The organism is Falsiroseomonas sp. HW251, assembly GCF_050563545.1.
Classification (GTDB): Bacteria; Pseudomonadota; Alphaproteobacteria; order Acetobacterales; family Acetobacteraceae; genus Falsiroseomonas.
Window position 1 is genome coordinate 1 of sequence record NZ_JBNXUM010000030.1, and the last position, 54,011, is coordinate 54,011.

The 54,011-nt window shown below is 71.5% G+C and carries 57 protein-coding genes (1 of these 57 running past the window's edge); 24 read left to right on the plus strand and 33 right to left on the minus strand.

The annotated features are described in order from the left end of the window. Window positions 1-247: 247 nt before the first annotated feature. The 4 genes from pgeF to rfaD are packed head-to-tail and all read right to left on the minus strand — an operon-like array spanning window position 248 to window position 3,805. Window positions 248-1,006 (minus strand): peptidoglycan editing factor PgeF, encoded by a 759-nt coding sequence (gene pgeF, locus ACLF3M_RS27405; protein ID WP_430660183.1) that lies wholly within the window; start codon window positions 1,004-1,006, stop codon window positions 248-250. Continuing rightward, window positions 1,003-1,983 carry a class I SAM-dependent methyltransferase gene (locus tag ACLF3M_RS27410; protein ID WP_430660184.1) on the minus strand — a complete coding sequence of 327 codons (981 nt, stop codon included), beginning with the start codon at window positions 1,981-1,983 and terminating at the stop codon, window positions 1,003-1,005. The genes pgeF and ACLF3M_RS27410 overlap by 4 nt, the downstream gene beginning before the upstream one ends. Before the next feature lie 23 nt (window positions 1,984-2,006). Then, window positions 2,007-2,810: a prolipoprotein diacylglyceryl transferase gene (gene lgt / locus ACLF3M_RS27415; protein WP_430660185.1), complete on the minus strand. Its 804-nt coding sequence runs from the start codon at window positions 2,808-2,810 to the stop codon at window positions 2,007-2,009. Continuing rightward, window positions 2,810-3,805, minus strand: a complete 996-nt coding sequence (rfaD, locus tag ACLF3M_RS27420; RefSeq protein ID WP_430660186.1) for an ADP-glyceromanno-heptose 6-epimerase — start codon at window positions 3,803-3,805, stop codon at window positions 2,810-2,812. The genes lgt and rfaD overlap by 1 nt, the downstream gene beginning before the upstream one ends. 108 nt (window positions 3,806-3,913) lie before the next feature. On the opposite strand from rfaD, the gene ACLF3M_RS27425 reads away from it, so the two are divergent. Then, window positions 3,914-4,228 carry an accessory factor UbiK family protein gene (locus ACLF3M_RS27425; protein ID WP_430660187.1) on the plus strand — a complete coding sequence of 105 codons (315 nt, stop codon included), beginning with the start codon at window positions 3,914-3,916 and terminating at the stop codon, window positions 4,226-4,228. Between the two features lie 209 nt (window positions 4,229-4,437). Beyond that, the gene (locus ACLF3M_RS27430; protein ID WP_430660188.1) at window positions 4,438-4,944 is read left to right on the plus strand and encodes a YbjN domain-containing protein; all 507 of its coding nucleotides are present in this window, start codon (window positions 4,438-4,440) and stop codon (window positions 4,942-4,944) included. 7 nt (window positions 4,945-4,951) lie between these two features. Here the strand turns inward: ACLF3M_RS27430 and ACLF3M_RS27435 are convergent, their stop codons facing one another. Further along, window positions 4,952-6,508: a cation:proton antiporter gene (locus tag ACLF3M_RS27435; protein ID WP_430660189.1), complete on the minus strand. Its 1,557-nt coding sequence runs from the start codon at window positions 6,506-6,508 to the stop codon at window positions 4,952-4,954. Window positions 6,509-6,607: 99 nt separating this feature from the next. On the opposite strand from ACLF3M_RS27435, the gene proC reads away from it, so the two are divergent. The 3 genes from proC (at window position 6,608) to ACLF3M_RS27450 (ending at window position 8,566) form a co-directional block, all read left to right on the plus strand. Beyond that, entirely contained in the window at window positions 6,608-7,408 is an 801-nt protein-coding gene (gene proC, locus ACLF3M_RS27440; protein WP_430660190.1) for a pyrroline-5-carboxylate reductase, read from the plus strand. A 24-nt stretch (window positions 7,409-7,432) separates the two neighbouring features. Beyond that, window positions 7,433-8,059, plus strand: a complete 627-nt coding sequence (locus tag ACLF3M_RS27445; protein ID WP_430660191.1) for a TetR family transcriptional regulator — start codon at window positions 7,433-7,435, stop codon at window positions 8,057-8,059. A gap of 72 nt (window positions 8,060-8,131) precedes the next feature. Continuing rightward, on the plus strand, window positions 8,132-8,566 hold the full coding sequence (locus tag ACLF3M_RS27450) for a phasin family protein (RefSeq protein ID WP_430660192.1): 435 nt from the start codon (window positions 8,132-8,134) through the stop codon (window positions 8,564-8,566). A 103-nt stretch (window positions 8,567-8,669) separates the two neighbouring features. On the opposite strand, the gene ACLF3M_RS27455 is transcribed toward ACLF3M_RS27450, so the two are convergent. Both ACLF3M_RS27455 and ACLF3M_RS27460 read right to left on the minus strand, forming a co-directional pair. Continuing rightward, complete coding sequence (locus tag ACLF3M_RS27455) at window positions 8,670-10,085, minus strand: ATP-binding protein (protein WP_430660193.1); 1,416 nt, start codon at window positions 10,083-10,085, stop codon at window positions 8,670-8,672. Continuing rightward, window positions 10,085-10,816 (minus strand): response regulator, encoded by a 732-nt coding sequence (locus ACLF3M_RS27460; RefSeq protein WP_430660194.1) that lies wholly within the window; start codon window positions 10,814-10,816, stop codon window positions 10,085-10,087. The genes ACLF3M_RS27455 and ACLF3M_RS27460 overlap by 1 nt, the downstream gene beginning before the upstream one ends. A 243-nt stretch (window positions 10,817-11,059) precedes the next feature. On the opposite strand from ACLF3M_RS27460, the gene ACLF3M_RS27465 reads away from it, so the two are divergent. From ACLF3M_RS27465 to ACLF3M_RS27490, 6 genes are all read left to right on the plus strand, one after another. After that, window positions 11,060-11,734 carry a DNA-3-methyladenine glycosylase family protein gene (locus ACLF3M_RS27465; protein WP_430660195.1) on the plus strand — a complete coding sequence of 225 codons (675 nt, stop codon included), beginning with the start codon at window positions 11,060-11,062 and terminating at the stop codon, window positions 11,732-11,734. Beyond that, window positions 11,731-12,897: an aminotransferase gene (locus tag ACLF3M_RS27470; protein ID WP_430660196.1), complete on the plus strand. Its 1,167-nt coding sequence runs from the start codon at window positions 11,731-11,733 to the stop codon at window positions 12,895-12,897. The genes ACLF3M_RS27465 and ACLF3M_RS27470 overlap by 4 nt, the downstream gene beginning before the upstream one ends. An 11-nt stretch (window positions 12,898-12,908) precedes the next feature. Then, complete coding sequence (locus ACLF3M_RS27475) at window positions 12,909-13,580, plus strand: DsbA family oxidoreductase (RefSeq protein ID WP_430660197.1); 672 nt, start codon at window positions 12,909-12,911, stop codon at window positions 13,578-13,580. Window positions 13,581-13,669: 89 nt separating this feature from the next. Next, window positions 13,670-14,230, plus strand: coding sequence for a LemA family protein (locus ACLF3M_RS27480; RefSeq protein WP_430660198.1), 561 nt, complete (start codon window positions 13,670-13,672; stop codon window positions 14,228-14,230). Window positions 14,231-14,316: 86 nt separating this feature from the next. Further along, window positions 14,317-15,744, plus strand: a complete 1,428-nt coding sequence (locus ACLF3M_RS27485) for a M48 family metallopeptidase (RefSeq protein ID WP_430660199.1) — start codon at window positions 14,317-14,319, stop codon at window positions 15,742-15,744. A gap of 28 nt (window positions 15,745-15,772) precedes the next feature. Next, a complete protein-coding gene (locus ACLF3M_RS27490; RefSeq protein ID WP_430660200.1) occupies window positions 15,773-16,216 on the plus strand; it encodes a hypothetical protein in 444 nt (147 codons plus the stop codon). Here the strand turns inward: ACLF3M_RS27490 and ACLF3M_RS27495 are convergent, their stop codons facing one another. The 17 genes from ACLF3M_RS27495 to ACLF3M_RS27575 all read right to left on the minus strand — a co-directional run bounded on the left by ACLF3M_RS27495 (window position 16,217) and on the right by ACLF3M_RS27575 (window position 32,039). Next, window positions 16,217-16,852 carry an aspartate/glutamate racemase family protein gene (locus ACLF3M_RS27495; RefSeq protein WP_430660201.1) on the minus strand — a complete coding sequence of 212 codons (636 nt, stop codon included), beginning with the start codon at window positions 16,850-16,852 and terminating at the stop codon, window positions 16,217-16,219. A gap of 47 nt (window positions 16,853-16,899) precedes the next feature. Beyond that, entirely contained in the window at window positions 16,900-17,346 is a 447-nt protein-coding gene (locus ACLF3M_RS27500; protein WP_430660202.1) for a hypothetical protein, read from the minus strand. A 171-nt stretch (window positions 17,347-17,517) separates the two neighbouring features. Continuing rightward, window positions 17,518-18,726 (minus strand): MFS transporter, encoded by a 1,209-nt coding sequence (locus ACLF3M_RS27505; RefSeq protein WP_430660203.1) that lies wholly within the window; start codon window positions 18,724-18,726, stop codon window positions 17,518-17,520. An 86-nt stretch (window positions 18,727-18,812) separates the two neighbouring features. Beyond that, window positions 18,813-19,781, minus strand: coding sequence for an FkbM family methyltransferase (locus tag ACLF3M_RS27510; protein WP_430660204.1), 969 nt, complete (start codon window positions 19,779-19,781; stop codon window positions 18,813-18,815). 22 nt (window positions 19,782-19,803) lie between these two features. Beyond that, window positions 19,804-20,913: a hypothetical protein gene (locus ACLF3M_RS27515; protein WP_430660205.1), complete on the minus strand. Its 1,110-nt coding sequence runs from the start codon at window positions 20,911-20,913 to the stop codon at window positions 19,804-19,806. A 52-nt stretch (window positions 20,914-20,965) separates the two neighbouring features. After that, the gene (locus tag ACLF3M_RS27520; RefSeq protein ID WP_430660206.1) at window positions 20,966-21,817 is read right to left on the minus strand and encodes a class I SAM-dependent methyltransferase; all 852 of its coding nucleotides are present in this window, start codon (window positions 21,815-21,817) and stop codon (window positions 20,966-20,968) included. After that, window positions 21,790-22,905: a phosphopentomutase gene (locus ACLF3M_RS27525; protein WP_430660207.1), complete on the minus strand. Its 1,116-nt coding sequence runs from the start codon at window positions 22,903-22,905 to the stop codon at window positions 21,790-21,792. The genes ACLF3M_RS27520 and ACLF3M_RS27525 overlap by 28 nt, the downstream gene beginning before the upstream one ends. Beyond that, window positions 22,890-23,888 carry a GNAT family N-acetyltransferase gene (locus tag ACLF3M_RS27530; protein WP_430660208.1) on the minus strand — a complete coding sequence of 333 codons (999 nt, stop codon included), beginning with the start codon at window positions 23,886-23,888 and terminating at the stop codon, window positions 22,890-22,892. The genes ACLF3M_RS27525 and ACLF3M_RS27530 overlap by 16 nt, the downstream gene beginning before the upstream one ends. Then, the gene (locus ACLF3M_RS27535) at window positions 23,872-24,915 is read right to left on the minus strand and encodes a glycosyltransferase (RefSeq protein ID WP_430660209.1); all 1,044 of its coding nucleotides are present in this window, start codon (window positions 24,913-24,915) and stop codon (window positions 23,872-23,874) included. Before ACLF3M_RS27535 ends, ACLF3M_RS27530 begins: the two co-directional genes overlap by 17 nt. After that, a complete protein-coding gene (locus ACLF3M_RS27540) occupies window positions 24,912-25,709 on the minus strand; it encodes a PIG-L deacetylase family protein (RefSeq protein ID WP_430660210.1) in 798 nt (265 codons plus the stop codon). Before ACLF3M_RS27540 ends, ACLF3M_RS27535 begins: the two co-directional genes overlap by 4 nt. Next, window positions 25,706-26,482: a nucleotidyltransferase family protein gene (locus ACLF3M_RS27545; protein ID WP_430660211.1), complete on the minus strand. Its 777-nt coding sequence runs from the start codon at window positions 26,480-26,482 to the stop codon at window positions 25,706-25,708. Before ACLF3M_RS27545 ends, ACLF3M_RS27540 begins: the two co-directional genes overlap by 4 nt. Before the next feature lie 3 nt (window positions 26,483-26,485). After that, on the minus strand, window positions 26,486-27,565 hold the full coding sequence (locus ACLF3M_RS27550) for a CgeB family protein (RefSeq protein ID WP_430660212.1): 1,080 nt from the start codon (window positions 27,563-27,565) through the stop codon (window positions 26,486-26,488). 36 nt (window positions 27,566-27,601) lie between these two features. Beyond that, window positions 27,602-28,708: a DNA topoisomerase IB gene (locus tag ACLF3M_RS27555; protein WP_430660213.1), complete on the minus strand. Its 1,107-nt coding sequence runs from the start codon at window positions 28,706-28,708 to the stop codon at window positions 27,602-27,604. Between the two features lie 40 nt (window positions 28,709-28,748). Further along, window positions 28,749-29,633, minus strand: coding sequence for a beta-xylosidase (locus ACLF3M_RS27560; protein WP_430660214.1), 885 nt, complete (start codon window positions 29,631-29,633; stop codon window positions 28,749-28,751). After that, complete coding sequence (locus ACLF3M_RS27565) at window positions 29,630-30,385, minus strand: TIGR04290 family methyltransferase (RefSeq protein WP_430660215.1); 756 nt, start codon at window positions 30,383-30,385, stop codon at window positions 29,630-29,632. The genes ACLF3M_RS27560 and ACLF3M_RS27565 overlap by 4 nt, the downstream gene beginning before the upstream one ends. Beyond that, entirely contained in the window at window positions 30,382-30,969 is a 588-nt protein-coding gene (locus ACLF3M_RS27570; protein ID WP_430660216.1) for a histidine phosphatase family protein, read from the minus strand. The genes ACLF3M_RS27565 and ACLF3M_RS27570 overlap by 4 nt, the downstream gene beginning before the upstream one ends. Further along, a complete protein-coding gene (locus ACLF3M_RS27575) occupies window positions 30,966-32,039 on the minus strand; it encodes an inositol-3-phosphate synthase (RefSeq protein WP_430660217.1) in 1,074 nt (357 codons plus the stop codon). The genes ACLF3M_RS27570 and ACLF3M_RS27575 overlap by 4 nt, the downstream gene beginning before the upstream one ends. 192 nt (window positions 32,040-32,231) lie before the next feature. Here ACLF3M_RS27575 and ACLF3M_RS27580 point away from each other — a divergent pair, with 192 nt between their 5' ends. The 7 genes from ACLF3M_RS27580 to ACLF3M_RS27610 are packed head-to-tail and all read left to right on the plus strand — an operon-like array spanning window position 32,232 to window position 40,055. After that, window positions 32,232-33,344, plus strand: coding sequence for an NAD-dependent epimerase/dehydratase family protein (locus tag ACLF3M_RS27580; RefSeq protein WP_430660218.1), 1,113 nt, complete (start codon window positions 32,232-32,234; stop codon window positions 33,342-33,344). Beyond that, window positions 33,341-34,393 carry an NAD-dependent epimerase/dehydratase family protein gene (locus ACLF3M_RS27585; protein WP_430660219.1) on the plus strand — a complete coding sequence of 351 codons (1,053 nt, stop codon included), beginning with the start codon at window positions 33,341-33,343 and terminating at the stop codon, window positions 34,391-34,393. Before ACLF3M_RS27580 ends, ACLF3M_RS27585 begins: the two co-directional genes overlap by 4 nt. Continuing rightward, entirely contained in the window at window positions 34,390-35,676 is a 1,287-nt protein-coding gene (locus ACLF3M_RS27590; RefSeq protein ID WP_430660220.1) for a TIGR04295 family B12-binding domain-containing radical SAM protein, read from the plus strand. Before ACLF3M_RS27585 ends, ACLF3M_RS27590 begins: the two co-directional genes overlap by 4 nt. Next, the gene (locus tag ACLF3M_RS27595; RefSeq protein WP_430660221.1) at window positions 35,673-36,770 is read left to right on the plus strand and encodes a glycosyltransferase family 4 protein; all 1,098 of its coding nucleotides are present in this window, start codon (window positions 35,673-35,675) and stop codon (window positions 36,768-36,770) included. Before ACLF3M_RS27590 ends, ACLF3M_RS27595 begins: the two co-directional genes overlap by 4 nt. Beyond that, window positions 36,767-37,873 carry a CgeB family protein gene (locus ACLF3M_RS27600; protein WP_430660222.1) on the plus strand — a complete coding sequence of 369 codons (1,107 nt, stop codon included), beginning with the start codon at window positions 36,767-36,769 and terminating at the stop codon, window positions 37,871-37,873. The genes ACLF3M_RS27595 and ACLF3M_RS27600 overlap by 4 nt, the downstream gene beginning before the upstream one ends. After that, window positions 37,870-38,961: a CgeB family protein gene (locus tag ACLF3M_RS27605; RefSeq protein ID WP_430660223.1), complete on the plus strand. Its 1,092-nt coding sequence runs from the start codon at window positions 37,870-37,872 to the stop codon at window positions 38,959-38,961. The genes ACLF3M_RS27600 and ACLF3M_RS27605 overlap by 4 nt, the downstream gene beginning before the upstream one ends. Continuing rightward, entirely contained in the window at window positions 38,958-40,055 is a 1,098-nt protein-coding gene (locus ACLF3M_RS27610; protein ID WP_430660224.1) for a CgeB family protein, read from the plus strand. Before ACLF3M_RS27605 ends, ACLF3M_RS27610 begins: the two co-directional genes overlap by 4 nt. A 112-nt stretch (window positions 40,056-40,167) precedes the next feature. Here ACLF3M_RS27610 and ACLF3M_RS27615 read toward each other — a convergent pair whose 3' ends face one another. The 3 genes from ACLF3M_RS27615 to ACLF3M_RS27625 all read right to left on the minus strand — a co-directional run bounded on the left by ACLF3M_RS27615 (window position 40,168) and on the right by ACLF3M_RS27625 (window position 42,803). After that, window positions 40,168-41,055 (minus strand): hypothetical protein, encoded by an 888-nt coding sequence (locus tag ACLF3M_RS27615; RefSeq protein ID WP_430660225.1) that lies wholly within the window; start codon window positions 41,053-41,055, stop codon window positions 40,168-40,170. A gap of 33 nt (window positions 41,056-41,088) precedes the next feature. Continuing rightward, window positions 41,089-41,715, minus strand: a complete 627-nt coding sequence (locus ACLF3M_RS27620) for a carboxymuconolactone decarboxylase family protein (protein WP_430660226.1) — start codon at window positions 41,713-41,715, stop codon at window positions 41,089-41,091. Between the two features lie 92 nt (window positions 41,716-41,807). Then, window positions 41,808-42,803, minus strand: coding sequence for an isopenicillin N synthase family dioxygenase (locus tag ACLF3M_RS27625; RefSeq protein WP_430660227.1), 996 nt, complete (start codon window positions 42,801-42,803; stop codon window positions 41,808-41,810). 88 nt (window positions 42,804-42,891) lie between these two features. Here ACLF3M_RS27625 and ACLF3M_RS27630 point away from each other — a divergent pair, with 88 nt between their 5' ends. Beyond that, window positions 42,892-43,686: a creatininase family protein gene (locus tag ACLF3M_RS27630; RefSeq protein ID WP_430660228.1), complete on the plus strand. Its 795-nt coding sequence runs from the start codon at window positions 42,892-42,894 to the stop codon at window positions 43,684-43,686. On the opposite strand, the gene ACLF3M_RS27635 is transcribed toward ACLF3M_RS27630, so the two are convergent. Together ACLF3M_RS27635 and ACLF3M_RS27640 are read right to left on the minus strand one after the other, a co-directional pair. Then, window positions 43,671-44,060 (minus strand): Rid family hydrolase, encoded by a 390-nt coding sequence (locus ACLF3M_RS27635; RefSeq protein WP_430660229.1) that lies wholly within the window; start codon window positions 44,058-44,060, stop codon window positions 43,671-43,673. The two genes, ACLF3M_RS27630 and ACLF3M_RS27635, sit on opposite strands and share 16 nt — an antisense overlap. A gap of 2 nt (window positions 44,061-44,062) precedes the next feature. Beyond that, complete coding sequence (locus ACLF3M_RS27640) at window positions 44,063-44,860, minus strand: transporter substrate-binding domain-containing protein (protein WP_430660230.1); 798 nt, start codon at window positions 44,858-44,860, stop codon at window positions 44,063-44,065. 90 nt (window positions 44,861-44,950) lie between these two features. On the opposite strand from ACLF3M_RS27640, the gene ACLF3M_RS27645 reads away from it, so the two are divergent. From ACLF3M_RS27645 to ACLF3M_RS27660, 4 genes are all read left to right on the plus strand, one after another. After that, window positions 44,951-45,712, plus strand: a complete 762-nt coding sequence (locus tag ACLF3M_RS27645) for an amino acid ABC transporter permease (protein ID WP_430660231.1) — start codon at window positions 44,951-44,953, stop codon at window positions 45,710-45,712. Between the two features lie 104 nt (window positions 45,713-45,816). Continuing rightward, window positions 45,817-46,863: a D-xylose ABC transporter substrate-binding protein gene (gene xylF, locus ACLF3M_RS27650; protein ID WP_430660232.1), complete on the plus strand. Its 1,047-nt coding sequence runs from the start codon at window positions 45,817-45,819 to the stop codon at window positions 46,861-46,863. After that, the gene (locus ACLF3M_RS27655) at window positions 46,860-48,197 is read left to right on the plus strand and encodes a sugar ABC transporter permease (protein WP_430660233.1); all 1,338 of its coding nucleotides are present in this window, start codon (window positions 46,860-46,862) and stop codon (window positions 48,195-48,197) included. The genes xylF and ACLF3M_RS27655 overlap by 4 nt, the downstream gene beginning before the upstream one ends. Next, entirely contained in the window at window positions 48,194-48,964 is a 771-nt protein-coding gene (locus ACLF3M_RS27660; RefSeq protein ID WP_430660234.1) for an ATP-binding cassette domain-containing protein, read from the plus strand. The genes ACLF3M_RS27655 and ACLF3M_RS27660 overlap by 4 nt, the downstream gene beginning before the upstream one ends. Before the next feature lie 79 nt (window positions 48,965-49,043). Here ACLF3M_RS27660 and ACLF3M_RS27665 read toward each other — a convergent pair whose 3' ends face one another. Both ACLF3M_RS27665 and ACLF3M_RS27670 read right to left on the minus strand, forming a co-directional pair. Then, window positions 49,044-50,468 (minus strand): M20 family metallopeptidase, encoded by a 1,425-nt coding sequence (locus ACLF3M_RS27665; RefSeq protein ID WP_430660235.1) that lies wholly within the window; start codon window positions 50,466-50,468, stop codon window positions 49,044-49,046. 14 nt (window positions 50,469-50,482) lie between these two features. Then, entirely contained in the window at window positions 50,483-51,595 is a 1,113-nt protein-coding gene (locus ACLF3M_RS27670) for an S-(hydroxymethyl)glutathione dehydrogenase/class III alcohol dehydrogenase (protein ID WP_430660236.1), read from the minus strand. A 120-nt stretch (window positions 51,596-51,715) separates the two neighbouring features. Between ACLF3M_RS27670 and ACLF3M_RS27675 the strand changes: the two genes are divergently transcribed. After that, entirely contained in the window at window positions 51,716-52,435 is a 720-nt protein-coding gene (locus ACLF3M_RS27675) for an aspartate/glutamate racemase family protein (RefSeq protein ID WP_430660237.1), read from the plus strand. Window positions 52,436-52,630: 195 nt separating this feature from the next. On the opposite strand, the gene ACLF3M_RS27680 is transcribed toward ACLF3M_RS27675, so the two are convergent. Both ACLF3M_RS27680 and ACLF3M_RS27685 read right to left on the minus strand, forming a co-directional pair. Further along, entirely contained in the window at window positions 52,631-53,989 is a 1,359-nt protein-coding gene (locus ACLF3M_RS27680) for an ATP-binding protein (RefSeq protein WP_430660238.1), read from the minus strand. Window positions 53,990-54,001: 12 nt separating this feature from the next. Further along, window positions 54,002-54,011 carry the 3' portion of a response regulator gene (locus tag ACLF3M_RS27685; protein ID WP_430660239.1) on the minus strand. The gene runs 716 nt beyond the window's last position, so 10 of the gene's 726 nt are visible here — the last part of the coding sequence; its start codon lies off the right edge, out of view; the stop codon is at window positions 54,002-54,004.

The following is a 54,011-nucleotide window of genomic DNA, read 5'->3' on the forward strand; positions in this document are numbered from 1 at the left end:
CGCGGTGCGTCGCGTGGCCCGGGGGGCAAGCCCGCTCCCCCCCAAGGGGGGAGAGGGGTGGGTGAGGGGGGCGTGCAGCGTCGGGAACGCGTTCGTCACCGGGCGCGTCCCCCTCACCCAACCCTCACCCCCGGGACCGGGGGAGAGGGCTTTCGCGCCGGCGCATGAGGAAGATCTAGAGAAACGCACAGGAGACCAGCATCGTCAGCAGCACCATCGCGAAGAACATGATGAGGTAGGGCATGGCTCAGGCCGGCAGCGCAATGGCGGAAAGCTGGTGGCCGATCGGCCCGCCGCCCGCGAGCGTCGATCGCCGATGGCTGAAGAACGCGTCCTCCTCGGCCAGCGTGTCGCGGCCGATCCAGGATGCCGTGACGCCGGCGGCCGACAGCCGTGCCAGGCAATAGCCCGGCAGGTCGAATTGCCAGCGATCCTCGCGCCGGCCGGGGGCGAAGAAGCGCGCATGGGCGGCGTCATGCGCCAGCACGGCGTCGCGCAGATCGGGGCCGACCTCGTAGCTCGCCTGGCCAATGCAGGGGCCGACCGCGGCGGCGATGCGCGCGCGGGCGGCGCCGAGGCGCTCCATCGCGGCGATCGTCTCCTCCAGCACGCCGGCCACCGCGCCGCGCCAGCCCGCATGGGCGGCGCCGACCACGCCGGCGCGCTCGTCGGCGAAAATCACCGGCGCGCAATCCCCCGTGACGATGCCAAGCAGCAGGCCCGGCCGGTCCGTGACCATCGCATCCGCCTTGGGGCGCGCATCCTCGGGCCAGGGATCGGTGACCGTCGCGACCTCGATTCCATGCACCTGGGTCAGGCCGACCAGCGCGGCGGGCTGCAGGTCCAGCGCCTGGGCGGCGCGGGCACGGTTCTCCCGCACGGCGTCGGGGTCGTCGCGACCCGAGAGCGAGCAGTTCAGGCTCGCAAAGCGCCCGGCCGACACGCCGCCGCGGCGGGTGAAGAAGCCGTGCGGGGCGGGCAGGGAGGCCGTGAGGAACGGCGTCATGGGTCCTCGAATCCGGGCGGCGCGCCCAGGGTGGAATCGCAGACCGCGAGCGCCTTGAACAGCCTTCCCATGCGTTCCGAGGCGACCAGGCGTTCCGCCCCCGAGAGGATCTCGCCGGCCAGCCGCGGGCTTGCCTGCGCGAGCATCGCGGCGCGCGTCACCAGGCCCAGGCGCTGCAGCAGTAGCCCCTGGGGCAGGGGGCCGAAGGTGACCGCGCCCGCCTCGCTTGCCGCGGCGGCGAGCGCGGCGAAGTCCACATGCGCGGTCAGGTCGCGCGTGCCGGGCTCGGCCAGCGGGTCGAGGCCGGTCTCGTGCGCGCGCATGGCCTGCAGCGTCTCGCCGAACGCGGGTGCGTCGGGGCCGTAGCCGTAATCCACCAGCAGCGCCGCGCCGCGCTGCGCGGCGAGCCGCGCCGCCAGCAGGCGCGCGAAGGCGAGCGCGGGCTCGCAGACTTCCTTCACCGCGCCTTCGGGCGCCTCGTCCGGTAGCGCGGGAGCGTCCTGCGCCGGCAGTTCCACGAGCCCGCCATCCCGCACATGCCGCTCCATCCAAGCATGGCCGCGGCGCACGAACTGGCGGATCGGCAGCGCGTCGAGGAACTCGTTGGCGAGCAGCAGGACCGGGCCTTCGGGCAGCGTCGCGATGTCGTCGTGCCAGATGGCGTCGCCGACCATGCGGCGCTGCGTCTCGCGCAGCGTCGGGGAGGTCTCGACCAGGTGCACCCGCAGCGCGGAGCGGAAGGCGGGCGCGGCCTGCGCGACCGCGCGCAGCGCGTCCGCCATCAGCGTCCCGCGGCCTGGCCCGCATTCCACCAGCAGCACAGGATCGGGGCGGCCCAGCTTCTCCCAGCAGACGGCGCACCAGGCCCCGAGGACCTCGCCGAAGGCCTGCGATATCTCGGGCGCCGTCGTGAAGTCGCCGGCGCGCCCGAAAGGCGTCGCACGGCGCGCGTAGTACTCGCTGACCGCGCGCTGCATGAAGCGGTCCAGCCGCTCCGCCACTAGACGGCGACCGGCTCGCGCTTCGCGCGCGCGATCAGCACCACGCCCACGATCACCATCGGCAGCGACAGCAGCTGTCCCATCGTCGCGCCGGCGAAGAGGAAGCCGAGATGCGCGTCGGGCTGCCGGAAGAACTCGCCGACGATGCGCGCCGCGCCATAGCCCGCGAGGAAGACGCCGGTCAGCAGCCCGCGGCGCTCGCGCAGGTCGGGCCGGCGCACCATGACGTTGAGGACCACCAGCAGGCAGATCCCCTCGAGGAAGGCCTGGTAGAGCTGGCTGGGATGCCGCGGCTCCGGCCCGCCGGTCGGGAAGACCATCGCCCATTCCACGTCGGTCACCCGGCCCCAGAGCTCGCCATTGATGAAGTTGGCGATGCGGCCGAGGAAGAGCCCGATCGGCACCACGCAGGCGACGCGGTCGCCGAAGGCGAGCTTGTCGAGCCTCTCCCGCGTGCAGAACCACCAGAGCGCGACGATCACGCCGATCATGCCGCCATGGAAGGACATGCCGCCCTGCCAGACATAGAGTGCTTCCCACGGCGCCGTGACGTAGTAGCCGGGCCGATAGGCCAGCACGTAGCCGAGCCGCCCTCCCAGGATGACGCCGAGCGTGACCCAGGTGACGGCGTCGGCGAGCTGCTCGTTCGTCGCGACACGCGGCGGGAGCGCGATCAGGCGCTTCGCCCAGAGCCAGCCCAGCAGGATGCCGCCGATATAGGCCAGCGCATACCATCGGACGACGAAGGGACCGAGCTCGACCGCGACGGGGTCGATGGCGGGGAAGGCGATGACAGGCAGCATCAGCGATGCGGGTCGGGCTGCATGAGGAAGCCGCTGACATAGCGGCCGACGCCGTCCTCGAGCGTCGTCATCGGCGCGTCGTAGCCGGCTTCCCGCAGGCGGGTCAGCGGGGCTTCGGTGAAGTACTGGTACTTGCCGCGCAGGTCGGGCGGCATGTCCACGAACTCGATCCGGTCCTCCTGGCCAATTGCGGCGAACATTGCGCGCACGAGGTCGAGGAACGTCCTGGCCTGGCCGGAGCCCACATTGAACAGCCCGCTGGCGCCGGGGTTGTCGAGCAGCCACAGCATGACGTTCACGCAGTCGTCCACATGCACGAAGTCGCGCTTCTGCTCGCCATCCGCGATGCCCGCGCGGTCCGACCGGAAAAGCCGCGCCGGCGCGCCGCCCGCGACCTCGTGGAACTTGTGGAACACGACCGAGGCCATGCGGCCCTTGTGGTACTCGTTCGGCCCGTAGACGTTGAAGAAGCGCAAGCCCGCCCATTGCGGCGGCGAGGGCACGCCGCGTTCCAGCATGTCGGCGACGCGCCGGTCGAAGGCGAGCTTGGACCATCCATAGAGGTTCAGCGGGCGCAGCGCGGCCAGCGCCTCGGGCCGCGCATCGTCCTCGAAGCCGAGGCTGCCATCCCCATAGGTCGCGGCGGAGGAGGCGTAGATCAGCGGCACCCCGGCCTCGGCGCAGGCCGCCCAGAGCCAGAGGGGGAGGGTGATGTTGGTCGCCGCGACCAGGTCGCCGTCGGTCGCGGTGGTCGCGCTGATCGCGCCCATGTGCAGCACGGCCTCGATTTCGCCGGCGCTCTCCGCCCAGAAATCCTCGATCTCCTCGGGCGGCAGGATCCCGGCGATGCCGTGCTTCGCCAGGTTCCGCCATTTCTCGCGGCCTGGCGTGCCCTCCCGCAGGCGGTCCACGACCATCACTTCCTCGCCGCGGGCGGCCAGGGCCGCGACGAGGTTCGATCCGATGAAGCCGGCGCCGCCGGTCACGAGGTACATCGGCGGATCTTGATCCCCTTGCTCCGGCTGCATTTCCGCCGGCGGCGGGGTATAGGCCGCGCTTCAGCGGCGCGACAAGCTTGGCGCCGCGGCGGCAAGGAGGTCTCGATGGCGACGGGCGAGGGCGACGGGAAGCGCGGCAAGGGCCTGTTCGACGACCTCGCGGGGATGGCGGGCGGCGCCTTCTCCGTGATGGCCGCGATGCGGGCGGAGGGCGAGGCCATGGCCAAGGCCCAGGTCGAGGCCGTGGTGCAGCGCCTGGAACTGGTCCGGCGGGAAGAGCTGGACGCCGCCCTGGAAGTCGCCCGGCGCGCGCGGGAGCAGGCCGAGGCCCTGGCGGATCGCGTCTCGGCGCTCGAAGCGCGGCTGGCGGCGCTGGACAGCAGTGGGCCGGATGGCGCGGATTCCGGCGACGCTCCGTGAAGATTCATCCACAACCGCTTGAGCCGCCGGAAAAACTGACGCTTGCGGTCATCTTTCCCGGCTGCGTAACCTACAAATAGTGGCGATTCGGGGTGTTGAGCCCCAATACCTCGATGGCCACGTGGGGGTCCCGGTCGTTACGACCGGGAGGGGCCCAGCGCCGGCGGGGGGCCGGGCGCCGGCCCTGGTCCTGGCGATGGAGGTGCCGCATGTCCGCGTATCTCGGCCACGAAACTCACGAGCGCTCCGCCAATCCGCTCGACATCCTCGAACAGATCGTCACCTCCAACGAATGGGCGTTCGACCGCCGCTCGGACTCCGAGATGGCGGCCGAGGCGCCGGGCAAGTGGTGCGACTACGGCCTGTATTTCTCCTGGTCGCATGAGATCAGCGCCATGCATTTCTCCTGCGCCTTCGACCTGAAGGTGCCGGCGGAGAAGCGGGAGAAGCTGTTCGAATTGCTCGCGCTGGCCAACGAGAAGCTCTGGATCGGCCATTTCGGCATCGACAGCGAGGACGGGATGCCGGTGTTCCGCCATTCCGTGCTGCTGCGCGGCGCCCCGGGCGCCTCGGCCGAGAGCCTGGAGGACATGGTGGACATCGCCATCACGGAGTGCGAACGCTTCTTCCCGGCCTTCCAGTTCGTCCTCTGGGGCGGCAAGTCGCCGGCCGAGGCGCTGCAGGCCGCGATGCTGGACTGCGTCGGCGAGGCCTGACCGCCGCTCAGGCGCGCTCGCCGGACGGATCCACCCCGAGGACGCGGGGATCGGCATTCAACTCGAGGATGTCGATCTCCTCCTCGAGCACGTGGAAGGCGTCGTCGCCGATCTCTCCGACGGCGCGCAGCGTCATCAGGCGCCGCCGCTGGATGGCAACCGCCGTTTGGTGCATCTCCACGAGTGCCTCGCCGGCCGGCTCCACCTCGCCGCCGCGCCGGGCATAGACCGAACGCAGGCCGCCCGCTGCCGCGCGCGACGCGTGGCCGTCGATATGGCCGAGGGCGGCGCGGGCCGTCTCGGCGCGCGCGAGACGCACTTCCTCCTCCACGGTACGGTCTTCGGGCAGGGTAAGGCGGCGCAGCAGCGGTCGCAGCGTCGCACCCTGGACGACCAGCGTGCCGAGCACGACCCAAAAGGCACAGAAGACGATGAGGTCGCGGCCGGGGAAGGCCTCGGGCAGCGCGAGCGCGGTGGCAAGCGTCACGATGCCGCGCATCCCGCACCAGGAAACGACGATCCCGCCCTGCACCGTCGGACGCATCAGCACGCGACCAGGCCCCGGGCCGAAGCGGCCGATCTTCCAGCGCAGGACGGCGTTGTAGGACATCACCCAGGCGAAGCGGACCAGGATGACCGCAAGCAGGACGGCGCCCGCCGTCCAGGCATAGGGCGCGACCGCGCCGTCAAGCCGGCCGAGGATCGCCTTGAGCTGCAGGCCGATCAGCACGAAGGCCAGCACGTTCAGCACGAAGACCGCGACTTCCCATACGGCATAGGAGGCGATGCGGTGCCGGGCGTCGGACCGCGCCGGGGCGTGGCGCGCGATCACCATGGCATAGACCACCATCGTGATGATCGCCGACACGCCGAGCCGGTCTGCCAGCATCCAGACCGCGAAGGCGCCGATGAACTGCACCAGGACGGCGATCGGGATCTCCGCCCGGTGCATCGGGAACAGCAGCCAGATGCGGGCCAGCGCCCAGCCCAGAACGGCCCCGCCGCCCGCGGTCAGCAGCAGCTCCGGCAGGAGATGCCAGCCGAACGCGGCGCCACCCGCCGCGGCGCCCACCGCGACGCGGTAGATCAGCAGCGCCGTGGCGTCGTTCAGCAGGCTCTCCTCCTCCAGGATCACCAGCAGGCGGTGCGGCAGGCGCAGCTGGCGAAGCACGGCGGCCGCCGCCGAGGCATCCGGCGGCGCAACCACCGCGCCGAGCGCGATCGCCGCGGCCCAGGGCAGGTCGGGCGCGATCAGCCTGACCGTCACCGCCACCACGGCCACGGTCAGCCCGACCACGACGACCGCGAGCAGCCCGACCGGCAGCCAGTTGTCCCGGAGGTCGCGCGGCGAGGCGTCGAAGGCAGCGTCCAGCAGCGTCGGCGCGACGAAGAGGGCGAGCGCGAGCTCTGGCTCGATCACCACCTCGGGCGTGCCGGGCACGATGGCGGCGATGGCGCCGGCCAGCGACAGGAGCGCGGGGTAGGGGACGCCGATGCGGCCGGACCAGGCTGCCAGCAGCGCCCCGCCGAGCAGCATGGCGATCACCAGCTCGAAGACGGCCATCGCGCTCTCCTCCGGGACTGGCCTGGCAAAGGTGAGTGCTGGCGGCCGATGGCACCAGTCCTCTTGCCCTTCAGGCCTGGCGCGGCGAGCCTGCACGGCATGACCGACACCCTTCCCCCACTTCTCCTGCTCGGCTGCGGCAAGATGGGCGGCGCCATGCTCGCGGGCTGGCGGGAGCGCGGCCTGTCCGAGGCGGTCGTCGTCGACCCCTTCCTGGCCGAGGCGCCGGCCGGCGCCACGCTGGTCAAGTCGCCCGACGCCATCCCCGCCGGCTTCGCCCCCGCCGCGGTGATCCTCGCCATCAAGCCGCAGGAGGCGCCGGCCAGCCTTCCGCTCTATGCCCGTTTCGCCGGCCAGGCGGTCTTCGTCTCCATCATGGCGGGCAAGACCGTCGCCTTCATGCGCGGCCTGCTCGGGCAGGACGCCGCCGTGGTCCGCGCCATGCCCAACACCCCGGCCGCCGTCCGCCGCGGATTCACCGTCGCCTTCGGTGCCTCCGGCGTATCCGACGCGCAGCGCAGCCTCGCGGACACGCTGCTCGGCGCCACCGGCGAGGTGGACTGGGTGGACGACGAAGGCCTGCTCGACCCCGTCACCGCCGTCTCCGGCGGCGGGCCGGCCTATGTCTTCCTCCTCGCCGAGTTGCTGGAGAAGGCCGCGATCGAGCAGGGCATCCCCGCCGGTCTCGCGCGGCGCATGGCGCGGTCCACCGTCGCGGGCTCCGGCGCGCTGCTCGCCGCCAGCGAGGAGGACGCGGCGCAGCTTCGCAGGAATGTCACGAGCCCCAAGGGCACGACGGAACGCGCGCTCGCCGTGATGATGGCCGAGACCGCGTGGCCCGAGACGATATCCCGCGCGATCGCCGCGGCGACCGCGCGCTCCCGCGAGCTTGCGGGCTAGCTAGGCCAACCCCACCATTCCGCCATGGACACCGCGCCCGCCTCCGACGCCGCCCTGGTCGAAGCCCTGTTCCGGATCATCGCCGAGCATGGCTGGCGCGGCGTGACGCCCGGTCGGCTGGCGGCGGAATCGGGCATCGCGTCCTCGGAGCTGGTGCGGCGCTTCCCCTCGCGCCTTGGGCTGCTGCGGGTCTTCGCGGACACCGTCATGGACCAGGTCGCGCAGGGAACCTTGCCCGGGCAGGGCGGCACGCCGCGCGACCGGCTCTTCGACGTGCTGATGCGCGGTCTGGACGCGCTCGCACCCTACAGGCCCGGCATGAAGCGCTTCATGCGGGAGCTCTGGACCGACGGGGTGCTGTTCGGCGCCATGGCGCCGCTCTTCCAGGCCAGCATGGAGCGCATGCTCGACCTCGCGGAGATCGACAGCGGCGGCATCCGCGGACGCCTGCGCGCTGCCGGGCTGACCGTGGTCTGGCTCCGCGCCGTGAACGTCTGGTCGGGCGACGACAGCGAGGAGCTGGGTCCGACCATGGCAGCCCTCGATCGGGCGCTGGAGCGCGCCGAGCAGGCTGCGCGCAGCTTCGGCCTGGCGGACGGCGACCTGGCGCCGCCCCCCGAAGCCCCGGCAGGGGCCCGCACGCCGGACTGATCGCCGTCGCTCTTCTGCCCCGTCGCCGCTTCCACTAGAGTTGCGACAGACAGGGAAGGAAGGAGCTACGCGATGTCGGACCGCTTCACCATGAAGCCCGAGGACATGATGAAGATGTTCTCGGAGTTCCGCCTGCCGCACATGGCGGACCTCGAAGGCCTCGCCCAGGCGCAGCGCCGCAACCTCGAGGCGCTGTCGGCGGCCAACCGCGTCGCGCTGGAAGGCGCGCAGGCCGTGGCGCGCCGGCACATGGAGATCGTGCAGGGCGCGATGACCGAGATGACCGAGGCGATGCGCGGCATGACCGGCACCGACAACCCGCAGGAGCGCGCGGCGCGTCAGGCGGAGCTCCTGAAGTCCGGCTACGAGAAGGCGGTGACGAACATCAGGGAGATCGCCGACCTCATCCAGAAGTCGAACGCCGAGGCGCTCGCGCTGCTGAACCGCCGCTTCGCCGAGGCGATGGACGAGATCAAGCAAATGGCCGCGAAGGCGGGGCAGGGGTGAGGTAGGCGCGAGCCGAAGCCCCCTTTCTACCCTCCCCCGCAGCTGCGGGGGAGGGAGACTACAAGCACGTGAGGGATTGGATGGCCCTGCGCGGCGCGCAGTGTCAGGCCGGCAGCGTCACCAGCGCCTGCAGCCCGCCCTCAGGCCGGTTCCGCAGCACCACGTCACCGCCATGCGCGCGCAGGATGTTGCGCGCGATGGGAAGCCCAAGCCCTGTCCCGCCGGTCTCGCGGTTGCGGCTCGTCTCCAGCCGGCGGAAGGGCTGGAACACCGTCTCCAGGTCGCCCGGCGGCACGCCCGGCCCGTCGTCGTTGACCTCGATCCGCAGCTGCCCCGGTGGCTGCGGCATCAGCCGAAGATGCGCCGAGCCGCCATAGGCCAGCGCATTGCCGACCAGGTTCGCCAGCGCCCGCTTCATCGCCACGGGCCGCGCGCGCACCGCCAGGTGCTCCGGCCCGTCATAGTCGATGAGCTCCGCCAGCTCCGGCCGTGCATCCGCCGCCTCGTCCAGCACCGTCCGGCACAGCGCCGCCAGGTCCACCTGCACCGAGGGCTCCGCCGCCGCCTCGTCGCGCGCGAAGGCGAGGGTGGCGCCGATCATCCCTTCCATCTCCTCGAGGTCGGCGAGGATCTTCCGCCGCTGCTCGTCGTCGTCGAGCAGCTCCGCCCGCAGCTTGAGCCGCGTGATCGGCGTCTTCAGGTCATGCCCGATCGCCGCTAGCATCTGCGTGCGGTCGCCGACGAAGCGGCGGATGCGCTCGGCCATGGTGTTGAAGGCATGGGCGGCCGTCGCGACCTCCGAAGGCCCGTTCTCCGGCAGGGGAGGCGCGTTGACGTCCCGGCCCAGCCGCTCGGCCGCGGCGGCGAGGTCGCGGACGGGGCGCGTCAGGCGCCGCACGCCCCACAGCGTCAGCGCCGCGGCGGCCAGCGTCATCAGCACGAAGGCCGCCAGGAAGGTCTCGGAATGCCACGGCCGCGGCGGCGGCATCTCGATGCGCAGGTTCAGCCAGCCCGTGTCGGGGAAGCGCAGGCTCACAAGCATCACGCCCGGCCGGTTGGTGCCGGAGATGACGACCTCCCTCGGGCGCAGCCGCGGCGGGGCGGACATCATGGCGTCCACGCGGAGCAGGCGCAGGATCGGCGGCGGCGGGGGCGGGTAATGCGGCTTGGCCGCGGGCTCGTCTTCATAGGCGATGCGGAGCCCGGGCGGCAGGTCGATATCGGCGATCAGCGCGGCGCGCCGCTCCGGCGAGGCGAGCACAAGGCCGCGCCAGACCGCGAAGCTGCGCTGGGAGACCTCGCGCGCCTGCTGGAAGCGCTGCAAGTCCACGCGGTCCAGCGCATGGATGGTCAGCCCCGCCATCTGCACCAGCACGAGGCCGACGATCAGCACCAGTGCCGTGCGCCCGCCGAGCGAACCCGGGATCAGCCCGCGGAAGACCGAGAACCACGCGCGCCGCGCGCGGCCCGGCGCGGACGCCGCCGCGGGCGCGGCCCGAAGGGCGGCGTCGCCCTCCATCAGCCCTTCTCGACCGTCGTGGCGAGCACGTAGCCGCCGCCGCGCACGGTCTTGATGATCTGCGGGTTGCGCCCGTCATCCTCGAGCTTGCGCCTCAGGCGGGACACCGCGACGTCGATCGCGCGGTCGAAGGGCCCGGCCTGGCGGCCGCGCAGCAGGTCCATCAGCATGTCGCGGGTCAGCACGCGGTTCGGGCGCTCGACCAGCGCGACCAGCAATTCGTACTCGCCGCCCGTCAGCGGCACCTCGACGCCCTGCGGGTTCACCAGGCGCCGCCGCGCGGGCTCCAGGAGCCAGCCCGAGAACTGGATCAGCTTGGCCGGCGGCTCCCCGTTGGCGGTGCCGGTCGAGCTGTCGGCGGTAGCGCGCCGCAGCACCGCGCGGATGCGCGCCAGCAGCTCGCGGGGGTTGAAGGGCTTGGCGACGTAGTCGTCGGCGCCGAGCTCGAGGCCGACGATGCGGTCGGTCTCTTCCCCCATCGCGGTCAGCATGACGATTGGCACCTCCGACTGGCCGCGCAGCCAGCGCGCGAAGTCGAGCCCCGACTCGCCGGGCATCATGAGGTCGAGCACGACCAGGTGGTAGCGGCCGAGCGGCCAGAGCTTGCGCGCCTCCCGCGCGTCGCGCGCGACGGTGACGCGGAAGGACTGCTTCTCCAGGAACTTGCCGAGGAGGTCCCGGATCTCCCGGTCGTCGTCCACGACCATGATGTGCGGCTGGGGCGTGTCCATGCCTGTAACATAGCGCGGCGCGGGCCGGGCCGGAGAGGTTTCGGCGCGAGCCATGTTGCGCCGCGTCACAACCGGGCCCTCCGCAACAGGATGTTGCACTTGCTCACCCCCGCGGCCTTCGGGCGGTTACGTTCGGGGCGCATTATCATGGCATCGCTGGCCGACCCGGGCCGCGGCCCCTTCTTCCGGCCGCGCACTACCCCCCCTCCTGTCCCGGGTCGGCCTCCGTGCTAGGCGGCGGGGGTGCGCTCCCCTCCTGCACCTCCGCCGCCCCTTTTCCCCCATCCCCCGGACTGGGCCCGCGATGCCGCGGATCGGCTGGCGGCAAAGCACGGCACCTTCGCCGGCATCGAGGACCGCGCGGGCCCGCTGCCCTGGCCGGTGCGGGAGGCGGGGTTTCCCGGTCTGCTGCGGGCGATCTGTGCCCAGCTCGTCTCCAACGAAGCCGCCTTCGCGATCTGGCGGCGCGTCTCGGCGTTGCCCGGCGCGACGACGCCCGAGGGCTTCCTGGCCCTGGCGCCGGAGCGTGTCGGCATCGAGGGCGGGCTCACGCGGCAGAAGGTGCGCCATGCCCGCGCGCTGGCCGAGGCGATCCTGTCGGGCGCGCTGCGCCTGGACGGGCTTGCCGCGATGGAGGACGAGGCCGCCATCGCGCATCTCTGCGAGATCAAGGGGATCGGCCGCTGGACGGCAGAGGTGCACCTGGTGTTCTCGCTGCAGCGGCCGGATGTGTTCCCATCGGGCGACCTGGCCCTGCAGGCGGCGGCGCAGCACCTGATGGGACTGGACGCGCGACCGGATGCGAAGGCCATGGCGGCGATCGCGCGGGACTGGGCGCCGCACCGCTCGGTCGCGGCACGGCTGCTCTGGCACCACTGGCTGCACCACACGAAACGCGCGACGCTGGACCCCGCATGATCCTCTCCCGCCGTATCCGTGCCACCGAGACGCCGCCCATCCCCGCCGCCCGCGCCTGGGCGGCACGCTATGACGGGCGGGCAGGCCCTGCGCTCGACCTCACCCAGGCGGTGCCGGGCTATCCGCCGCCGCCCGAGCTCCTGGCACGCCTGGCGGAGGCCTCGGGCAGCGCGGACAGCGCGGGCTACGGGCCGATCGCGGGCGACATGGCGCTGCGCGAGGCGCTGGCGACCGATGTCTCGGCCTTTTACGGCGCAGCGATCCCGCCCGCCGCCGTCGCGATCTCGGCGGGCTGCAACCTGGCCTTCGCCATGGCGATGCAGGTGCTGGCGGCCGAGGACGACGCGGTGCTGCTGCCCACGCCCTGGTACTTCAACCACCGCATGGCGCTGACCATGCAGGGCGTGCGCGCCATCCCCGTGCCGACCAGGCCGGAGGACGGCTTCGTGCCCGATCCCGAGCAGATCGCCGCGCTGATCGCGGAGCACCGGCCGCGCGCGGTGGTGCTGGTGACGCCGAACAACCCGACTGGCGCGATCTACCCCGCCGAGGTGATCCACGCCGTGGCCGATCTCTGTCGGAAGGCGGGCTGCTTCCTGGTGCTGGACGAGACCTACCGCGACTTCCTGCCGACCGACCGGGTTCCGCCGCATAACCTCCTCGCCGACCCCGACTGGGGCGACGTGCTCGTGCATCTCTATTCCTTCTCCAAGGCCTATTGCGTACCGGGCCACCGCGCCGGCGCGATCGCGGCCGGGCCCGAGGTCATGGCGGAACTCGAGAAGGCCTTCGACACCTTCCAGATCTGCCCGCCGCGCCCCGTGCAGGTCGCGCTGGCCTGGGCGATCCCGGCGCTCGGCGCCTGGCGCGACGGCAACCGCGCGATGATGGCCGGCCGCGCCGCGTTCTTCCGCGACGCCGTGGCGCAACTGCCGGGGTGGCGGCTTGACGCGATCGGCACGTATTTCGCCTATCTCCGCGTGCCCGAAGCGGCGCCCGATGCGATGCGGACGGCCGAGATCCTGGCTGCGGAACAGGGGCTGATGACGCTGCCCGGCCCCTTCTTCGGACCGGGGCAGGATCGCCATATCCGCCTCGCCTTCGCCAATGCCGGCGAGGCGGTGCTGGGCCAGGTGCCCGGGCGCCTCGCGGCCTTCTCATGAGGAGTTCGGCCATGCGCACCCTCGACGTGGTCTCGGATGCGATCTGCCCGTGGTGCTGGATCGGCAAGGCGCATCTGGACGCCGCGCTGGCGTCGCTGAAGCAGGACGGGATCGAGTTCCGCCTGCGCTGGCGGCCCTTCCAGCTGAACCCGGACATGCCGGAGGAAGGGGTCGAGCGCGACGCCTACCGTGCCGCCAAGTTCGGCTCGACGGAGCGTGGGCGGCAACTCGACGCGCAGGTCGCGGATGCCGGGCGCGCGGCGGGGCTTTCCTTCCGCCACGACCTGATGACGCGCACGCCCAATACGGTCGCCGCCCATCGCGTCATCCGTGCGGCCGAGGATGCCGGCGTCCAGCACGACGTCGTGGACGCGCTGTTCCGCGCCTATTTCCAGGAAGGCCGCGACATCGGCGACGCCGCGGTGCTGGACGAGGTCGCGGCGTCTGCGGGGCTGCCGGGGATGGCCGCTATGCTGGCGACCTCTGCGCACCGGGACGAGGTGCTTGCCCGGGACATGTCGGCGCGCCGCGGCGGGATCAACGGCGTGCCGTCCTTCCTGATGGACCGCTACCTCCTGTTCAGCGGCGCGATGCCGGCGGAGCGCATGGCGGACGCCTTCCGCCAGGCGAAGGCGATCCTCGACGCGCGCGAAGCGCAGCCCGCCCAGCCCGCCGGCGCCTGAAACACGCGCAACACCGGCGAAACCGTGCGGCGTTCCCGCGCGAGGCGATGATGCGCTAGGCTGCGCCCAGCATTGGGGGAGCCTCGCTCATGGAATGGCTGATCGTCCTCGGGGTCATCGTCGTCCTCGGCCTGTGGTTCGTGGTGATCTACAACCGCCTGGTCGCACTGCGGCAGACCTGCGGACAGTCCTGGGCCGACATCGAGGTGCAGCTCAAGCAACGCCACGACCTGGTCCCCAACCTGGTCGAGACGGTGAAGGGCTATGCCAGCCACGAGCGCGGCACGCTGGAGGCGGTGATCCAGGCCCGCAACAACGCGGTGCGCGCGAGCGGGCCGGAAGCGGCCTCCGCCGCCGAGGGGCAGCTCGGCGCGGCGCTGGGACGGCTGTTTGCGCTGTCAGAGGCCTATCCAGACCTGAAGGCCAACACGAACTTCCTGTCGCTGCAGGGGGAGCTCTCGACCATCGAGACCAAAATCGCCGCCGCGCGGCGCTTCTTCAACAACGCGGTCAGCGAGTTCAACACGGCGATCCAGTCCATCCCCGCGGTGTTCTTCGCCGGCGCCATGGGCTTCACCCAGCGCGGCTTCTTCGAGTTGGATGCCGAGGAGCGCGCCGCGACGAAGAACGCGCCTCAGGTGAAGTTCTGATGACGCGCCGGGCGGTCACGGCGCTGCCCCCTCCCCATCCCTCCGCCGCAACTGCGGGGGAGGGGGCAGAAAGGCTGGAGTAAGTCATGTTCCAGGCAGTTGGCCTGCGGACTCACGCGTGGAACACCGCGATCAGGTCGATCCTGCTGCTGGCGGGGTTTCCCGTTCTGCTGATCGCGATGGGCTATGCGATCGCGCTCTTCATCGTCGCGGGCAGCGCGCCGACGGTGGCGAAGGGGCTGCACCAGGCCGCGCAGCTGCTGCCCGTCATCATCCCCGCCGCGCTCGCCATCGCCTGCGCCTGGTTCGGCATCGCCTTCCTCGCCCAGAACAAGATCCTCGACATCGTCACCGGCGCGAAGCGCGTCACCGACCCGCGGGAGGAACCGCGGCTGTGGCACATCACGGAGGAGCTCTGCATCAGCCGCGGCATGACCCTGCCGCGGCTCGCGGTGATCGAGACGCCGCAGCGCAACGCCTTCGCCTCGGGGCTGACGAAGGGCACCGCCGGCGTGACGGTGACGCGCGGACTGATGGATGCGCTCGACGACCGGGAGCTGCGCGCTGTGATCGGGCATGAGCTCGCGCATATCAGGAACGGCGATGCCAGGCTCGGCGTGATCGCGGCGGTCTTCGTCGGCGTCATCACGCTGGTGACCGATAACGTCTGGAACACGCTGCGCTTCGCGCGCTTCTCCTCCGGCAGTTCGCGCTCCTCCTCGCGCAACAGCAGCAGCAGCAGCAGCAGCAGCAGCAACAGCGGCGGCGCGGCCATCGTCCTGATCCTGATCGGCATCGCGATCGCGGTCGCGGCGCATGTGCTGGCGCTGGTGCTGCGCATGGCGCTGTCGCGCAACCGCGAATACCTGGCCGATGCCGGCGCGGTGGAACTCACGCAGGACTCCGACGCCATGATCTCCGCGCTGCGCAAGGTCGAGCAGCGCGCCGCCATGCCGCAGGTGCCGGAGCAGGTACGCGCGATGTTCCTGCACGACAGCCAGCTTTCCAACGCCGCGGTCGGCTGGTTCGCCACGCATCCGCCGATCGAGAAGCGGATCGAGGCACTGGTGACCTTCGCGGGCGGCCACGATCCTGGCCCGCTGCCCGCGCTCGTCGCCGAAGCCGCGGAGCCCGACGCCCCGCCGCTCTGGCAGGACGCACCCGCCGGCGCCGCCTTCGCCGGCGATTCGGCGCCGGCCAGCCCTTGGGGCGGGCAGCAGGCGGCGCCGCAGGGGCTCCCGCCGGCCGCGGGCGCGAGCCCCTGGGGCGCCGTCTCCGCATCGGTCGCACCCGCCGCCAGCCCCTGCGGCCCGGCGCTGGCCGCAACGGCCGCGGCCTCGCCGCCCGCCGCCGGCCCGCCGCGAAGCCGCATGCAGGAACGCGCCGACGCCATGGCCGCCTTCGCGCGCACGGGCGACGCCATCTACATGGACCACTTCGCCCGGCGCGAGGCCGCCCGCCGCGCCGGCCAGGATCCCGACCAGGCGGCCCCGCCGCCGCCGCCGCGGAACTGAGCGCGGGCGGGGCGTTCGAGGAGAACGCATGCAACGCCGTCCGCTGATCCTCGCCATCCCCGCCCTGCTGTCCCGCCCCGCCCGCGCCGACCCGCCGGCAGGCTTCATCGGGATCGTGCCAACGGAAGGCGGCGGGACGGTCGCGCTGGCGGCCGCGCAGGTCGTGCGCGTCGGCCGGGCCGAGGGCCATACGGTCATCGACACCGCGGCCTGGGTGCAGCAGCGCACGGTCGAGTCCGTGGACTCCGTCGCCGCCCGCCTGGCCGCGGCCGGCGCGCGCTTCATCCCGCTGACTGACCTCGCGAACGGGCGGATCTACCTCGCCGCCGACCGCATCGTGCTGGTCCGCGAGTCCGGCGCGCGGCATGCGGCCGGTGCCCGCGCAGCGATCGTCATGGTCGGGCTGCGCTTCGGCACCGATGTCGCGGTGCGCGAGTCCGCCGAGGAAGTGCTGGTCCTGCTCGGCCGCTGATCAGGCCGCGCCGAGCAGCGCCTTCATCTTGCGCACCGCGCTGCCCGGGGTCGTGACCACCGGCCGTCCCGTCGCCGCCGCCACCATCCCCGCCGCGCGCGCCAGGCTGAACTGACCAAGCAGGATGACGTCGCAATCGCGCAGCCTTCGCGACGCCTCGGCGGCCAGGCGGTCATGCCTCTCGAGGTCGCCCGCATCCATCGCCGCCAGCGCTCCCTCGGCCAGGCTCGTGACGACCTCGACGCCGGCCGGGAATTCCGCGGGCATGGAGGCGATGGTGCCGGGAAAGGTCGCGAGCAGCCCGACCTTCCGCCCGATAGCGAGCGCCTCCTCGATTGCCGCCTCGTTCGGCTTCAGGACGGGCATGGGCGAGAGGTCCCGCGCGCAGGCGTCGATGCAGGGGCCGAAGGCCGAGCAGGAGAACAGGATCGCATCAGCCCCGGTGCCAGCGGCGTAGCGCGCCAGCGTCCGGAAGCGCCCGGTCATCGCGGGGGTCAGCGCCCCGTCCCGCGCCAGGTCGGCCGAAAGGCTGTCGTCCAGCAGGTTCATCAGCCGCGCCTCGGGCCATTCGGTGCGGAAGGCCGCCTCGATGGGTGGCGGCGAATGCCGCAGGGCGTGGATCAGCGCGATTCGCATGTCGAGGGTCTCGAGCGACGCCCGGGACGGGGTCCTGGCCGGAGCGTTCAGTGCCCGACGCAGCGCTTCAGCGGCGCGGGAAACTCGCCGCAATCCGGGAAGACGATCTCGTCCGGACCGCGCCGCTCCACCCGCAGCACATTGGGGCCGGCGGGGCAGCCGAAGCCGAAATCGGCCGGCAGCCGGGCGCCGAAGGGCGTGCTCTGCGCCTGCACCGGAACGAAGCGGAACTCCAGAACGTCGGGGTCGGCAGCCACCGTCTCGATCAGGCGCTGGCGGTACGGCACCTCGAAGACGGACGCGCGCATCACGACGTCGCGGGTGAAGATCACCGTGGGCTGGCCGGTGCAGCGCGGTCCCTCGGTATCGGCCGCCGGGAAGATCCCGCCGGTCCAGGACCCGAAGACCCAGGCATGCGGCGGCTGGCCCTGCTGGGCCGATCCGCCAGCCGCGAGAGCCAGCACCATCGCCACCGCCAGCATCCAACGTCGCATGCCGCTCCCCCGTGGTCGGACCCGATCCCTATACCCCCTGGGGCGCGGATCGCCTATCGGGTCAGCCCTCAAGGCAGATCGCCGCGAAGCGGGGTCGCCTGAAGGCGCGAATCGGCTTTGCGAACAGCGAGCTACGGCAACAAGCCTGATCCACGGACCAGGCTCCATGCCTCAGGCCGGGGCGGAGGCCGGCTGGGGCGGGGCGGGATCGCGGATCGGCATGTGGATCAGCGCGGCATAGGCGGCGGCCCCGATCTGGATGCTCCACATCAGGTCGTAGGAGCCGGTGCGGTCCAGCACCACGCCGCCGAGCCAGGCGCCGGCGAAGCCGCCGATCTGGTGGCCGAGGAAGACCAGCCCGAAGATGGTCGCGAGCCACCGCGTGCCGAAGTTGCGCGCCACCAGCGCGACCGTCGGTGGCACGGTGGACAGCCACAGCAGGCCCATCGCGGCGGAGAAGACCAGGATCGTCGTCGTCGTCTTCGGCGCCATCATGAAGACCGCCATCACCACGCCGCGCGCCGCGTAGATGATCACCAGCAATTCCCGCCGCCTCCAGCGCTGCGTCAGCTCGCCGGAGACCAGCGATCCCGCGACGTTGAACAGCCCGATCAGGCCCAGCGCGCCCGCGCCGACCGACACCGGCAGGCCGCAGAACACCGCGAAACCCGGCAGGTGGACGGTCAGGAAGGACAGGTGCAGGCCGCAGACGAAGAAGCCGAAGAACAGGAACCAGAAGGTGGGCGTCCGGAGCGCCCGGCGCAGCGCCGCCCCGGCGGCTTCCTCGGTGCCGCCGGCCGCCTTCCGCGGCGGCGTGTCGGCCAGCGGCAGCGCGAGCGGGATCATCAGCAGCGCCACGGCCGCCATCGCCAGGAGCGTCCACTCCCAGCCCATCCCGCCGATCCCGAAGCCCGCCGCCGGAACCACCAGGAACTGCCCGAAGGAGGTGCCCGCCGTGCCGAGGCCGACCGCCAGGCCGCGCTTGCTTTCCGGCAGCAGCCGGGTCAGCGAGGCGATGATGACAGGCATGCCGGCGGCGGAGACGGCGAAGCCCAGCACCGGCCCGGCGAAGAAGGTGAAGGCGCCGAGGCTTTCCGAGAAGGCCATGCCGAGGATGCCGATGGCGTAGAGCACCGCGCCTCCCATCAGCACCGGCCGCCCGCCGAAGCGGTCGGCCATCTGCCCGCAGATCGGCTGGAAGACGCCATTCAGGAGGACCTGCAGCGCGATGGCGAAGGCGAAGCCCGACGCCGTCCATCCATGCGCGGCCGTCATCGGTGGCAGGAACAGGCCGAAGGCGGCGCGCAGCCCCATGGCAAGCGCGGCACACATCACCGCGCAGCCCATAAGCAGCACGGCGGATCCGGTACGGGAGGTCATGGCCAGACCAGACCACGCGGGGTCCGCGTCCTCAACGGCGTTGTCCGCATGGCTCCTGCGCCGCGCCCAGGCGCGGGACGCATGGCTCAGCCGGCGAAGGGGTCCTCGCGCGCGGCCAGGATGTTTGCGAGCCCTGTCCTGCGCGCGGCGAGCTCGGCCTCGTCCGCGGGCCGGATCCCGCCCTGCTCTTCGATGCTCCAGAAGCGGAAGCCGAGAGTCCTGAATTCCTCGATCAGCGCCGCCGGCCCGCCGCCATGGGCGGTCAGCAACTGCGGCGCGAATTCGAACATTACCCTGGCCCGCGGCGACCGCGCGAGCAGCCCGCGCATGCCGCGAACCGCGTTGGTTTCCGTCCCCTCGACATCCATCTTCATCACGTCCACCGTCGTCGCTGGGTCGGGGAACAGGTCGTCGAGCGCGACGACCCTGCAGGCGCTGCCCTGCTTCTCGCCGCGCAGCGGATAGCCCGCCAGGGCAAGGTGACCACCGCCGCCATACTCGAAGGAGAAATGCAACTCCGTCTGGCCCTCGGCCGCGCCGACCGCCACGGGGTGCAACTGGCAGATGCCGCCGAAGCCATTCACGGCGATGGAGCGATCGAGCAGTTCGGCATAGCGCGGGTTGGGCTCGAAGGCGTGCACCTTGCCGCCATGGCCGGTCGCGACGGCGCCGAGCAGCGTGTAGACGCCATGATGCGCCCCGATGTCGAAAACCGTGTCGCCCGGCCGGATCAGCCGCTGGAACAGCTGCGTGTAGGGCGGCTCCCAGATCCCGAACATCATGACGTGGGGCGCGAGATCCCGCCCGCGCGTGTCGAGATAGATCATCAGTCGCGCGTGCAGCAGGGCGAGGACCGTGTTCTCGCCGACCGGTACCGCCATCGAATGGTAGTGGGTGTGGGTGCGCTGGTAGAGGTAGGCGAAAATCGCCTCCTGCCGGGACGACATGCCGCGAAGCGTAACCTCCGTGGGCGACGCCGGCCCGGCGGCGCTGATCAGCCATTCGCCAAGAGCGCGGGCCGATCGCCGCGACAGGCGGCGCAGTGTCTTCAGCATCAGCGATCCTTGCGTAGGGTGTTCAGGCTGCCTTTCGGATCGCGAGACCGAAAGAGGTGCTGACCACGACGCCATGGCGCTGCCGCAGGCCGGGCGGGCCGACCTGGTCGGTCTTCACCATCTCGTCTTCCGGGAGCAGGCCGGGATGGGTGTTGAGAGGGAGAAGGGTATGGCCCTTCTGCCGCAGGCGGGCCGCCATCGCCTCGATGTCCGGGCGCCGCAGCATGACGAGGTCCGGCATCTCCCAGGTTACGGTCTCGGAGGTCAGGTTGAAGGCGAAGCTGTGGACCGCGAGCCCGCCCGGCTTCAGCGGCGCCAGGCTCGCCTCCAGGAACTCGACCGCGGCCTGGACCGAACCCAGCCGCTCGGGCACGCCGAGTGACCAGCAGAAATCGAAGCCCGCGGGCGAGACCCGCCCGACATCGCGGGTATCGAGCCGCATGAAGCGGACGAGCTGGTCGAAGTCGGCGATCGGGATGATCTCGGGGTAGAAGAGCTCGAGGCGCCGGTGCTCCGCCGCGCGGGCCTCGCGTTCCTGCCCGTCCGTCGCCGTGACCTGCACGCCGCGGGACGCCAGCAGCGACGCGATGCGTTCCCGCCCGCAGGCCAGGGCGAGGCCGGCGCGGCCCGGCGCGACCAGCCCCGCCGTGGCGAGGACGGAGACGATCCAGGCCTGTTCCCATTGCGAGCGGCTCGGCGCGGCGCGCAGGCCCATCGCGCCGACGATCTCCAGGAAGGCGGGGTCGGCGAACTGGGACGCCGTGCAGAGCTGGCTGACGGGATGCTCGAGCGTCGGCGGCTCGAACGTCCAGGCCAGCCCTTCCACGGTGGGCGGACGGAGCAGGAAGAGCGGCAAGGTCCAGCTCGGCTGGCCCGTCAGGACGGAATCGAAGAAGGCGTGGAACTCGGCGGTGTTGGTGAAGGCACGCCGCAGCGAATCGATGTCCGGCATCGCCTGGAAGGCCGCGAATTCCTCCTCGCTCGCCGCGGGCCTGCCCGCCAGCAGGCGGAAGCCCCACTCCACGGCGGTGCGCTGCAGCCCGGCCTTGGCCTGCGGCCCGGGCCTGCCCTGCCCGCCGGCCCGCTCCGTGCCCCTCGGCCCGGGGACCGGGCGGCCCACCACTTCGCGCATCTCGTCCCGCAACCTCGTTCGCGCCGCGGCAGCAGCGCCCTGCAGCCTTCGATCACAGGGGGAAGGCGTCAGCAAGCCTAGCGGATCGGCGTAAACGGAATGCGACGCCATCCCAGAGGGCAAGCGGCCGCGTCCCGGCCTCCAGGGACTCGAGCCCCGGCGCATCCGGCGGGGCGGCAGGACCGTAGCTCCAGTTCAGGATGACGAGGTGCCCGCCCGTCCGCAGCACCCGCGCCGCCTCGGCCAGCATGCCGGCGGCAACCGCTGGCCCGGCCTGCACGAGATAGGGGAAGACGTCCACCGCCAGGACGAGGTCGAAGCCGGCTTCCGGCAACCCCACGAGGTCGCGGCCGGAGCAGGTGGCGAAGGCGAGATTGCCCCGACCCGCGTGCCGCACCCGGGCCTCGGCCACCATGCCCGCCGAGATGTCGAGGCCGAGCACGCACGCCGCCTCCTCCGCGAGTGCCGCCCCGACCCGCCCGATCCCGCAGCCGAGGTCGAGCACCCGCGGGCGGCCGGCGAGCAGGCCGAGGCCGCGCAGCCAGGCCACGAGTTCCGCCGTCGCCGCCTCCAGCGTGGCGGCGTCGCCGAGCGAATAGGCGGCGACCGCGGCTTCCGGGCTGGCCGCGACCAGGCGGTCGAACATGGCACGCGTGGCCTCGATGCCGGTGCCCGGCGCGTGGTCGGCGCCGAGCGTGCGGAGAGCCTCGAGCCGCATGAGACCCGGTCCCTGTCGCGCGGCGAGCGCGGCCAGAGCGGGATCGTCCCGCACCAGCGCGGGGATCGCCGCGGCCGGCACGCCGCCGAGCACCAGGCGCATCAGCGCGACCTCGGCCGAGAGCTGACCGGCGCGGTGGCCGGCCAGCACCGCCTCGCTCAGATCGCGCTGCGGCCCGACGGCCATGGCACGCCGAGATGCCGGGCGATGGTAGCCGCGACGTCGCCGAAGCCGTCCCGCGTGCCGAGCGGCCCGGCGCGGCCGCGGTGGAGGATCAGTAGCGGCACCTCCTCCCGCGTGTGGTCAGTGCCGGGATGGGTGGGATCGCAGCCATGGTCGGCGGTGACGATCAGCAGGTCGTCCGGGGCGACCCGCGGGATGAAGCTCGCAAGCCAGGCGTCGAAGTCGGCCAGCGCCTGCGCGAAGCCCGCGACGTCGCGCCGGTGGCCGAACACCGTGTCGAAGTCCAGCAGGTTGACGAAGACGAGCCCGTCGCGCGTGTCGCGCCAGATCGCGTCCGTGCGGCCCATTCCGTCGGCGTTGTCGGCCGTGGGATGCGACGCCGCGATGCCTTGCCCCGCGAAGAGGTCGGCCACCTTGCCGACGGAGATCACCGGCAGGCCCGATTCCGCGATCGCATCCAGCACGCTGCGCGGCGGCGCCATCGAATAGTCGTGCCGCCGCGGCGTGCGGCGGAAGGCGCCGGGGCCGCCGGCGAAGGGGCGAGCGATGACGCGGCCGATGCGGTGCGCATCGGCATGGCGCCGCGCGACCTCGCAGATCGCGTAGAGGCGGTCCACCGGGATGATGTCCTCATGCGCCGCGATCTGCAGGACGGAATCGGCCGAGGTGTAGAGGATCGGCCTGCCGGTCCGCAGATGCTCCTCGCCGAGTTCCTCGATGATGGCGGTGCCGCTGGCGGGCCGGTTGCCGATGAAGCGGATGCCGGCCTCGGATTCGATGGCGGCGACGAGGTCGCCGGGGAACCGGTCGAAGACGGCGAAGGGCTGGTCGAGCTCGATGCCCGCGATTTCCCAATGGCCGGTGGTGCTGTCCTTGCCGGCGGAGCGTTCGCGCATGCGGCCATGCAGCGCGGCCGCCGGCGCATCAAGCCCCCGAAGACGGTCGAGGCCGAGCGCGCCCAGCGTCGGCAGCGCGACGCCGGTCGCGCGGAGCACATGGCCCAGCGTGTCGGATCCGGCATCACCATAGGCGTCCGCATCGGGCGCCGCGCCGATGCCGACGCCGTCCAGCACGATCAGCAGCGCGCGCATGCGGCCTCCGGCGGGATCAGCACGCGTCGGAAGGTAGGCGCATTGGCCGCGCCCCAGAAGCTCTTGTAGCGTTCCTGACCGCGCAGGAAGTCGACCGCTGCGAAGCCGTCCGCGATTCCTCGCTCGACAGCCTCGCCGACCAGCAGCAGGCCGGGCGACAGGCGTTCAAGCGCGGGGTCGAAGCCCTGGAGATAGAGATACAGCGTCCGCCGCACGCGGCCCGGCGGATCGGCTAGCGCATGGATGACGCCGACGATGCGGCCGTCCAGCCGAAGCGCGAACAGCCGCAGCAGGCCGGCCTGCAACAGCGCCGGCGCGGCGTCGCGATGCCAGGCCTCGACGCGGGGATCGGCGAGCACGCCGGCTTCCCCGCGTGTCGCCCAGCGCGCCGCGTGCAGGTGGAACAGCGCATCCAGGATCCCGGTGAGCGTCGCTGCCGTCGCTTCCTCGAAACTGGCGCCGGCTTCCGCCGCGCGGCGACGCGCGGTGCGGAGATCGCGCAGCGTCTTGGCCGAGACACGCTCGCCCAGCAGGTCGAAGCGCGCGGGCAGTGCGAGCACGGGGCAGGGCTCCGCCGGCTCGGTCGCGTCCCGCCAGCCCGGCGGCGCCTTGCCCGACAGGAGCGGCGAGGCCGGGCGGAGCTGCGGCCAATCCGCGCGGTCAAACCCGTCGTGGCGATGCGCCAGGAAGGCGGCCATCGCGGGCTCCGCGAAGCCGGGCTCGGCCAGCGCATCGAGGTAGTCGCTGGTCCCGATGCCGAGAGGCAGCAGGCCGCGCCGATGGACATAGAGCGGCAGCAGCGCGCGCAAATGCTCGCCGTCACGCAGCGCCAGCAGCCGCAGATCGCCCTCGTCGAAATGGCGCCACCACGGGATCAGCCAGGCCGGGTGCTGGAAGGGCGTCGCGTCGGGCGCCCGCGACCAGAGCGCCGCCCAATCCGACGCGACCGCCTCGGGCGTCGTCGCCTCAAGCCGGTACGGCATGGCGCACCGCGAGACGCCGGTAGAGCGACAGGTAGCGGCCCGCCATGACGCGGTCGCTGAAACGGGCCCGCGCCGCGGCGCGGCAGGCCTCGGGGTCGAGCCGCGCGGCGGCGCGCATCGCCTCGGCCATCTCCGCGACGTCGCGCACCAGGAAGCCGGTCACGCCGTCCTCGACGATCTCCGGCAGCGCGCCGGAGGGGAAGGCGACAACCGGGGTTCCGCAGGCGAGTGCCTCCATCGCGACGAGCGAACTCGTCTCCGGCGCCAGGCTCGCGGAGACCAGGCAGCGCGCGGCCGACAGCAGCCGCCGCTTGCGCGCGAAGCCGACGGGGCCGAGGAAGCCGTGCGCGCCGTCGAGACGCGGCAGCACCTGGCGACGCCAGTAATCCTGGTGCGCGGGATAGCCGAAGACCTCGCCGCCGAGCAGCACGCTCATGCCGGCGCGCGTCCCTGCCTCCAGCGCTTGGTGCTGATTCTTCTCCGCGCAGATGCGCCCGAGGCAGAGCGCGAAGTCGCGCTTCGACACGCGCGATCGCAGCGCCTCCACCGGCACGCCGTTCGGGATCGGCGGGAGCAGCGCGGGGCAGGGTGGGCAGGCCGAGTGCTGGCTCGAGGAGACGGGGTGCAGCCAGGTCTCGGGCCGCGTCAGGCGCCAGGTCTGTGGCGGATACCAGGATGGCGGCAGATGCAGCGTGACCAGCGCCGGAACACCCGGCGCCGGCAGGTAGTCCATGGCGTCCACGCCATGCAGGTGCACGAGGTCGGGCCGGATGCGCGCGATGGTAGCCGCCATCGCGCGGCGCAGCGCGGCATGCACCGCCTCCCGCGCGGTGTCGGTGATTTCGCCGGCGATACGCGGCAGCGCGACCAGCTCGCCCGCGGTGACGGAGCCGTCGCAGGCGATGACCGTGCTGCGATAGCCCTGCGCCACCAGCGCGGCATCGAGGCGCGTCAGCACCTGCTCCGCGCCACCCACCGCGTCTGGGCCGACCGGGGCGAAGGGAAAGGCGACGAGGACGATGCTCAACGCCATGGCATGGGCCCCAGTCCCTGCTGGGCGGCGGCCGCGAGGGCGCGGAACATCGCGCCGTCCATGTTCCAGTCATGTCCTTCGTAGAACAGCGTGCCGGGATGCGGCGGCTGCGCGAAATCCGCTTCGGGCGCCGGGCGCAGCCACTCCGTGCGCAGCGGGAATGCGGACAGCACCGCGCGCTGCGTGGCGTAGGCGTCGAGCATGCGCCGCTTCGCCGCCTCCTCCTGCCCCAGGGGAAAGGCGAAGGCGCGCTCCTCCGGCGGCAGGAAGCGCCCGGCTTCCAGGCCGCGCGGTCCGGCGTGGTAGCCGGTCATCTCGGCCAGCGGCGGCGGCGAGCGCAGGGCGCGAAGCGCCGCGCGCACGGCGAAGGCGACCGCGTCGTGGTCGGGATGGCCGCCTTCATAGGCGTGGGTGACGACGATGTCCGGGCGCAGCGCGTGGATCGCCTCGGTCAGGCGATGCGCGACGGGCACGAGATGCAGCGTGGTTTGCTGATCGGCAATGCCGAGCGTGAGGACGCGCTCTTCAGGAATGCCCGCGATCGCCAGCGCCGCCAGCGCTTCCCGCCGCCGCGCCAACGCGTAGTCCTCGACCGAGGCGAAGCCGTGCCGGGCCGCGTCGCGGCCGTCCCGCGGTGCGCCATCCGTCACGTGCAGCACCGCCGAGTCCGGATTGCGGCACAGCAGCGCGCCGAGGCCGATCGTCTCGTCGTCGGGGTGCGCGGCGATCACGAGCAGCCGCGCCGTGCCGCCCGCGGCGATCCCGGCCAGGATCGCCTCCGCGCTCATGCCCGGCGGCCCTGCAGCGCGCGGAAGGGCAGGACGGAAGCCTGCTCCTCCGGCCCGGCGCCGAGCAGCGCGGCGGCTTCGCGCCAGCCATGCATGGTGCCGACATCCACATAGGTCGTGCCGGCACGCAGGCCGACGGCATGATTGCCGCGCGCGAGCCAGGCGTTGACGAGCGTGCCGATGAACTCGTCGCCGCGGCCGGCATCCTGCCAGAGCGCGTGCAGGTCGTGCAGCACGTTGCCCGGCATGCGGAAGGCACCCCAGACCCAGTTGGACCGCGCGCCTTGCTGCTTGACCTGGATCTCCTGCACGCGGCCTGCCTCGTCCGTCACGACGGCGTCGAAGAATTCCGGCCGTGCGACAGGGAACAGCAGGAAGGACAGACGCCCCGGCGGCAGCAGCGCCAGGCCCTCGCGCGGGAACCAGATGGTGTCGGGCAGGCCGACCGCGACCTCCTCCTCCTCGCTGATAAAGGGGGCGGCGGCGAAGATGGCGTCGCAGAGCCCGCGCGGTTCGGCCTGCACGACGTAGCAGATCCGCGCGCCGCCAATGCGCGCACCGTAGTAGTTGACGATGTCGCTCTTGCCCGGCGAGATCACCATGCAGATCCGGTCCACGCCGGCTTCCAGCATGCGCTCGATCAGGTGCTCGCTGACGGCGCGCGGTCGTTCGACGCCGTTCTCCAGCCGGCTGCCGACCGGCAGCAATTCCTTGGAGAAGGCGAGGGGCTGGATGCGGCTGCCGAGGCCCGCGGCGGGGATGATGCCCCACATCGCTCAGGCCGCCGCACTGGCGCGGACGGAGGCCAGCGCATTCAGAAGCTGCGCGGCGCGGCGCGTGGCCGTGTGCTCGTCCAGCGTGCGTTCCCGCGCGCGGGCGGCGATGCGGTCGCGCTGCGCCCTGTCCATGTCGAGCGCGTCCAGCACGTCGTCGGTGTCCCGCGCGAGCAGGATCTCCTCGCCGGGCGTGTAGAAGTCGGCCAGCCCGTCCCAGGCGTCGCTGATCACCGGCGTGCCGCAGGACGCGGCCTCGAATAGCCGGCCGGAGGGGCACCAGCCCAACGCCGCCATGTCCTGCCGGGTCACGTTCAGCGTCCAGCGCGAGGAGGAAAAGAAGGCGGGATGCTCGCCCGGCGGCAGATGGCGGACGAAGTGGATGTTCGGCGTCCAGGGGAAGTCGAGCGGGTATTGCGCGCCGGCAAGGACAAAGCGCGATGCCGGCCGTCGCCGCGCCGGGTCGATGAACAAGCGGTCGAGCGCGGCGTGGCGGTCGGCGGCATAGGTGCCGAGATGCGAGAGATCCGCGGCATAGTGCGGCAGCGGCGGCGCAGGATGGTGCGCGTCCGGGTCCACGCTGCCGTAGAGTGGCACGACATGCCTTGCGCCCAGCGCTTCCCGCAGGCGTTCCGGTGCCGCGCCGCCGGTGTAGCTGAGCACCAGGTCGAAGCCGGCCAGCCCGTCGAGCGGCAGGTAGTCCGGCCGTTCCCCGCGCGCCAGGCGCGCGAGCGTGACCGGCGTGTCGAGGTCGTAGAAGACGCGGACCGGCCGCGCGGCTTCCTGCACCAGGGCGGAGGCCGCCGGACCATCCGCGCAGAAGGACGTGACGATAGCCGCATCCGCGTCGCGCAGCGCTGCCGTCGCGCGTGGCCGCACGCTGTCCCAGTCCGGATAGACCAGCGTCTCCAGCCCGGGAATGTCGAGATCGTCGCGCGCCCCGGCGTACCACGGGGTGTCGCGTTCGCAGAACAGCACGCGATGCCCCGCCGCGCCCAGCGCCCGGCACAGCGCGCGCCAGAGCGTGGCATGGCCGTTGCCCCAAGCCGAGGTGATGGACAGGCCGAAGACGACGAGCTTCATGCGACCCCGCAACCGTGCTGCGGCTGCAACGCGAATTCAGCGATGTTCGTTCGGTGCGCGCGCGGCGGTTTCATCACGCAGCCGGCTCGCAAGCATAGCCAGCACCGCGGCTTCTTCCGGCGGCAGTCCCGCGAGGTCGTCGCGCAGCTCGGCCTCGGCTTCCGCACCGATCTCCTCGGCCAGGCTGCCGCCGAGATAGCCTTCCAGCACGGCGGGATGGACGTAGCACTTGCGGCAGATCGTCGGCGTGTTGCCGAGCCGCGCGGACACCCGCTCGATCGCCGCGCGGATGTTGCGCTTGGCCGCGGCCTGGCTGTCCACGCGCTCGAACTCGCGCAGCGCCAGCGCCGCGAGCACGGTGCCCGCCCAGGTCCGGAAGTCCTTCGCAGTGATATCGCGGCCCGTGATCTCGCGGAGGTAGGCGTTGACGTCGGCGGAGGTGACGTCGCGGGTCTCGCCGGCCTCGTCGAGATACTGGAACAGCTCCTGCCCCGGCAGCTCCTGGCAGGCGCGCACGATGCGGGCCACGCGGCGATCCTTGATGCCGAGGCGCCAGGTCTTGCCGCTCTTCCCCTTGAAGGCGAAGCGCAACTCGCCGCCTTCCACCTTGACGTGCCTGTCCTTCAGCGTGGTCAGGCCGTAGCTGCCGTTCTTCGCGGCGTACTCATCGTTGCCGACCCGGATCAGCGTGGTCTCCAGGAGATGCACGACGGTCGCCAGGACCTTCTCCCGCGGCAGGCCGGAGCGAGCCATGTCGGCCGTGAGGCGCTCGCGGATCGCGGGCAGGGCGCGGGCGAATTCAAGGAGGTGCTCGTACTTCGCGGCATCGCGCACTTCCCGCCAGCGCGGGTGATAGCGGTACTGCTTGCGCCCGCGCGCGTCGCGGCCGGTGGCCTGGATGTGGCCGTCGGGGTGCGGGCAGATCCAGACCTCGGTCCAGGCCGGCGGGATCGCGAGCGAGCGGATGCGCTCGAGCGTGGCCTTGTCCTTGACCGCGCCGCCCTTGGGCAGGCGGTAGGAGAAAGCCTTGCCGGCCGGCTGGCGTGCGATGCCCGGACCCTCGTCCGAGACATAGCGCAGCCCGGCCTCGGCCGCGGCGTCACGGGGGTCGACGACCGGGGCGGCGTCGTCATCGAAGGGCATGAGGGAGAGAACCCGGCAGTGCGCCGCGGGTTCACCGCGGTCAGGCGTAGCGTCGCACCATCTCCGCACAGAAGGCGCCGAACTCCTCGGGGTGATCCGGCGGGCTCGTGTGGTGCCGGCCTGGCCCCTTGTGCTCCGGCGTGAAGCAGAAGGTGACGGTGACCTGGAAGTCGCGCAGCGCCTTCATCTGACGGTCGAACCAGCGCAGCGCGTCGGGCCGGTAGTAATCCGCCCAGGACAGGCCGGTGCGGAGATAGGTCACGCCGAGCCGCTTCATCAGCGCGACGGACTCGTCAAGCCGGTGATCCTCGAAATGGAACCACTGGCAGAGGCCGAGCGCGGGCGTGAGATCGGCGAATGCGTCGAAGGCTGGCTTCTGGCTGCCGTCGTCCCGCACCAGGCCCATGTGGAAGTGGCGGTAGTAGGAACTGCCCTCGGCTTCCTTGTGCCGGGTCGTCGCCTCCCAGGTGCGCGGCAGGTCGTGCAGGCTGTACCAGTGGATGCGCGGGGCACGTCCCGTCAGCAACTCCGCCGTGCGGCGCAGGCCCCAGAGCTGCACCTCCTCCGCCCCGAAGGAGGACACGCCGACCTCGCTGACCCAGACCGGCTTGTCCGTGACGGCACGGATCTCGTCCAGCTTCGCGGGCCAGTCATGGATGGACCAGAGGTTCCAGTCCAGCGGGAAGCCGTGCACCGCGACGGCGTCCACCTGGTCCAGCACGCCCCGAGAATCCATGTTGCGCACGAAGGCCGGGTCGATCGGCGACATGCCGCCCAGCACCCGCGGCAGCGTGGGATGCGCATCGCGGATCGCGCGGCCGGCGGCGATGGCGGTCTCGGCGAAGCGGCGCCAGCCCGGATCGAGCTCGGGATCCCAGTGCGACTTGTTGTTCGGCTCGTTCCAGATCATGGCCGCTTCGATCATGCGCGGGACCTCGCGGGGTAGACGGCCTCGGCGCCCTCGGGTGCGGCGACACGACGGCAGACATAGACCTCGGCCTCGGGGTGGGCGGCGATGGCGAAGCCGGCGGAACGCAGCATCGCCTCGGCGCAGGCGCGGTTCGGCACCCACCAGTTCGTCCAGTCGCCTGCGTAGCGATGCTCCACGAAATGCAGCTTCGGCCAGGCGCGGTCGTCGAAGGGGCGCGTGTCCTGGAAAGCGTAGTCGTCCTCCAGCTGCGCCACGGTGTCCGCGCCGCGCTGCATGGACTGGAACACCAGCAGGTCGCGCGCTGCATGCTCGTGGATCAGGTCGAGCGCCAGCAGGGGATGGCGCAGGTGGTAGAGCACGCCGAGGAAGAGCACGATGTCGAAGCGCTCCCCCAGTGCGCCGACGTCGTAGACCGAGAGCTGGCGGAACTCGATCTCCTGGCCCGTGACCTCGGCGGCGAAGCGTGCCTGGGCGAGGTAATCCGCGTCGGAATCAATGCCGACGACGCGGGCGGCGCCGCGGCGCTTCATCTCGATGCTGTAGAAGCCGCCGTTGCAGCCGATGTCGAGCACGCTGCGCCCGGTCAGGTCGGCAGGGATTGCATGCGCGAAGTGCCGCCACTTGACCGCGGGATAGTCGCCAAGGAAGTGGTCCGGAGCCGTGCGCACGCCGCCGAGATCCAGGTTGTGGAACCACGGCCCGAGCGCGGCCGCGCGTTCGCGGATGGTCTCGCGGTCCAGGATCATGCGGCCTCCGCCAGCAGGTTCATCCAGAGCACCCGTCCGCCACCGGGCCAGAGCTCGATCGCGCTGAGCGAGGCCGGCGCGATGTCGAAGCGCTGATGCGCGTCCAGCGACAGGCCGAGGAAGGCCGCGAGCGCCGCCTTGATCACGTCGCCATGGCTGATGGCGAGAACCGGGCCGCCCTGCGGCAGCGCCTCGATCCAGCGCAGGATGCGGGACTGCGCCTCGTGCATCGCCTCCCCGCCGGGCGGGCGGCCAACGCCGCGCTGCTCGTTCCAGCAGCGCCAGGCAGGCTCGGCGGCGAGAGACGCGATCTCGCGTCCCGTCCATTCGCCATAGTCCAGCTCGTCAAGCGCATCGGCGACGTCCACCGGCCGCTTCAGGCTAGTCGCGACGATTGCCGCGGTTTCGCGCGCGCGCCGACGCGGGCTCGCCACCAGCATGGATGGCGGGCGCGCCAGAAGTCGCGCAGTCAGCGCCGCGGCTTGCGCCCGCCCGACCTCGGTCAGCCCTGTCTCGTCCGTACGACCGCTCAGCACTTGGCCGGCGCCCCGATGCGCGGCATGCCGTGCCAACAGCAGGATCATGCCGTGCCCGCCACGAAGCGCTGCGTCGCCTCATGCGCGTCATGGTCCGTCATCTGACGCGGCGGCGACTTCATGAACCAGGCGGAGGGCGCGTCCAGCGCGCCGCCGATGCCGCGGTCGCGCGCAACCTTGGCGCAGCGAACCGCATCCATCACGATGCCCGCGGAATTGGGACTGTCCCAGACCTCGAGCTTCACTTCCACGTTCAGCGGCGCCCCGCCGAAGCTCGTGCCCTCCATCCGGATGTAGGCCCATTTGCGGTCGTCCAGCCACGGCACGAAGTCGCTCGGGCCGACATGCACGTCGGATTCGCGCGGCACGACATCCATCTGGCTCGTCACCGCACGGGTCTTGGAGATCTTCTTCGACGTCAGCCGCTCGCGCTCCAGCATGTTGAGGAAGTCGGTGTTGCCGCCAAAGTTAAGCTGATAGGTGCGGTCCAGCCGCACGCCTCGCTCACGGAATAGATGAGCGAGCGCGCGGTGCAGGATAGTGGCGCCGAGCTGGCTCTTGATGTCGTCGCCGATCAGCGGCAATGCGCGTTCCTCGAAGCGCTTGCGCCAGGCGGGGTCGGAGGCAATGAAGACCGGTATGCAGTTGACGAAGGCGCAGCCGGCAGCAAGCGCGGCTTCGGCGTAGTGCTCCGTCGCCCGCTGCGAGCCCACGGGAAGCCAGGAAACCAGGATCTCGGTGCCGCTCCGGCGCAGGACGTCGGCCACGTCGCAGGGCGGCGTGGCATCCTCCTCGATCTCATCGGCGAGGTAGCGGCCGAGGCCGTCCAGCGTCGGGCCGCGGCGCACCGTTACGCCGGTCGCGGGCACTTCCGCGAAGCGCAGCGTGTTGTTGGGATCGGCACCGATGGCTTCCGCGATGTCGCGTCCGACCTTGCCGGCGGCGACGTCGAAGGCGCTCACCACTTCGATGTCGCCCACGCGGTAGCCGCCGAGATCGGGATGCGGCAAGCCGGGCTCGGGTGACTGCGCATCACGGTAGCGGACCAGCCCCTGCACGAAGGACGACGCGCAATTACCCACGCCGGCGATGCCGACCCTCACCGTGCCGCCTGCCACGCACCGCCCTCCGTTCCCGCCGCGTTGCGACGCCGAAACCCCTCATGCGCGCAAGCGTTCCGTCGCGCCGTCACCCCTTTGCACCGGACACCGCATTGTGACGCCTACGTGCTGCACCGCATTCGCGCCGTTGCGTTCCGAATCACGGTCGCTGGCGCTTGCCGCCGCGTCGTACGCAACGGAGGGCAGCGCGTGGCCGATCGGATTCTCATCACCGGTGGGGCGGGTTTCATCGGCTGTCATCTCGCCAGGCTGCTGCTGCGGCGCGGCCATCGCGTGCGCGTGCTGGACAGCCTGATCGAGCAGGTGCACGGCGACGCGTCGCGCGCGCGCGGGCTTCCCGCGGATGCGGAACTCGTCATTGGCGACATACGCGACATCGCAATGCTGAGGCGCGCGCTTGTCGGGGTGGACAAGGTGGTGCACCTCGCCGCCGAGGTCGGCGTCGGGCAGAGCATGTATGCCGTCGACCGCTACGTCTCGGTCAACGACCAGGGCACCGCGGTGCTGTTCCAGGCGTTGATCGAGAAGCCCGTGGCGCGCGTCGTGGTCGCGTCGTCGATGAGCGTCTACGGCGAAGGGCTGTACCGCGACGCCGATGGCGCACTGCACGAGTCCGTCACGCGTAAGCCGCGCGCGTCCGGCGAGCCCTGGGATCCGCTGGACGCGCAGGGCCGCCCGCTGGTGCCGGTGCCGACGCCGGAGACGAAGCGGCCCGCGCTGGCGTCGGTCTACGCCATCACGAAATACGCGCAGGAACGGCTGACGCTGACGCTGGCGCCGGCCTACGGCATGGAAGGCGTCGCGCTGCGCCTGTGGAACGCCTACGGGCCAGGTCAGGCGCTGTCCAACCCTTATACCGGCGTGCTGGCGATCTTCGCGGCCCGCCTGCAGAACGGCCAGCCGCCGGTCATCTTCGAGGACGGGCGCCAGCGCCGCGACTTCGTCCATGTCGAGGACGTCGCGCGCGCCTTCCTGCTTGCGCTCGAACGACCGGAGGCCGCGGGCGGCGTCTTCAACATCGGCAGTGGAGAGGAGCGCACGGTCGCCGAGGTCGCGCTGTTGCTGGCCGAGGCGATGGAACGCCGTGGCATCGCGCCGGAGATCGCGGACAAGGCGCGTGCCGGCGACATCCGGCATTGCGTGCCGGACCTGTCGCTCGCGCGGGCGCGCCTCGGCTACGTCGCGCAGCGCGACTTCCGCGACGGACTGGCGGAGCTGGCGCATTGGGTGGCGCGACAGCAGGCGGAAGACCGCGTCCACCAGGCGCGGCGCGAACTTGAAGCACGGGGCCTGGTGGCGTGAGCCGGCTGCTGGTCACCGGTGGCGCCGGCTTCATCGGTGCGAATCTGTCGGACAGGCTGGCCCAGGCCGGGCATGACGTGGTCGTCTTCGACGCGCTGCGACGCCCTGGCGTGTCGCGCAACCTGTCCTGGCTGCGGGGCCGCCATCCGAAGCGCATCCACGCGGCGATAGGCGATATCCGCGACGGGTCGGCGCTGGACGCAGCGCTGCGCGACGTGGATGGCGTGTTCCACCTGGCTGCCCAGGTCGCGGTGACGACCAGCCTCGTCGAGCCAGCAGAGGATTTCGCGGTCAACCTGCAGGGCACCTTCCAGCTTCTGGACTTGCTGCGCCGCCGGCCGGGCCCGCCCTGTCCCCTGGTCTTTGCCAGCACCAACAAGGTCTATGGCGACCTCGGCGATGTCGCATTGCGACACGATGGGGACGCCTGGCTGCCGGAGGCGATCGGCCTGCGCCGCCTAGGTGTGGCGGAGGACCGGCCGCTCGACTTCCACACACCCTACGGGTGTTCCAAGGGCGCGGCCGACCAGTACGTGCTGGACTTCGCGCGCAGCTACGGCATGCCCGCAGCGGTGCTGCGGATGAGCTGCATCTACGGACCGCGCCAGATGGGGACCGAAGACCAGGGCTGGGTCGCGCATTTCCTGATCCGCGCCCTGCGCGACGAGCGCGTCACGCTCTACGGTGACGGCGCGCAGGTCCGCGACATCCTGCATGTAGACGATGCTGTCGCGGCCTGGATCGGCGCCTGGCGGAACATGGACCGGGTGGCCGGCCGGGCCTTCAACCTCGGCGGCGGGCCGGCCAACGCCGTCAGCCTCGTGCAGCTGCTGGAGGCGATCGGAGAGATCACCGGCCGGCCGGTCGGCGTGGAATACGGCCCGGCGCGCGCCGGCGACCAGCGCTGGTTCGTCGCGGATGCGCGCGCGATCCGCAGCGCCTTGAGCCTGCCGGAACCGGTGCCCTGGAAGATCGGCATCCGGCACCTCGCGGAATGGCTGGCCGAGGAAGGGATCGGCGCGCGCAAGCTGGAGGAGGCGCTGCGTTGAGGATCGCGCTCGTCAACCCGGCCTGGGACTTCTCGGGCAGCATCTATTTCGGATGCCGCGCGCCGCATCTCCCGCTGGAGCTCGGTGCGTCCCGCGTGCTGCTGGAACGCGCGGGACACGAGGTGCTCCTGCTGGATGCGCCGCTGCAGGGCATGTCGCAGGAGCAGACCGCCGACGCCGTCGCCGATTTCGCCCCGGCGATGACGGTCGTCACCACGGCGCCGACTTACCTGTTCTGGCGCTGCGCGCCGCCGGAACTGCGCATCCCCCGCGAATTCCTGGACGCGCTCGGCAGGCGCGGCGGGCGGACGGTCGCCGTCGGCCCGCATGGTTCCGCGACGCCCGGCGCGACGCTGCGCAAGCTCGGCTGCGACGTCGTCGTGCGTGGCGAATGCGAGGAGGTGATCGTCACGCTCGCCGGCGCCGGGGACCTCGCGCGCGTTCCCTCCGTCGCCTTCCTCGACGGCGGCATCCGCGTGACCGGCGAGCCCGCGGCCACCCGCTTCACCGACCTGCCGGCGCTGCGCTGGCCGGACGAGTGGGTGGCGCGCCACGCGCATCACCACCACCGCTTCGACGCGCCCCCGCTCGGGCCCGGCGCGGAGGTCGAGGCGTCGCGCGGGTGCCCCTATCACTGCAGCTTCTGCGCCAAGATCGACTTCCGCGACCGTTACCGGCGCCGCGACCTGGCTCCGCTGCTGGAGGAGATCGACGGCCTGCGTGCGCAGGGTGCGACCTATCTCTACTTCATCGATGAGATCTTCCTGCCCAACCGCGCCCTGCTGGAGGCGATGGTCGGGCGGGGGCTGTCCTTCGGCATCCAGACGCGCATCGACCTCTGGAAGCCGGAGATGCTGGAACTGCTGGGCCGCGCGGGCTGCGTCTCGATCGAGGCCGGGGTCGAGAGCCTCACGCCTGAAGGCCGCGCCGCCCTCGACAAGGATTGCCGCATCGGCACGGACGAGCTCGCGCAGCGCCTGCTGCACGCCCAGCGCTTCGTGCCTTTCGTGCAGGCCAATCTGATCCGCGTCGAAGGCGACGACGCCGCCATGGTCTCGGCCTGGCGCCAGCAGCTCCAGGCCGGTGGCGTCTGGGCGAACGATCCCGTGCCGCTCTATCCCTATCCCTCCTCGCCGGATTATCGGCGCCTCTGGGGCGAGCCGGACGACCAGGCCTGGGAACGCGCGCACGCGCATTATCTCGCGCAGTTCGACGCCTTCAGCGACATCCAGGAGGAGCGGCCGCTGCCGCTGTCTGAACTGGAAACGGCCTGCTTGGGATGAGGGCCGACCGTCATCTCCTGATGACGGCGGATGCGGTCGGCGGCGTCTGGACCTATGCGATGGACCTCGCGGCAGCGTTGGTCCCGCTCGGCACGCGCACTACCCTGGCGGTCATGGGCACGGGTGTGGAGGCGCGGCATCGCGAAGCGGCTGCAGCGATACCCAGGTTGACGCTGGTGGAGACGGGCTGGCCGCTGGATTGGCTGGCAAAGGAACCCTCCGCGATCCTGCGCGCCGGCGAGGCGCTGGCCGCGCTGGCGTCCCGTGTTCGTGCCGACCTGCTTCAGCTCAACAGCCCGGCGCTCGCCGCCGCGGCGCGTTTCCCCTGTCCTGTCGTCGGCGTCTGCCATTCCTGCCTGGCGACCTGGTGGGACGCAATGCGGCAGGGAGCGCTGCCGGACGACTTCGCCTGGCGCGACGCACTGCTCAAGCAAGGCTATGCGCGCTGTGACGCCCTGGTGGCGCCTAGCCGCGCCTTCGCGGCGGCCACTGCGCGCGTGCACGGCCTCGCGCTGCCCGAGGTCGTGTGGAACGGTCGCCGCGCATCGGGCGTGGCCGCGCGCGCCGGACACTTCGCCTTCACCGCGGGCCGGCTCTGGGACGAGGCGAAGGACGTGGCCACGCTCGACGCGGCGGCTGCGGTGCTCGACCTGCCGTTCTTCGCCGCGGGCCCTACGGGCGCGCCGCATGGCAGCGTCGTCGCGCTGCCGCATCTGCGGCTTCTCGGCGGGCTGGACGCGCAGGCGATCGCGGCCTGGCTCGCGCGCGGACCCATCTTCGTCTCCGCGGCGCGCTACGAGCCTTTCGGGCTCGCGGTGCTGGAGGCGGCGCAGGCCGGCTGCGCGCTGGTCCTGTCCGATATCCCGACCTTCCGGGAGTTGTGGGACGGCGCGGCCGTCTTCGTGCGGCCGGGCGACGCGGCCGCCTTCGCGGACGCCATCTTCATGCTGTCGCGGAACCGGGAACAAAGAAGCTTGCTGCGCGTTGCCGCCCTGCACCGGTCCCAACGCTACACCGCCGAGGCGATGGCAGCGGGCATGGCCGCGATCCATGCGCGACTACTCGCGCAGGGAGGAGGAAGGAGCGCCGCGTGAGGATCGTCTGGTTCACCCACTCCCTGCGCTCCTGCTGGAATCATGGCAACGCGCATTTCCTGCGCGGTGTGCTGCGCCAATTGCAGGCGCTGGGGCATGAGACGCTGGCCTGCGAGCCCGAGGATGGCTGGAGCCTGGCGAATCTGATGCGCGACCACGGCAAGGGCGGCCTCGCCGTCTTCCAGCGCGACTTCCCGGACTTGGGGTGGCGCAGCTATGCGACGCGCGACGGCATCGCTGCGCTGGTGCAGGACGCCGAGGCCGTCGTCGTGCACGAATGGAGCGAGCCCTGGCTCGTCGCGGAACTCGGCGCGATGCGGCGGCGCGGTGCGCCATTCACGCTGCTGTTCCACGACACGCATCACCGCGCCGTCAGCGACCCGCAGGCGATCCACGCCTTCGACCTCGATGGCTATGACGCCGTGCTCGCCTTCGGCGCCACATTGGCCGAGGTCTACCGCCGCTGGGGCTGGGGGGACCGCGCGCTGGTCTGGCATGAAGCCGCAGACACAAGCCTGTTCCGTCCGCTGAGCGGCGCGCAGCCACGCGACGGGCTCGTCTGGATCGGCAACTGGGGCGACGACGAACGTGGTGAGGAGCTCGAGGAATTCCTGCTGCGCCCTGCGCGTGACGCGGAGCTGGCGCTCGACATTCATGGCGTCCGCTACCCGCCAGAGGCGCTGGCCACGCTGGCGCGCTACGGCGCGCAGTATCGCGGCTGGCTGCCCAACAGCGCGGCGCCCGGCATCTTCGCCCGGCACATCGCGACCGTCCATGTGCCGCGGCGGCATTACACGCGCGCGCTGCCGGGCATCCCGACGATCCGCGTCTTCGAGTCGCTCGCCTGCGGCATTCCGCTGCTGTCCGCGCCCTGGAGCGACAGCGAGGGGCTGTTCACGCCGGGCGAGGATTTCCTCGTTGCCCGCAACGGCGCCGAGGCGACGCGCCACCTGCGCGCCCTGCGCGACGACGCGGCGCTGCGCCACGCGCTGGCGGCCCGCGGCCTCTCGACGATCCGCGCACGTCATACCTGCCTGCATCGCGCGCGCGAGCTGCTGGGCCACCTCGCGCGGCTGCGCGCCCCCGCGGAACTGCCGGCATGAGGATCGCCTTCTACGGATCGAGCCTGCTGTCGGCCTGGTGGAACGGAGCAGCCACCTACTACCGCGGCCTGATCCGGGAGCTCGCGCTGCTCGGCCACCACACGACCTTCCATGAACCCGACGCGTTCGACCGGCAGCGCCACCGCGACATGGACCCGCCGGACTGGGCCGAGGTGCGGGTCTGGCGCGCCGATGTGGCGGGGCTGCGGGCCGCCATCGCCCAGGCCGCGGACGCGGATGTCGTGGTGAAGGCGAGCGGCGTCGGCGTCTTCGACGACGAGCTGCTGGACGGCGTGATGCGCGCCGCGCGGCCCGATGCGCTGCGCATCTTCTGGGACGTGGACGCGCCTGCGACGCTGGCGGAGATACGGGGCGATGCGGCGCATCCGCTGCGGCGCGGTCTGCCGGGCCTCGACCTCGTGCTGACCTATGGCGGCGGGCCGCCGGTGGTGACGGGCTATCGCGAGCTCGGCGCGCAGCGTTGCGTACCGGTCTACAACGCGCTGGATCCGACGACGCACCATCCCGTGTCGCCCGATCCGCGCTTCGCGGGCGATCTGAACTTCCTGGCCAACCGCCTTCCGGACCGGGAGGCGCGGGTCGAGGAGTTCTTCCTGCGTGCCGCCGCGCTGCGGCCCGGCGATCGCTTCGTGCTCGGCGGCAATGGGTGGGACGGCAAGGCGATGCCGGGCAATGTCCGCGCCCTCGGCCATGTCGGCACGGCGGACCACAATGCCTTCAACGCCTCCGCCCTGGCCGTGCTGAACGTGGCGCGGGACAGCATGGCCGCGACCGGCTTCTCCCCCGCGACCCGCGTCTTCGAAGCCGCGGGCGCCGGCGCCTGCCTGATCACCGACGCCTGGGAAGGTCTCGGCCTGTTTCTCGATGACGGCGAGGAGGTGCTGGTCGCGCGCGACGGCGCGGATGTCGCGGACCACCTCGCCGCGCTCGATCCCGGCCGCGCAAGGGCGATCGGGCAGGCCGCGCGGGCGCGCATCCTGGCGGGTCACACCTATGCACGCCGTGCGTCGCAGGTGGACGCTTTGCTGCGGGAGCACGCCGCGATGCGCCAGGCCCAGCCGGCATGAAACTCGTCGTCCTGGGGCTCAGTCTTTCCTCGGCCTGGGGGAACGGGCACGCCACGACCTGGCGCGCGTTGCTCGGCGCTTTCGCCGCGCGCGGACACGACGTGCTGTTCCTTGAGCGCGACGTGCCGTGGTACGCCGCCAACCGCGACCTGCCGCAGCCCAGCTTCTGCCGCTTCGCGCTCTACCGCGACCTCGACGGGCTTGCCGACTGGAAACGGGAGATCGCGGGCGCGGATGCGGTGATCGTCGGCTCCTACGTGCCTGACGGCGTCGCGGTCGGGCGGCTGGTGCAGCGGATGGCGGAAGGCGTGACGGCTTTCTACGACATCGACACGCCGGTGACGCTCGCGAAGCTGGCGCGCGGCGACCACGAATACGTCTCGCCGGCGCTGATCCCGGGCTACGACCTCTACCTCTCCTTTACCGGCGGGCCGACGCTGTCGCTGCTGGAACGACGCTATGGCGCGCGGGCGGCGCGGGTCCTGTACTGCTCGGTGGACGCGGCCGCCTATCAGCCGATGCGCCGCGCGACGCGCTGGGACCTGTCCTATCTCGGCACCTGGAGCGCCGATCGGCAGCCCGTGCTGGAGCGCCTGCTGATCGAACCCGCGCGGCGCGCGCCGGGTCTGCGCTTCGTCGTGGCCGGTGCGCAATATCCCGCCGGCATCGAGTGGCCGGCCAATGTCGAGCGGATCGAGCATGTGCCGCCGACCGGCCATCCCGCCTTCTACGCGGCATCGCGCTTCACGCTGAACGTGACGCGTGCCGACATGGTGCGCGCGGGCTGGAGCCCGAGCGTGCGGCTGTTCGAGGCCGCGTCCTGCGGAACGCCGGTGATCTCCGACATCTGGCCCGGGCTTTCCTCCCTGTTCGTGCCCGATCGCGAGATCCTGCTGGCGCGGACGGCGGAGGAGGTGCTGGCCGCCCTCGACGACCCCGGCGGGGAACGCCGCCGCCGCATCGCCACCGCTGCGCGTCGCCGCGTGCTGCGCGCCCACACCGCGGCGCACCGGGCCGCGGCGCTGGAGGCGCATCTCCGCACCGCCATGACGCGCCGTCGCGACCGCGCGGCTATGGAGGAGATGCGGCTCTAGCCCGCGATCGCTCTGAGTGTGCACGCCGTAGGCGGCATACGAAGAGCGTGAATCGCCGGGCCGGAGAAAGCTGGACCCGCATTGCCCTGACCACAGTCAGGGCAATGCGGGGCTAGCCGCCTCGCTCCAGGATGGCGCGCAGCGCGGCCAGGGGCACCGACCAGTCGCCCGGCCGCTCCTGCCGCAGCAGGCGCATCGTCGGGTACCACGGGCTGTCGTCGCGGCCCTCCATCCAGCGCCAATCCGCGGGCTCCGTGAGCAGCAGCAGCACCGGCACGCCGAGCGCGCCGGCAAGGTGGGCGGGAAAGCTGTCGATGCTGACGACGAGGTCGAGGCCGCGCATCAATGTCGCCGCCGCCAGCGGATCGTCGCTGCCGGACGGAACGCCGACGCCGGGCGCGCACTCCTCCACGCCCGGCCCGCGCTGCAGGATGTTGAACCGGACGCCGGGAATGCCGGCGAGCGGCCGCAGCAGGTCGAAGGGGATCGAGCGACGAATGCCCCAATCGCCGGCCCGCCATACCAGCCCTACTTCCAGCGCGTCCTTGTCGCGCGCCGGCGGCGCGGGCGGATGCAGGTAGGGCACGCGCGACGGCAGCGTCGTCGGCGTGATGCGCAGCGCGTGGGCCAGCTCCATGAGCTCGATGTCCACGTCGTACTCGGCTTCCGGTGTGCCGTCGTGCAGCGGCAGCAGGCGCGGCGCCTTCCGCATCGTGGCCAGGAGCGGGATCAACGCGGGCTGCGCCCAGACCGTGACATCCTTCGCGATGGCTTGCAGCGGCGCGACGAGGCGGATGAACTGGATGGTGTCGCCGAGCCCGTGATAGCAGCGCACCAGCACGCGCCGCCCCGCCAGCGGCGAGCCGTCCCACACGGCCTGAAGATGCCGCGGCAGCGTCCAGTCACGCGGGCCGAGTGCCTCGTCCGACAGGGCCCAGGCCTCGTCCCATGCGCCGCGCCGCATCAGCGCCATCCAACGCGCCCCGGGATCCTGCTCCATGCCGTTCGCAACGCGCGGGCGGCACGCCTGTTCTCAGTGGTGCTCCCAGTCCTGCAGGCTGTCTGTGTTCGGCGGCGAAGTCCCCAGCACGTCGCCCTCCGTCGTGACGCCCAGCCCGTTCAGGAGGCGGTTGGAGTAGTTGAAATACGCGCAGACTTGGTTGGCCTCCAGGATCTCGCCGTCATCGGCGCCGGCCTCGCGCAGCGCGGCGATGTCGGCCTGCTCCATCTTCTGTGGCTCCAGCGTCAGCTTGCGGACATGGCGCAGCAGCGCGAGTTCCTTGCCCTGGAAGGCGCGCTCGGGCTGCGCGGCGGCCAGCGCCTTGTAGATGGCCTGCGCGCGGGCATCGTCCTGCAGAAGCCGCGACAGGCCGGCGAAGTGATGCGCGACGGAATAGCCGCAGGCATTCGACAGGCTGGTGTAGATCCCGAGGCATTCCAGGAACCACACCGGCATCCCGTTGCCGGCGTGGTGCAGCACGGCCTTGTAGAGCGCGCTGTGGCCTTCCATCGTGTGCGGCCGCAGGCTGTGCGCGCGCATGACGTTGTCGATCTGCCCGCCCGGGCCCTTCACGCGGTCATAGAGGCTTCTCAGGTAGCCCTCGCTCTCGGCATAGGGCACCAGGCGGATCCAGGCGGGGTTCCGGCTGTCGCGGTCCATTCAGGCGATCCTCGATACCAGGCGCCGTTGCAGGGCGCGATGTCCGGCGCGGCCTGGCGATGGCGCCGCCGCGCGCGGGGTCCGTCCTCGCCTCAGCCGCGCGCGTCCGGCTCGCCCGCGCGGTACTTGAATGCCTTGTCGAAGCGCCCGACGATCCATTCGCCGCAGGTGACGGGAGGGTGCCGGGCCTCCGCGGGATCGTCCAGCAGGTCGCGGGGGTCCACGACGGTGTGGAAGGACGGGTCGAAAAAGACCGCGACGGATTGCCGCGCCCTGCCCGAGGTGTTGACCACGCGATGCGCGTTGGACCGGAAGCGGTCATTGGTCCAGCGATGCATGAGGTCGCCGACATTCACGACGAAGGTGCCCGGGATCGGGTGCGCCGTGACCCATTCCCCGCTGGCGTTCAGCACCTGCAGCCCGCCGGTCATGTCCTGGCAGAGGAAGGTCAGCCCGCCATAATCGGTGTGCGGCGCGACGCCGAACTGGTCCTGGCCCAGCTCGGGCGGCTGCGGCGGGTACCAGATCAGCGACCCGCGCGCGAGCGGCCTGGCGAAGCGGCTGTCGAAGAATTCGGCCGGACGCCCCAGGCTCAGCGCGAGGCCGCGCAGCACGCGACGTCCAAGCGTCAGCACGTGCTCGTAGTAGCCATAGGCGGCCTGCCGCAGCGCCGGCATGCCGGCGGGCCAGTTGTTCGGCCCCATCAGCGGCGTGCCCGCGGCGACGTCCGGATCGCCGGGCGGAAGCTCGAGACCCCAGACGAAGCTCTCCTTCAGATCCACCTTGGCTCCGCTGAACATCGTCGCTCCGCCATGGCCGATCCATCCGCGGTGAAGGCCATTGACCTTTACCTTTTCCTTTTGTGCCTGCGGCAGCGCGAAGAAGTCGCGTGCGGCGCCGAAGGCCGCGTCGATCGCGGATTGCGGCACGCCGTGGTTGGAGACGTAGAAGAAGCCGATGCGCTCGCTGGCCTCGCGCATCGCGCGGCCGGCCGCGGCGCTGCCGGCGGGGTCGCCTGCGAGGAGCGCGCCGATATCCACCACGGGGATCTCGCCGAGTTCGATCTGCCGTGCCGTCGCATAGGCCATGGGGCACCCCTCCTGCGTGCATCCTCTCGCGGAACGCCGCGACAGGGAAGCATTGCCGTCCGCGCTACGGCCGTGCTGGCATGGCGGCATGCGCCTCGACCTGATGAGCCGCGATGCCGTCGCGGCCCGTATCGCGTCCGGACGCCGCGGCGTGATCCTCCCGCTCGGCAGCCTGGAGCCGCATGCGGGGCCAGGCGCGCTCGGCACGGATGCGATCTGCGCCGGCGCGGTGGCCGAGCGTGCGGCGGAGCGCGTGGGCGGAATCGCCGCGCCGGCGCTGGCCTATGGGATGGTGCAGTTCCATCTCGGCGCACCGGGCTGCGTGAGCCTGCGGCCCTCCACGCTGTCGGCGCTGCTCTTCGATGCGATCGTCAGCCTCGGGATGGGCGGGCTGACGCGGGTGCTGCTGCTGACCGGCCATGGCGGCAATGCCGCGCCGGCGCAGGCCGCGATCCAGGAGGTGATGGCCGAGGTCTCGCTGGGCCGGCTGCGCTTCCCCGCGCCGGTCAGCGCCAAGCTGCGGGCCTGGTGGGAGGGGCCGCGGCTCGCCGCGTTGCGTCGCGAGCTGTATGGCGACCGCGAGGGCTTCCACGTAACCCCGTCCGAGGTCGCGATCGCGATGACGGTGCATCCCGCTCTGGCCGTCCCGCGGGACGCCTGGCCGGCCTGGCGCGCGGTGGCGCACGACCCGCTGCACGACCTCGGCGGCGACCGGCACGAGGATGCCGCACGCCATGCCGCGCGCTTCCCGGACGGGCCCATCGGCAGCGACCCGTCGCTGGCGACCGCGGAGGACGGCGAGCGGCTTCTGGATGCGGCCGCGCAGGACGTCGCGGAGGCCTTCGCCGCCTTCGAGGCCGCGCCCGATCAGTCCGCGCGATAGGCCGTCGCCTCCACCTCCACGGTGATGCCCGGCGCGAAGAAGCCGGTCATGTAGACCCAGCCAAGCGCCGGGCGGATCGCGCGGAAGACCTCGCCATGCGCCCTGCCGGATTCCACCCAATGCGCTGGATTGGCGACGTAGATGCGGGTCTTCACCACGTCATCCATCGCCATCCCCACGGCCTCCAGCGAGGCGCGGATCAGGTCGAGGCAGGCCAGCGTCTGGCGATAGACGTCGCCGGGATGCAGCACCGTGCCGTCATCGGCGCAGGGGCTGCACAGCGCGGTCTCGGCATAGGGGCCGACGCGGACGGCGCGGCTATAGCCGCATGACTTCTCCCAGGGCCGGCCCGTGTCGAAGGAGCGTCGCGTCACGTCTAGGCCTGGGTGACGCCCCATTTCTGGTTGATCTCGTCGAAGAAGCCGCTGGCGAGGCGAATGGTGATCCAGGCGTCGAGGAAGTTCTTGAACACCACGTCGTTCAGCGGCGAGAGGAAGGCCATCGGGATCGGGTTGCGCGGCGTGTTCTGGAAGATCGCGACCAGGTCCGGGTATTCGCGCGTCAGGAATGCCGCCTCGATCAGGGACGACATCGTGGCGTCCACCCGCCCGCCCAGCAATTCCTGCCAGTCGCGCGCCGGGCTTTCGACCCGCCTAAGCGTCGCGCCGGGGAGCGATCCCTGCACCCAGGTCTCCATCGTCGTGCCGAGGTTCACGCCGATCGACACGCTGCGCTGGTTCAGCGCGTCCCAGTTCGCGAACCTGTTCGCGTCACGGCGGCGAACCAGCGGGACGAAGGCATTGCGGCCCCAGGGGATGGAGAAGCTCGCCGCCATCGCGCGCGGCACGGACATCGATGTCCCCGTGAAAACCAGGTCGTACTGGTCGGCCTGCAGCCCGTTGATCAGCGTGCGCCAATCCGCCGCGACGAACTCGGCGCGGACATTCATGTCGCGCGCCAGTTGCTGCGCGGCCTCGATCTGATGGCCGCGGTATTCGCGGCTCGCGGGGTCGCGGAAGCTCATCGGATTGAAGTCGCCGGTCGTGCCGAAACGGATGCGCCCGGAGGACTGGATCGAGGCGAGCTTCCCGCCCGCGGCGGCCTGCGCCTGGGCCTGCGCCGGAAGGGCGAGCGCGGCGGCCGCGGCCGCAACCGGGAGGGAACGGCGGTTCATCGGGCGGTCTCCTCATGGGGAAATGATGCGGCTTGCGCGGTCACGGAACCGTGCGACATTCGTCGCTGCGGTGCAACAGGCGAGAGCGTGATGACGGGCCAGCTGCGAGTAATCCTGTTGCTGGCCCTGCCTCTGCTGCTCGCGGGATGCGGCGGCAATTGGGGCTGGCATGTCGTCAATCCCGCGGACACGCGTGGCCAGGCCAACCTGCTGTTCATGCTGTCGGGCTTCTGGGCGACGGTGTCGCTGTCCTTCGCGACGATGGCGTTGTCGCTCGTGCTCGGGTTTGCCGTCGCCTTGCTCGGCATGGCGAAGACGCGGCCGCTGCGGCTCGTCAACCGCGTCTATGTCGAGCTGTTCCGCGCCATCCCGATCCTGGTGATGATCCTCTGGGTCTTCTATGGGCTGCCGGTGGTGCTCGACATCCGGCTCGACGTCTTCGTCGCGGCGATGCTCGCCATCGCGCTGTGCGACTCCGCCTTCGAAGCCGAGATCTTCCGCGCCGGCATCCAGTCCGTCGAACGCGGCCAGCGCGAGGCCGCGATGGCGCTCGGGCTGCATCCCTGGCATCGCATGCGCTTCGTCATCCTGCCCCAGGCGATCCGCCGCGTGCTGCCGCCCATCGCCAACCAGTTCATCTACGTCGTGAAGATGAGCAGCCTCGCAAGCGTCATCGGCTATCAGGAGCTGACGCGGAAGGCGAACGAGCTCGTCGTCACGGTCTTCCGCCCGCTCGAGCTCTACACGATCCTCATCCTGGAATACCTCGTGCTGATCCTGCTGATCTCGGCCGCGGTGCGGTGGCTGGAGGGGCGCATGGGCGCCGACCAGTCGCTGCGCCGCGACGCGTGACCATACCCGGATAAGTTGAGCTTGACGGCGCGCTGAGCCATCCCATCCAATTGGGTCGAAGCGGCATCGCAACGCCGCACGGCCCTGGGGTGGAGCTGTCAGCCATGAATCGTCGTCATCTGCTTGCGGCCGGCGCCGGCCTGCCGTTCCTCGCCATGCCGGGCCTGGCGCGCGCGCAGCGCGGCACCTCCGTCGGCGTCTCCTGGTCGAACTTCCAGGAGGAGCGCTGGAAGACCGACGAGGCCGCGATCCAGGCCACGCTCCGCGCCGCCGGCGCGACCTATGTCTCGGCCGATGCGCAGTCCAATCCGACGAAGCAGCTCGCCGACATCGAGAGCCTGTTGTCGCGCGGCGTGAAGGCCATCATCGTCCTCGCGCAGGATGCGCAGGCTGTCCGCCCTGCCGTGGACAAGGCGCTGAACGAGGGTGTCGCCGTCGTCGGCTATGACCGGCTGATCGAGGATCCGCGCGCCTTCTACCTGACCTTCGACAACATCGAGGTCGGCCGCATGATGGCCCGCGCCGTGCAGGCCGCGAAGCCCGAGGGCAGCTACGCCTTCATCAAGGGCAGCAGCGCCGATCCGAATGCGGGCTTCCTGTACCAGGGCAGCATGGAGGTGCTGAAGCCCGCCATCGACGCGGGGCGCATCCGCAACGTCGGCGAGGCCTTCACCGATGGCTGGCTGCCCGCCAATGCTCAGCGGAACATGGAGCAGATCCTGACCCGCAACAACAACCGGGTGGACGCCGTGATCGCCGCGAACGACGGCACCGCGGGCGGGGCGATCGCGGCGCTGGCGGCGCAGGGCATGGCGGGCAGCGTTCCGGTCTCCGGCCAGGACGCCGACCGCGCCGCGCTGAACCGCATCGCGCAGGGCACGCAGACCGTGACGATCTGGAAGGACGCGCGCGAGCTCGGCAAGAACGCCGCCGAGATCGCGCTGCGCCTCGCCGGCGGGGCCCGGCTGAACGAGGTGCCGGGATCCGTGCAGTGGAACCAGGGCCCGTCGCGCGCCAACATGACCGCGCTGTTCCTCCGCCCGCAGCCCATCACGCGGGAGAACCTGCAGCTCGTCATTCAGGGCGGCTGGGCGACGCGTGACGCGGTCTGCCAGGGTGTCCCAGCCGGCCGCGTGCCGGCCTGCTCTTGAGCGACCACGCCCCGCGCGCCGCGGGCGCGACCGCCCAGCGCGGCTTCGGCGAGACCTCGGGCGCGGGGCCCGGCAGGCCCCGCGTCTCCGACGCGATGCGCGCGCTTGAGGTCGATCCGCGCCTGATCGGCATGCTGGCCGCGCTGGTCGCGATCTGGGTCGGCTTCGACCTGCTGTCAGGCGGGGCGTTCCTGACGCCGCGCAACCTCTGGAACCTGTCGGTCCAGACGGCCTCGGTCGCCGTCATGGCGTGTGGCATGGTGCTGGTCATCGTCACGCGCAACATCGATCTGTCGGTCGGCGCGATCCTCGGCGTGACGGGGATGCTGATCGGCGTGCTGCAGGCGCGCGTGCTGCCCGACATCGTCGGGCTCGAGAACCCGCTGACCTGGGTCATCGCGGTGATCGCCGCGATCGTCATCGGTGGCGCGATCGGGCTGTTCCAGGGCGCGCTGATCGCCTGGCTGTCCATTCCTTCCTTCATCGTCACGCTGGGTGGGCTGCTGGTCTGGCGCGGGGCGGCCTGGTGGGTGACGCAGGGCCAGACCGTGGCCCCGATGGACGGGCGCTTCCGCATGCTGGGCGGCGGGGTCGAAGGCGCGATCGGCGCGACGGCGTCCTGGATCATCGGCGGCGTCGCGGCCGCGGCGATCGCGGTGGCGCTGCTGCTGGCGCGGCGCAGGCGGCTCGGCTTCGGCTTCCCCGTGCGACCTGTCTGGGCCGAGGCGGTGGTGATGGTGCTCGCCGTCGGCGCGGTGCTGGGCGCGGTGATGGTGGCGAACAGCTACCCGCTGCCGGTCGGCATCGCGCGCCGCATGGTCGAAGCCGCGGGCGGCAGCTGGGTGCCCGGCACCTTCATCGCGCATGGCCTGGCGATCCCCGTGCTGGTCGCGATCGGCGTCGGCATTGCGATCACGGTGCTGACGACGCGCACGCGCTTCGGCCGCGCGGTCTTCGCGATCGGCGGCAACCCCGAGGCTGCGGAGCTCGGCGGCATCAACACGCGGCGCACCATCATGCTGGTCTTCGGTCTGATGGGCGCGCTTTGCGGCATCGCCGCCTGCATCTCCACCGCGCGGCTGAACGCCGCGACGAACGCGGCGGGCTCGCTGGACGAGCTCTATGTCATCGCCGCGGCCGTGATCGGCGGCACCTCGCTCGCCGGCGGGGCGGGGACGATCGCGGGCGCGATGCTCGGCGCGCTGGTCATGCAGTCGCTCCAGTCCGGCATGGTGCTGCTTGGCGTTGATGCGCCGATGCAGAACATCGTGGTGGGCCTGGTGCTGGTGCTCGCGGTCTGGCTCGACACGGTCTACCGGAGGCGCGTCAAGTGACGGCCCCGCTGGTCGAGATGAGGGACATCCACCTGTCCTTCGGCGGCATCAAGGCCGTGGACGGCGCCAGCGTCGACCTGCACGAGGGCGAGGTGGTCGGCCTGCTCGGCCATAACGGCGCCGGCAAGTCCACGCTGATCAAGGTGCTGTCGGGCGCCTACCGCGCGGATCAGGGCGAGATCGACGTGCGCGGCGAGCCCGCGCAGATCCACTCGCCACGCGATGCCCGACGCTACGGCATCGAGACGATCTACCAGACGCTGGCGCTGGCCGACAATCTCGACGCGGCCGCGAACATCTTCCTCGGGCGAGAGATCCTGACGCGCTGGGGCACGCTGGACGACGCCGCGATGGAGGCGGCGACGCGCCAGGTCATGGGCCGGCTCAACCCGCATTTCCGCCGCTTCAAGGAACCCGTGCGCGCGCTGTCCGGCGGCCAGCGCCAATCCGTCGCGATCGCGCGCGCCATCCATTTCGACGCGCGCATCCTGATCATGGACGAGCCGACGGCGGCGCTCGGTCCGGCGGAGACGCGGCAGGTCGGCGAGTTGGTGAAGCAGCTGAAGGCGCAGGGGATCGGGATCTTCCTCATCAGCCATGACATCCACGACGTCTTCGACCTCGCGGACCGCATCAGCGTGATGAAGAACGGGAAGCTCGTGGGCACGGCGAAGGTCGCCGACATCACGAAGGACGAGGCGCTCGGGATGATCATCCTGGGCAAGTGTCCCCCGGGCGCGGTGCCCGGCCCGGGGGCGATGCAGTAGGGCTGTCACCGACCCCGCATCAGCGCCTCCCTCCCCCGCAAGCGGGCGAGGGAATGCAAGAGCGGGGGAGGGGTCAGGCCTACTCCGCCAGCGACATCCCCAACGCCGGCTTCGCATCCGCGGGCAGCGGGCTCTCATAGGGCTTGCCGCCCGTGCGCTTGCGGTGGTCCTCCTTCGCCTTCGCGATCAGGTCGGGGTTCTGCAGCGCGTCGATCGCCGTCCCAGCCATCGCCTTCGCCACATGCACCATGCCGGTATGAGCCAGGTTGCTCTTGCCGACGGCGACGACCTGCCAGCTATGCGCGGGCGTGCCGATCGGCCAGGTGGCGCCACGCGCCTGCACCGTAGGCACCTTCCACGAGACGTCGCCGACATCGGTGGATCCGATCATGCCCGCGCCCTGCGCCTCCACCGGCACGATCTCGGTCGTCAGCGCCTTGTTCATGTCGACCGGCATGCCCTGGCGCCGATAGGCCGCGACGATGTCCTCCTCGCGCAGCGTCTTCTGGATCTCCTTCGCGAAAGCGTGGTCCTCCGGCGTGAAGGGCGGCGGGCCCAGGCGCTCGAGGTTCTTGTGCAGCAGCGCCTCCAGAGGCGTGTTGCCCAGCAGGTCCGACACGGCCGAGACGACCTGCGTCTCGACCGTCGTCTCGGTCATCAGCGCCGCGCCGTCCGCGATCTTGCGCACGCGCGCCACCAGCGGCCGCAGCTCCTCGAGGTTCCGCGCGCGGATGAGGTAGCGGACCTTGGCGCGGCCCTGAACGACGTTCGGCGCGATCCCGCCGGCGTCGAGATAGGCGTAGTGGATACGCGCGTCGGAGGGCATGTGCTCGCGCATGTAGTTCACGCCGACATTCATCAGCTCCACCGCATCCAGCGCCGACCGCCCGAGATGCGGCGCCGCGGCCGCATGGCTGGACCGGCCATGGAAGGTGAAGTCGATGCGCGTGTTGGCCAGGCTCCGCGGCTCGTTCACGCCAGCGAAGCAGGCGGGATGCCAGGAGATCGCGATGTCAACGTCGTCGAAGGCGCCGCTGCGGACCATGAAGCCCTTGGCGGCGCCGCCTTCCTCGGCCGGGCAGCCGTAGTAGCGCACGCGGCCCTTCATACCGTTCGCGTTCAGCCAGTCCTTCACCGCCGCGGCGGCCAGCATCGCGCCGGAACCCAGCAGGTTGTGGCCGCAGCCATGCCCGCGCGTCTCGCCCGGCACCGGCTTCGGCTCCGCGACGCCGGCTTCCTGCGACAGGCCGGGCAGCGCGTCGTATTCGCCGAGGATGGCGATGACCGGACCTTCCTCTCCGGCCTCGCCCATCAGCGCCGTCGGGATGCCCGCCACGTTGGTGGTGACGCGAAAGCCCTCGCGCTCCAGCATCTGCCGGTGCTCCTCGGCGGAGCGGTGCTCATCGTAGCAGAGCTCCGGCATCCCCCAGACGCGGTCGGACAGCGCCACGAAGTCGTCGCGCTTCTCCTCCACCAGGCGCCAGACCTGTTCCTCGTTCTGCATCGTTCTGAACTCCTTCAATACACCACGACGGAGCGGATGGACTCGCCACGCTCCATCAGTTCGAAGCCATGGTTGATCCGATCGAGCGGCATCACATGGGTGATCAGGCTGTCGATGTCGATCTTCCCTTCCATGTACCAGTCCACGATCTTCGGTACGTCGGTGCGCCCGCGGGCGCCGCCAAAGGCGGTGCCCTTCCAGACGCGGCCGGTGACGAGCTGGAAGGGACGTGTCGCGATCTCCTGCCCGGCGCCGGCGACCCCGATGATGATGCTCTCGCCCCAGCCGCGGTGGCAGCATTCCAGAGCCTGGCGCATTAGCTTGACGTTGCCCACGCATTCGAAGCTGAAATCCGCCCCGCCGCCCGTCAGGTCCACGATGGCCTGCACGACCTTGTCGTCGCCCACCTCCTTCGGGTTGACGAAATGCGTCATGCCGAATTTGCGCGCCATCTCCTCGCGCGCGGGGTTGATGTCCACCCCGATGATCCTGTCGGCGCCGACCATGCGCGCGCCCTGGATCACGTTAAGCCCGATGCCGCCGAGGCCGAAGACCGCGACATTGGCGCCCGGCCAGACCTTCGCCGTGTTGATCACGGCGCCGATGCCGGTCGTCACCCCGCAGCCGATGTAGCAGATCTTCTCAAAGGGCGCGTCCTCCCGCACCTTGGCGACCGCGATCTCCGGCAGCACCGTGAAGTTCGCGAAGGTCGAGCAGCCCATGTAGTGCATGACTTGCCCGCCATCGCAGGAAAAGCGCGATGTGCCATCCGGCATCACGCCCTTGCCCTGCGTCGCGCGGATCGCGGTGCAGAGGTTCGACCGCCGCGACAGGCAGGTTTTGCACTGCCGGCATTCCGGCGTGTAGAGCGGGATGACATGGTCGCCCGGCTTCACGCTGGTCACGCCCGCGCCGACCTCGCGCACGATGCCCGCGCCCTCATGGCCCAGGATGGCGGGGAACAGTCCTTCGGGATCCGCGCCCGACAGCGTGTAGAGGTCGGTGTGGCAGAGGCCCGTGGCCTTCACCTCGACCAGCACCTCGCCGGCCTTCGGGCCCTCGATGTCCACCGTCGTCACGTCCAGCGGCTTCCCCGCCGCCCAGGCCACCGCCGCGCGCGTCTTCATCCCGTTCCTCCTCGAGGCGTCGGCGCATCCTGCGACGCTTCGCGCTCCGCGTCAGCCCCGCCCCATGCGATGACGGATCGAGGGTTGCGCGGGATCGCGCCAGGGGCGAACAAGCCCGGCATGCGCATCCTGCTGCTCAATGCCAACACCACCGCCGCCATCACGGACCGCCTGGTCTCGGTCGCCCAGGCCATGGCTCCGGCGAGCGTCACCTTCGTCGGCGCCACGGCGCGCTTCGGCGCGCGCTACATCGCCTCCCGCGCGGCCTCGGCCATCGCGCAGCACGCGGCGCTCGACGCCTATGTCGAGCAGGGCGCGGGCATGGATGCCGTGCTGATCGGCTGCTACGGCGACCCCGGCCTCGATGCGATCCGCGAGATCGCGGCCGTGCCGGTGCTGGGCCTCGCCGACGCTGCAGCGCAGGAGGCGCTTCGCATCGCCCCGCGCTTCGGCGTGGTGACGGGCGGCGCCGCCTGGAAGCCGATGCTGGAGGAGTTCCACGCCGCCCGCGGCTATGCGGGCCTGGCCGGCGTGCGCACCGTCGCGCCCTCGGGCGGCGAGATCGCGCGCGATCCCAACGCTGCGCTGGCGATCCTGGCGGAGGCGTGCCGCGCCAGCGCGGAACACGACGGCGCCGGCGCGGTGATCCTCGGCGGCGCGGGCCTGGTCGGGCTTGCGGCGCGGCTGAAGGACCGGGTCCCGGTCCCGGTGATCTGCTCGGTCGAGGCCGGGGTGCGCGCCGCGATCGCCGCGCTGCGACAGGGTCCGGCAGGGCTCGTGCCGCACCAGGCCGTGGAGACGGTGGGGCTCTCGCCATGGCTGGCGGCGCGGCTGGGGTAGGAGACGCGGATTTTAGCGTTTTAGCCTTTTAACGTTTTACCGCTTTGGCAGCGCCGCCTTCGGACAAAAGCGCACCCCGCCCCGAAACGCCGACGGCCCGCCGGAAGGGCGGGCCGTCGCATGGGCGCACGGGCGGTGTGATCGGCTGATGTTACGCGCGCGCGATGCCGGGGCGCAACGGAAAACCGGGCGCCTTCAGACCGGCAGGCGGACCCGCGCGCGCAGGCCACCCAGGGGGCTTTCCTCCAGCACGATGTCGCCGCCATGCGCGCGCACGATGTCGCGCGCGATGGCGAGCCCGAGCCCGGTCCCGCCGGCACTGAAGGTCGCGAAGGGGCGGAAGGCCTCCTCGCGCTGGTCGGACGCGATGCCGGGTCCGTCGTCGTCCACCGTGACCTGCGCCCAGCCCGGCCGTCCCGTCGGCGCGGGCTCGTCGCGCGGCTGCTCCGTCACCGCGACCGCGATCCGCCTGGCATGCTTGCGCGCATTGTCCAGCAGGTTCGCCAGGCAGCGCCGCAGCGCATCCGGGCGCAGCGGCAGCACCAGCGCCTCCGGCGCCTCCACCACGACCTCGGCGCCGTCGCGCCGGGCCTTCTGCGCGACGTCGCGCACGATGGCGGCGAGGTCCGCCGGGCGCGGCTGCTCCGCCACCTCGCCGCGGGCGAAGGCGAGGTAGGCGGCGATCATCCGCTCCATCTCCTCGACATCCTCCGTCAGCGCCGAGATGTCGGCCTCCTCCTCCTCCGTCCGCGGCAGCACCGCGAGGCCGAGCCGCATGCGCGTCAGCGGCGTGCGGAGGTCGTGGCTGATGCCGGCCAGCATCTCGGTGCGCTGGCCGACGAAGCGCCGGATGCGTTCCTGCATGCGGTTGAAGGCGACTGCGGCCTGGCGGACCTCGGCGGCCCCCTCCGGCTTCATCGGGCCGATGTCACGGCCAAGGCCGAAGGCCTCCGCCGCGCCCGCCAGGCGCCGGATCGCGCGCACCTGGTTCTTCATGAACAGCGCCGCGACGAGGAAGAGCAGCGCGGAGGAGCCGACCAGCCAGATCATGAACAGATAAAGCGTGCCGCTGAACAGCCGCTTGCGCGGCGCCTCGACATGCAGCACGCCGCCCGGCAGCTGGATGCGGATGATCACGCTGCGCGGGTCGGAGGTCCAGTCCGCGTCGAACGGCCGGCCGATGCGCTCGACCAGCGCGCTCTGCAGATCCTCCTCGAGCGGCAGGAGCGGCAGCGACGCGGCGCGGCCCGGCGTGGGGCCGAGCGAGGCGCCGTCCTCGAAGGCCATGCCGAGCTCGAAGCGCCAGGCGGCCTCCCGGAAGACGACAGCGCGGTTCTCCGCCGAGGGGTCGCGCAGGATCAGCTCCACGACGAAGCTGACCTCGCCGGCGACGGCGCCGGCCAGGCGGCGCGAGATGACGTCGAGATGCGAGCCGTAGAAGACCTGCAGCGCGACGCCCTGCAGGATCAGCAGCGGCAGCAGGATGATCAGCAGGCTGCGCCCGAGCAGCCCCCGCGGCATCAGCAGGCGCAGCAGGCGGGAGAAGGGCGGCACGCTGCGCTGCGCCTACACGCCC

Excerpts from the sequence above, each read along its gene's own strand:
- ACLF3M_RS27620 (WP_430660226.1), bottom strand. The coding sequence starts at position 41,715 with ATGGACCGCGACAGCCGGAACCCCGCCTGGATCCGCCTGGTGCCCTAT.
- ACLF3M_RS27665 (WP_430660235.1), bottom strand. The coding sequence starts at position 50,468 with ATGCAGAACGAGGAACAGGTCTGGCGCCTGGTGGAGGAGAAGCGCGAC.
- ACLF3M_RS27675 (WP_430660237.1), top strand. The coding sequence starts at position 51,716 with ATGCGCATCCTGCTGCTCAATGCCAACACCACCGCCGCCATCACGGAC.
- ACLF3M_RS27555 (WP_430660213.1), bottom strand. The coding sequence starts at position 28,708 with ATGCCCTTCGATGACGACGCCGCCCCGGTCGTCGACCCCCGTGACGCC.
- ACLF3M_RS27525 (WP_430660207.1), bottom strand. The coding sequence starts at position 22,905 with ATGCGCGCGCTGCTGATCGTGCTGGACGGCGTCGGCATCGGCGCGGCG.
- ACLF3M_RS27460 (WP_430660194.1), bottom strand. The coding sequence starts at position 10,816 with ATGGACACGCCCCAGCCGCACATCATGGTCGTGGACGACGACCGGGAG.
- ACLF3M_RS27630 (WP_430660228.1), top strand. The coding sequence starts at position 42,892 with ATGCGCCTCGACCTGATGAGCCGCGATGCCGTCGCGGCCCGTATCGCG.
- pgeF (WP_430660183.1), bottom strand. The coding sequence starts at position 1,006 with ATGACGCCGTTCCTCACGGCCTCCCTGCCCGCCCCGCACGGCTTCTTC.
- lgt (WP_430660185.1), bottom strand. The coding sequence starts at position 2,810 with ATGCTGCCTGTCATCGCCTTCCCCGCCATCGACCCCGTCGCGGTCGAG.
- ACLF3M_RS27475 (WP_430660197.1), top strand. The coding sequence starts at position 12,909 with ATGCGCACCCTCGACGTGGTCTCGGATGCGATCTGCCCGTGGTGCTGG.
- ACLF3M_RS27570 (WP_430660216.1), bottom strand. The coding sequence starts at position 30,969 with ATGATCCTGCTGTTGGCACGGCATGCCGCGCATCGGGGCGCCGGCCAA.
- ACLF3M_RS27595 (WP_430660221.1), top strand. The coding sequence starts at position 35,673 with ATGAGGGCCGACCGTCATCTCCTGATGACGGCGGATGCGGTCGGCGGC.
- ACLF3M_RS27470 (WP_430660196.1), top strand. The coding sequence starts at position 11,731 with ATGATCCTCTCCCGCCGTATCCGTGCCACCGAGACGCCGCCCATCCCC.
- ACLF3M_RS27610 (WP_430660224.1), top strand. The coding sequence starts at position 38,958 with ATGAAACTCGTCGTCCTGGGGCTCAGTCTTTCCTCGGCCTGGGGGAAC.
- ACLF3M_RS27435 (WP_430660189.1), bottom strand. The coding sequence starts at position 6,508 with ATGGCCGTCTTCGAGCTGGTGATCGCCATGCTGCTCGGCGGGGCGCTG.
- ACLF3M_RS27410 (WP_430660184.1), bottom strand. The coding sequence starts at position 1,983 with ATGCAGCGCGCGGTCAGCGAGTACTACGCGCGCCGTGCGACGCCTTTC.
- rfaD (WP_430660186.1), bottom strand. The coding sequence starts at position 3,805 with ATGTACCTCGTGACCGGCGGCGCCGGCTTCATCGGATCGAACCTCGTC.
- ACLF3M_RS27495 (WP_430660201.1), bottom strand. The coding sequence starts at position 16,852 with ATGCGAATCGCGCTGATCCACGCCCTGCGGCATTCGCCGCCACCCATC.
- ACLF3M_RS27490 (WP_430660200.1), top strand. The coding sequence starts at position 15,773 with ATGCAACGCCGTCCGCTGATCCTCGCCATCCCCGCCCTGCTGTCCCGC.
- ACLF3M_RS27445 (WP_430660191.1), top strand. The coding sequence starts at position 7,433 with ATGGACACCGCGCCCGCCTCCGACGCCGCCCTGGTCGAAGCCCTGTTC.
- ACLF3M_RS27615 (WP_430660225.1), bottom strand. The coding sequence starts at position 41,055 with ATGGAGCAGGATCCCGGGGCGCGTTGGATGGCGCTGATGCGGCGCGGC.
- ACLF3M_RS27450 (WP_430660192.1), top strand. The coding sequence starts at position 8,132 with ATGTCGGACCGCTTCACCATGAAGCCCGAGGACATGATGAAGATGTTC.
- ACLF3M_RS27455 (WP_430660193.1), bottom strand. The coding sequence starts at position 10,085 with ATGGAGGGCGACGCCGCCCTTCGGGCCGCGCCCGCGGCGGCGTCCGCG.
- ACLF3M_RS27510 (WP_430660204.1), bottom strand. The coding sequence starts at position 19,781 with ATGCTGAAGACACTGCGCCGCCTGTCGCGGCGATCGGCCCGCGCTCTT.
- ACLF3M_RS27545 (WP_430660211.1), bottom strand. The coding sequence starts at position 26,482 with ATGTGGGGCATCATCCCCGCCGCGGGCCTCGGCAGCCGCATCCAGCCC.
- ACLF3M_RS27645 (WP_430660231.1), top strand. The coding sequence starts at position 44,951 with ATGACGGGCCAGCTGCGAGTAATCCTGTTGCTGGCCCTGCCTCTGCTG.
- ACLF3M_RS27670 (WP_430660236.1), bottom strand. The coding sequence starts at position 51,595 with ATGAAGACGCGCGCGGCGGTGGCCTGGGCGGCGGGGAAGCCGCTGGAC.
- ACLF3M_RS27550 (WP_430660212.1), bottom strand. The coding sequence starts at position 27,565 with ATGAAGCTCGTCGTCTTCGGCCTGTCCATCACCTCGGCTTGGGGCAAC.
- ACLF3M_RS27530 (WP_430660208.1), bottom strand. The coding sequence starts at position 23,888 with ATGCCGTACCGGCTTGAGGCGACGACGCCCGAGGCGGTCGCGTCGGAT.
- ACLF3M_RS27605 (WP_430660223.1), top strand. The coding sequence starts at position 37,870 with ATGAGGATCGCCTTCTACGGATCGAGCCTGCTGTCGGCCTGGTGGAAC.
- ACLF3M_RS27565 (WP_430660215.1), bottom strand. The coding sequence starts at position 30,385 with ATGATCCTGGACCGCGAGACCATCCGCGAACGCGCGGCCGCGCTCGGG.
- ACLF3M_RS27640 (WP_430660230.1), bottom strand. The coding sequence starts at position 44,860 with ATGAACCGCCGTTCCCTCCCGGTTGCGGCCGCGGCCGCCGCGCTCGCC.
- ACLF3M_RS27485 (WP_430660199.1), top strand. The coding sequence starts at position 14,317 with ATGTTCCAGGCAGTTGGCCTGCGGACTCACGCGTGGAACACCGCGATC.
- ACLF3M_RS27430 (WP_430660188.1), top strand. The coding sequence starts at position 4,438 with ATGTCCGCGTATCTCGGCCACGAAACTCACGAGCGCTCCGCCAATCCG.
- ACLF3M_RS27520 (WP_430660206.1), bottom strand. The coding sequence starts at position 21,817 with ATGGCCGTCGGGCCGCAGCGCGATCTGAGCGAGGCGGTGCTGGCCGGC.
- ACLF3M_RS27560 (WP_430660214.1), bottom strand. The coding sequence starts at position 29,633 with ATGATCGAAGCGGCCATGATCTGGAACGAGCCGAACAACAAGTCGCAC.
- ACLF3M_RS27480 (WP_430660198.1), top strand. The coding sequence starts at position 13,670 with ATGGAATGGCTGATCGTCCTCGGGGTCATCGTCGTCCTCGGCCTGTGG.
- ACLF3M_RS27500 (WP_430660202.1), bottom strand. The coding sequence starts at position 17,346 with ATGCGACGTTGGATGCTGGCGGTGGCGATGGTGCTGGCTCTCGCGGCT.
- ACLF3M_RS27515 (WP_430660205.1), bottom strand. The coding sequence starts at position 20,913 with ATGCGCGAAGTGGTGGGCCGCCCGGTCCCCGGGCCGAGGGGCACGGAG.
- ACLF3M_RS27425 (WP_430660187.1), top strand. The coding sequence starts at position 3,914 with ATGGCGACGGGCGAGGGCGACGGGAAGCGCGGCAAGGGCCTGTTCGAC.
- xylF (WP_430660232.1), top strand. The coding sequence starts at position 45,817 with ATGAATCGTCGTCATCTGCTTGCGGCCGGCGCCGGCCTGCCGTTCCTC.
- ACLF3M_RS27540 (WP_430660210.1), bottom strand. The coding sequence starts at position 25,709 with ATGAGCGCGGAGGCGATCCTGGCCGGGATCGCCGCGGGCGGCACGGCG.
- ACLF3M_RS27625 (WP_430660227.1), bottom strand. The coding sequence starts at position 42,803 with ATGGCCTATGCGACGGCACGGCAGATCGAACTCGGCGAGATCCCCGTG.
- proC (WP_430660190.1), top strand. The coding sequence starts at position 6,608 with ATGACCGACACCCTTCCCCCACTTCTCCTGCTCGGCTGCGGCAAGATG.
- ACLF3M_RS27505 (WP_430660203.1), bottom strand. The coding sequence starts at position 18,726 with ATGACCTCCCGTACCGGATCCGCCGTGCTGCTTATGGGCTGCGCGGTG.